The sequence below is a fragment of the Limnobacter sp. MED105 genome, assembly GCF_000170915.1.
Lineage (GTDB): Bacteria > Pseudomonadota > Gammaproteobacteria > Burkholderiales > Burkholderiaceae_B > Limnobacter.
On the sequence record NZ_ABCT01000015.1, the window covers coordinates 1 to 57345 of the forward strand.

General features: G+C 53.6%; 53 protein-coding genes, 1 tRNA gene and 2 pseudogenes (1 of these 56 only partly in view). 26 read left to right on the forward strand and 30 right to left on the reverse strand.

Going from position 1 to position 57345, the window contains the following annotated elements; translation table 11 throughout:
- From LMED105_RS12645 to LMED105_RS12660, 4 genes and pseudogenes are all read left to right on the forward strand, one after another.
- The coding region (locus LMED105_RS12645) for a GatB/YqeY domain-containing protein (protein WP_008251938.1) at positions 1 to 392 on the forward strand (392 nt) is incomplete at its 5' end.
- A gap of 107 nt (positions 393 to 499) precedes the next feature.
- Positions 500 to 1737, forward strand: a pseudogene (gene dnaG / locus LMED105_RS17045) (DNA primase); the annotation flags it as partial.
- 889 nt (positions 1738 to 2626) lie between these two features.
- Positions 2627 to 5074: an RNA polymerase sigma factor RpoD gene (gene rpoD / locus LMED105_RS12655; protein ID WP_232222756.1), complete on the forward strand. Its 2448-nt coding sequence runs from the start codon at positions 2627 to 2629 to the stop codon at positions 5072 to 5074.
- A gap of 19 nt (positions 5075 to 5093) precedes the next feature.
- A tRNA-Ile gene (locus LMED105_RS12660) sits at positions 5094 to 5169 on the forward strand.
- Between the two features lie 70 nt (positions 5170 to 5239).
- Here the strand turns inward: LMED105_RS12660 and LMED105_RS12665 are convergent.
- Genes LMED105_RS12665 through LMED105_RS12675 form a run of 3 tightly spaced genes read right to left on the reverse strand, consistent with a single transcriptional unit; the run spans position 5240 to position 6181 of the window.
- Positions 5240 to 5482: a hypothetical protein gene (locus tag LMED105_RS12665; protein WP_008251958.1), complete on the reverse strand. Its 243-nt coding sequence runs from the start codon at positions 5480 to 5482 to the stop codon at positions 5240 to 5242.
- Positions 5483 to 5486: 4 nt separating this feature from the next.
- A complete protein-coding gene (locus LMED105_RS12670) occupies positions 5487 to 5720 on the reverse strand; it encodes a hypothetical protein (protein ID WP_040513443.1) in 234 nt (77 codons plus the stop codon).
- A 56-nt stretch (positions 5721 to 5776) separates the two neighbouring features.
- Entirely contained in the window at positions 5777 to 6181 is a 405-nt protein-coding gene (locus tag LMED105_RS12675) for a BLUF domain-containing protein (protein WP_008251962.1), read from the reverse strand.
- Positions 6182 to 6425: 244 nt separating this feature from the next.
- Here LMED105_RS12675 and flgM point away from each other — a divergent pair, with 244 nt between their 5' ends.
- From flgM to LMED105_RS12705, 6 genes are all read left to right on the forward strand, one after another.
- Positions 6426 to 6722, forward strand: coding sequence for a flagellar biosynthesis anti-sigma factor FlgM (gene flgM, locus LMED105_RS12680; RefSeq protein WP_008251966.1), 297 nt, complete (start codon positions 6426 to 6428; stop codon positions 6720 to 6722).
- A 200-nt stretch (positions 6723 to 6922) separates the two neighbouring features.
- Positions 6923 to 8035: a ferredoxin reductase gene (locus tag LMED105_RS12685; protein ID WP_156799695.1), complete on the forward strand. Its 1113-nt coding sequence runs from the start codon at positions 6923 to 6925 to the stop codon at positions 8033 to 8035.
- 30 nt (positions 8036 to 8065) lie between these two features.
- Entirely contained in the window at positions 8066 to 9157 is a 1092-nt protein-coding gene (locus tag LMED105_RS12690) for an acyl-CoA desaturase (RefSeq protein ID WP_008251969.1), read from the forward strand.
- 121 nt (positions 9158 to 9278) lie between these two features.
- Complete coding sequence (locus LMED105_RS12695) at positions 9279 to 9794, forward strand: porin family protein (protein ID WP_008251971.1); 516 nt, start codon at positions 9279 to 9281, stop codon at positions 9792 to 9794.
- A gap of 183 nt (positions 9795 to 9977) precedes the next feature.
- A complete protein-coding gene (locus tag LMED105_RS12700; RefSeq protein WP_008251973.1) occupies positions 9978 to 10937 on the forward strand; it encodes an ABC transporter substrate-binding protein in 960 nt (319 codons plus the stop codon).
- A 13-nt stretch (positions 10938 to 10950) separates the two neighbouring features.
- A complete protein-coding gene (locus LMED105_RS12705; RefSeq protein WP_008251975.1) occupies positions 10951 to 13224 on the forward strand; it encodes an ATP-binding protein in 2274 nt (757 codons plus the stop codon).
- Positions 13225 to 13253: 29 nt separating this feature from the next.
- On the opposite strand, the gene LMED105_RS12710 is transcribed toward LMED105_RS12705, so the two are convergent.
- A complete protein-coding gene (locus tag LMED105_RS12710; RefSeq protein ID WP_008251977.1) occupies positions 13254 to 14072 on the reverse strand; it encodes a bifunctional 2-polyprenyl-6-hydroxyphenol methylase/3-demethylubiquinol 3-O-methyltransferase UbiG in 819 nt (272 codons plus the stop codon).
- Between the two features lie 119 nt (positions 14073 to 14191).
- Between LMED105_RS12710 and LMED105_RS12715 the strand changes: the two genes are divergently transcribed.
- Positions 14192 to 14554: a phage holin family protein gene (locus LMED105_RS12715; protein ID WP_040513453.1), complete on the forward strand. Its 363-nt coding sequence runs from the start codon at positions 14192 to 14194 to the stop codon at positions 14552 to 14554.
- A 3-nt stretch (positions 14555 to 14557) separates the two neighbouring features.
- On the opposite strand, the gene LMED105_RS12720 is transcribed toward LMED105_RS12715, so the two are convergent.
- The 4 genes from LMED105_RS12720 to LMED105_RS12735 all read right to left on the reverse strand — a co-directional run bounded on the left by LMED105_RS12720 (position 14558) and on the right by LMED105_RS12735 (position 19915).
- Entirely contained in the window at positions 14558 to 16513 is a 1956-nt protein-coding gene (locus LMED105_RS12720) for a methyl-accepting chemotaxis protein (protein WP_008251985.1), read from the reverse strand.
- A gap of 95 nt (positions 16514 to 16608) precedes the next feature.
- Positions 16609 to 17340 (reverse strand): sulfite exporter TauE/SafE family protein, encoded by a 732-nt coding sequence (locus tag LMED105_RS12725; RefSeq protein ID WP_008251987.1) that lies wholly within the window; start codon positions 17338 to 17340, stop codon positions 16609 to 16611.
- Positions 17337 to 17723 (reverse strand): hypothetical protein, encoded by a 387-nt coding sequence (locus LMED105_RS12730; RefSeq protein ID WP_008251988.1) that lies wholly within the window; start codon positions 17721 to 17723, stop codon positions 17337 to 17339. Before LMED105_RS12730 ends, LMED105_RS12725 begins: the two co-directional genes overlap by 4 nt.
- A complete protein-coding gene (locus tag LMED105_RS12735) occupies positions 17720 to 19915 on the reverse strand; it encodes a membrane dipeptidase (protein WP_008251991.1) in 2196 nt (731 codons plus the stop codon). Before LMED105_RS12735 ends, LMED105_RS12730 begins: the two co-directional genes overlap by 4 nt.
- Positions 19916 to 20067: 152 nt before the next feature.
- Here LMED105_RS12735 and LMED105_RS12740 point away from each other — a divergent pair, with 152 nt between their 5' ends.
- Entirely contained in the window at positions 20068 to 21144 is a 1077-nt protein-coding gene (locus tag LMED105_RS12740) for an HD-GYP domain-containing protein (RefSeq protein ID WP_008251993.1), read from the forward strand.
- Positions 21145 to 21694: 550 nt separating this feature from the next.
- Here the strand turns inward: LMED105_RS12740 and LMED105_RS12745 are convergent.
- The 3 genes and pseudogenes from LMED105_RS12745 to LMED105_RS12755 all read right to left on the reverse strand — a co-directional run bounded on the left by LMED105_RS12745 (position 21695) and on the right by LMED105_RS12755 (position 24497).
- Positions 21695 to 22680: pseudogene (locus LMED105_RS12745) on the reverse strand (quinone oxidoreductase).
- On the reverse strand, positions 22677 to 23618 hold the full coding sequence (locus LMED105_RS12750; protein WP_008251998.1) for a DMT family transporter: 942 nt from the start codon (positions 23616 to 23618) through the stop codon (positions 22677 to 22679). The pseudogene LMED105_RS12745 and the gene LMED105_RS12750 overlap by 4 nt, the downstream one beginning before the upstream one ends.
- 15 nt (positions 23619 to 23633) lie before the next feature.
- Entirely contained in the window at positions 23634 to 24497 is an 864-nt protein-coding gene (locus LMED105_RS12755) for an NAD(P)-dependent oxidoreductase (protein WP_008252000.1), read from the reverse strand.
- Positions 24498 to 24629: 132 nt separating this feature from the next.
- On the opposite strand from LMED105_RS12755, the gene LMED105_RS12760 reads away from it, so the two are divergent.
- On the forward strand, positions 24630 to 25085 hold the full coding sequence (locus LMED105_RS12760; protein ID WP_008252002.1) for a YaiI/YqxD family protein: 456 nt from the start codon (positions 24630 to 24632) through the stop codon (positions 25083 to 25085).
- Here LMED105_RS12760 and LMED105_RS12765 read toward each other — a convergent pair.
- From LMED105_RS12765 to doeB2, 5 genes are read right to left on the reverse strand one after another with little or no spacing between them, the layout of a single operon-like run.
- On the reverse strand, positions 25082 to 25399 hold the full coding sequence (locus LMED105_RS12765; protein WP_008252004.1) for an EthD family reductase: 318 nt from the start codon (positions 25397 to 25399) through the stop codon (positions 25082 to 25084). The genes LMED105_RS12760 and LMED105_RS12765 overlap by 4 nt on opposite strands.
- Positions 25400 to 25422: 23 nt before the next feature.
- Complete coding sequence (locus LMED105_RS12770) at positions 25423 to 26796, reverse strand: NAD-dependent succinate-semialdehyde dehydrogenase (protein WP_008252006.1); 1374 nt, start codon at positions 26794 to 26796, stop codon at positions 25423 to 25425.
- Positions 26793 to 28049, reverse strand: a complete 1257-nt coding sequence (doeA, locus tag LMED105_RS12775; RefSeq protein WP_008252008.1) for an ectoine hydrolase — start codon at positions 28047 to 28049, stop codon at positions 26793 to 26795. The genes LMED105_RS12770 and doeA overlap by 4 nt, the downstream gene beginning before the upstream one ends.
- A complete protein-coding gene (locus LMED105_RS12780) occupies positions 28046 to 29323 on the reverse strand; it encodes an aspartate aminotransferase family protein (RefSeq protein WP_198006857.1) in 1278 nt (425 codons plus the stop codon). The genes doeA and LMED105_RS12780 overlap by 4 nt, the downstream gene beginning before the upstream one ends.
- A 5-nt stretch (positions 29324 to 29328) precedes the next feature.
- On the reverse strand, positions 29329 to 30513 hold the full coding sequence (gene doeB2 / locus LMED105_RS12785; protein WP_008252012.1) for a N(2)-acetyl-L-2,4-diaminobutanoate deacetylase DoeB2: 1185 nt from the start codon (positions 30511 to 30513) through the stop codon (positions 29329 to 29331).
- 157 nt (positions 30514 to 30670) lie between these two features.
- Here doeB2 and LMED105_RS12790 point away from each other — a divergent pair, with 157 nt between their 5' ends.
- From LMED105_RS12790 to LMED105_RS12820, 7 genes are all read left to right on the forward strand, one after another.
- Positions 30671 to 31384 carry a glycerophosphodiester phosphodiesterase family protein gene (locus LMED105_RS12790; RefSeq protein ID WP_008252014.1) on the forward strand — a complete coding sequence of 238 codons (714 nt, stop codon included), beginning with the start codon at positions 30671 to 30673 and terminating at the stop codon, positions 31382 to 31384.
- Between the two features lie 54 nt (positions 31385 to 31438).
- Positions 31439 to 34075, forward strand: coding sequence for an alanine--tRNA ligase (alaS, locus tag LMED105_RS12795; RefSeq protein WP_008252015.1), 2637 nt, complete (start codon positions 31439 to 31441; stop codon positions 34073 to 34075).
- Between the two features lie 30 nt (positions 34076 to 34105).
- A complete protein-coding gene (locus tag LMED105_RS12800; RefSeq protein WP_156799696.1) occupies positions 34106 to 34618 on the forward strand; it encodes an NUDIX domain-containing protein in 513 nt (170 codons plus the stop codon).
- A 36-nt stretch (positions 34619 to 34654) separates the two neighbouring features.
- Positions 34655 to 34882 carry a sulfurtransferase TusA family protein gene (locus tag LMED105_RS12805; protein ID WP_008252019.1) on the forward strand — a complete coding sequence of 76 codons (228 nt, stop codon included), beginning with the start codon at positions 34655 to 34657 and terminating at the stop codon, positions 34880 to 34882.
- 15 nt (positions 34883 to 34897) lie between these two features.
- The gene (locus tag LMED105_RS12810) at positions 34898 to 35551 is read left to right on the forward strand and encodes a PIN domain-containing protein (protein WP_008252021.1); all 654 of its coding nucleotides are present in this window, start codon (positions 34898 to 34900) and stop codon (positions 35549 to 35551) included.
- A gap of 72 nt (positions 35552 to 35623) precedes the next feature.
- The gene (locus LMED105_RS16475; RefSeq protein ID WP_008252022.1) at positions 35624 to 36097 is read left to right on the forward strand and encodes a BLUF domain-containing protein; all 474 of its coding nucleotides are present in this window, start codon (positions 35624 to 35626) and stop codon (positions 36095 to 36097) included.
- Between the two features lie 23 nt (positions 36098 to 36120).
- Complete coding sequence (locus tag LMED105_RS12820) at positions 36121 to 37098, forward strand: MBL fold metallo-hydrolase (protein WP_008252023.1); 978 nt, start codon at positions 36121 to 36123, stop codon at positions 37096 to 37098.
- Between the two features lie 74 nt (positions 37099 to 37172).
- On the opposite strand, the gene LMED105_RS12825 is transcribed toward LMED105_RS12820, so the two are convergent.
- Positions 37173 to 40022, reverse strand: coding sequence for a valine--tRNA ligase (locus LMED105_RS12825; protein WP_008252024.1), 2850 nt, complete (start codon positions 40020 to 40022; stop codon positions 37173 to 37175).
- 261 nt (positions 40023 to 40283) lie between these two features.
- Here LMED105_RS12825 and LMED105_RS12830 point away from each other — a divergent pair, with 261 nt between their 5' ends.
- On the forward strand, positions 40284 to 41909 hold the full coding sequence (locus tag LMED105_RS12830) for a methyl-accepting chemotaxis protein (protein WP_008252025.1): 1626 nt from the start codon (positions 40284 to 40286) through the stop codon (positions 41907 to 41909).
- Here the strand turns inward: LMED105_RS12830 and LMED105_RS12835 are convergent, their stop codons facing one another.
- Genes LMED105_RS12835 through LMED105_RS12845 form a run of 3 tightly spaced genes read right to left on the reverse strand, consistent with a single transcriptional unit; the run spans position 41910 to position 44196 of the window.
- Positions 41910 to 42140, reverse strand: a complete 231-nt coding sequence (locus LMED105_RS12835) for a hypothetical protein (RefSeq protein WP_008252026.1) — start codon at positions 42138 to 42140, stop codon at positions 41910 to 41912.
- A 21-nt stretch (positions 42141 to 42161) separates the two neighbouring features.
- On the reverse strand, positions 42162 to 42584 hold the full coding sequence (locus LMED105_RS12840) for a DNA polymerase III subunit chi (RefSeq protein ID WP_008252027.1): 423 nt from the start codon (positions 42582 to 42584) through the stop codon (positions 42162 to 42164).
- Between the two features lie 10 nt (positions 42585 to 42594).
- The gene (locus LMED105_RS12845; RefSeq protein ID WP_008252028.1) at positions 42595 to 44196 is read right to left on the reverse strand and encodes a leucyl aminopeptidase; all 1602 of its coding nucleotides are present in this window, start codon (positions 44194 to 44196) and stop codon (positions 42595 to 42597) included.
- A 110-nt stretch (positions 44197 to 44306) separates the two neighbouring features.
- Between LMED105_RS12845 and lptF the strand changes: the two genes are divergently transcribed.
- Genes lptF through LMED105_RS12865 form a run of 4 tightly spaced genes read left to right on the forward strand, consistent with a single transcriptional unit; the run spans position 44307 to position 47305 of the window.
- The gene (gene lptF / locus LMED105_RS12850) at positions 44307 to 45446 is read left to right on the forward strand and encodes an LPS export ABC transporter permease LptF (protein WP_008252030.1); all 1140 of its coding nucleotides are present in this window, start codon (positions 44307 to 44309) and stop codon (positions 45444 to 45446) included.
- Entirely contained in the window at positions 45443 to 46648 is a 1206-nt protein-coding gene (lptG, locus tag LMED105_RS12855; protein ID WP_008252032.1) for an LPS export ABC transporter permease LptG, read from the forward strand. Before lptF ends, lptG begins: the two co-directional genes overlap by 4 nt.
- Positions 46645 to 47022 (forward strand): sirohydrochlorin chelatase, encoded by a 378-nt coding sequence (locus LMED105_RS12860; protein WP_008252033.1) that lies wholly within the window; start codon positions 46645 to 46647, stop codon positions 47020 to 47022. Before lptG ends, LMED105_RS12860 begins: the two co-directional genes overlap by 4 nt.
- Before the next feature lie 22 nt (positions 47023 to 47044).
- Complete coding sequence (locus tag LMED105_RS12865) at positions 47045 to 47305, forward strand: hypothetical protein (RefSeq protein ID WP_008252035.1); 261 nt, start codon at positions 47045 to 47047, stop codon at positions 47303 to 47305.
- 19 nt (positions 47306 to 47324) lie between these two features.
- On the opposite strand, the gene cobA is transcribed toward LMED105_RS12865, so the two are convergent.
- The 7 genes from cobA to LMED105_RS12900 are packed head-to-tail and all read right to left on the reverse strand — an operon-like array spanning position 47325 to position 54320.
- Complete coding sequence (gene cobA / locus LMED105_RS12870; RefSeq protein WP_008252037.1) at positions 47325 to 48119, reverse strand: uroporphyrinogen-III C-methyltransferase; 795 nt, start codon at positions 48117 to 48119, stop codon at positions 47325 to 47327.
- A gap of 55 nt (positions 48120 to 48174) precedes the next feature.
- Positions 48175 to 49524 carry a sulfate adenylyltransferase subunit 1 gene (locus LMED105_RS12875; RefSeq protein WP_040513465.1) on the reverse strand — a complete coding sequence of 450 codons (1350 nt, stop codon included), beginning with the start codon at positions 49522 to 49524 and terminating at the stop codon, positions 48175 to 48177.
- A 15-nt stretch (positions 49525 to 49539) separates the two neighbouring features.
- Positions 49540 to 50463, reverse strand: coding sequence for a sulfate adenylyltransferase subunit CysD (gene cysD / locus LMED105_RS12880; protein WP_008252040.1), 924 nt, complete (start codon positions 50461 to 50463; stop codon positions 49540 to 49542).
- 39 nt (positions 50464 to 50502) lie between these two features.
- The gene (locus LMED105_RS12885) at positions 50503 to 51300 is read right to left on the reverse strand and encodes a phosphoadenylyl-sulfate reductase (protein WP_008252041.1); all 798 of its coding nucleotides are present in this window, start codon (positions 51298 to 51300) and stop codon (positions 50503 to 50505) included.
- A 2-nt stretch (positions 51301 to 51302) separates the two neighbouring features.
- Positions 51303 to 51842: a DUF934 domain-containing protein gene (locus tag LMED105_RS12890; RefSeq protein WP_008252043.1), complete on the reverse strand. Its 540-nt coding sequence runs from the start codon at positions 51840 to 51842 to the stop codon at positions 51303 to 51305.
- Entirely contained in the window at positions 51843 to 53522 is a 1680-nt protein-coding gene (locus tag LMED105_RS12895) for a nitrite/sulfite reductase (RefSeq protein ID WP_008252045.1), read from the reverse strand.
- Entirely contained in the window at positions 53523 to 54320 is a 798-nt protein-coding gene (locus LMED105_RS12900) for a sulfite exporter TauE/SafE family protein (RefSeq protein ID WP_008252047.1), read from the reverse strand.
- Between the two features lie 112 nt (positions 54321 to 54432).
- Here LMED105_RS12900 and LMED105_RS12905 point away from each other — a divergent pair, with 112 nt between their 5' ends.
- Positions 54433 to 55386 (forward strand): CysB family HTH-type transcriptional regulator, encoded by a 954-nt coding sequence (locus LMED105_RS12905; protein WP_008252049.1) that lies wholly within the window; start codon positions 54433 to 54435, stop codon positions 55384 to 55386.
- Between the two features lie 278 nt (positions 55387 to 55664).
- On the opposite strand, the gene LMED105_RS12910 is transcribed toward LMED105_RS12905, so the two are convergent.
- From LMED105_RS12910 to LMED105_RS12920, 3 genes are all read right to left on the reverse strand, one after another.
- Complete coding sequence (locus LMED105_RS12910; RefSeq protein ID WP_008252051.1) at positions 55665 to 56564, reverse strand: NAD(P)-dependent oxidoreductase; 900 nt, start codon at positions 56562 to 56564, stop codon at positions 55665 to 55667.
- Between the two features lie 19 nt (positions 56565 to 56583).
- A complete protein-coding gene (locus tag LMED105_RS12915; RefSeq protein WP_008252053.1) occupies positions 56584 to 56880 on the reverse strand; it encodes a hypothetical protein in 297 nt (98 codons plus the stop codon).
- Between the two features lie 103 nt (positions 56881 to 56983).
- A protein-coding gene (locus LMED105_RS12920; protein ID WP_008252055.1) for an alpha/beta hydrolase crosses the window boundary here: on the reverse strand, positions 56984 to 57345 show its end. The gene runs 508 nt beyond the window's last position; 362 of the gene's 870 nt are visible here — the last part of the coding sequence; its start codon lies beyond the right edge, outside the window — the gene reads right to left on this strand; its stop codon occupies positions 56984 to 56986.

Sequence of the window (57345 nt, forward strand, 5' to 3'; positions counted from 1 at the left end):
GAGCAGTAAAACTCGCAACGCTTCGAATGCTCTCGGCGGCAATCAAACAAAAAGAGGTCGACGAACGCGTCGAACTCGACGATACGGCGGTTCTCGCCATCATCGAAAAGCAAATCAAGCAACGAAACGAAGCCGCCATCCAGTTTGAGCAGGGTGGTCGGCCAGAGTCGGCTGAGGCTGAAAAGGCCGAGGCTGCCGTTTTGGCGTCTTACCTTCCCGCACAATTGTCCGAAGCGGAAGTTGTGGCCGAAATTCAGGCCATTGTTCAGGCTGTGGGTGCCACAGGCCCTCAAGACATGGGCAAGGTCATGGGTGCAGTCAAAGCCAAGCTGGCCGGCAAGGCCGACATGAGCAAGGTATCTGGTCTGGTCAAAGCGGCATTGTCCAAATAAGCAAGCGTCTCGCAAGCAGACTGCTCGTTTCCTCCCCTTTGGGTTTGTTATTCTAGAAGTCGAGCCCCTGGCTCTGATTTTTCTGTGCGTGAATTCACCCAAACTGCATGATTCCTCAAAGCTTTATTGACGATTTGCTTTACCGCCTCGACATTGCCGATGTGGTGGGGCGCTATGTTCAATTAAAGGCGGCCGGAGCAAACCTGCAGGGCTTGTGCCCATTTCACAACGAGAAATCCCCGTCATTCACGGTCAGCCCGTCCAAACAGTTTTATCACTGCTTTGGCTGCGGTGCACATGGCAATGCGGTGGGGTTTGTCATGGAGCACCTTGGGCTTACTTTTCCAGAGGCCGTTGAAAACCTGGCCGGTAATTTGGGCATTGATGTGCCCTACGAAAAAGGCATGGATGTGCCGGCTGAGGTGCGTTCTGAGCGTGAAGAACTGGTTGAGTTGTTGACACGTGCCGCCAACTATTACAAGGCGCAGCTTAAAAAAAGCCCGGTTGCCATTGATTACCTGAAGAATCGCGGATTGACGGGGCAGGTGGCTGCCCGCTACGGCATGGGTTACGCGCCCGATGCCTACCAAAACCTGGAAAGCGTCATTGAAAATTACGCCAGCAATACCCAGCTTGATTTGGCCGGGCTTACGAAAATTAGCGACAGCAACCGCCGGTACGACGCTTTTCGCGGTCGCATCATGTTCCCGATCCGAAATGCCAAAGGGCAAGTAATCGGGTTTGGGGGGCGCGTGTTGGGTGACGAAAAACCCAAGTACCTGAATAGCCCCGAAACACCCGTGTTTTCAAAAGGGCACGAGGTGTATGGCCTGTTCGAGGCGCGCCAGGCGATTCACAAAATGGGTTATGCCTTGGTCACCGAAGTTATATGGATGTGGTGGCTTTGGCGCAATGGGGTTTCGAGAATGCAGTGGCCACCTTGGGTACGGCTGTAACGCCTGACCATGTGTTGAAGTTGTTCAAACAAACCGATCGGCTTGTTTTTGCGTTTGATGGTGACGGGGCGGGTCAAAAGGCGGCCTGGCGAGCCTTGCAGGCTTGTTTGCCGCACGTCAGCGAGAACAAGCGGGCGGATTTCATTTTTCTGCCAGCCGAGCACGACCCCGACTCTTTTATTCGAACTGAGGGGCCAGACGGTTTTGAGGCCATGGTGGCGCAAGCCGCCTCCTTGTCAGAATTCTTGGCGCGCTACCTGGAACGCAATTACCCACTGCAACAAATTGAGGGCAGCGCGGCTGCCATTTCATTCTTGAAGCCTTTGATTGTGCAGATGCAGCCCACGGTTTATCGGTCTTCGCTGTTGCGTGCCTTGGCCAATTTGCTGGGCGCGACACCCATGGAGCTTAGCCGGCATCTGGGTTTGAAAAGCCGCGAGAGTGGGGGCGACTACTTCTCACCGAAAAACAAGGGGCAGCAAGGGCAGTTCCCGGAGAAAAAGTTTGGCAAGCGGTTTGGAAAGTTTAACGATGAGCCTCTGCAAAACAACTGGGGGCCCAGGCCAACGGCAAAATCGCCTTTGTTAAGCCTGGCTGCGCGGGTGATTCGTGCTCCGCAGCATGTTCAGCTGTGTAATTCATTGCTCGAGTTGTATGAGCGTGAGCAAAACCCGGCTGCGGAAGTGCACAGTTTTGTTCATTTGCTTGAAAAAGTCAGAAATGACCCCAACTTACTTGAAGCGCGGCTTCAGCATGCCTTCAACGACGAAGTGCATCAAAATTGGGTTAACTCGGTTCTAAAAGAAGCGCGTGGTTTGGATGATTCCCTCGATTTTGAAACCGAGTTGCGTTCTGGCGTGTATCAATGTAGCGAGCTGTGGTTTAAAGCCGAGCTGGAGCGGCTAACCGCCGAGATGCCAACTCAAGGGGAGCAGTTGCGTTGGTATCACGAGTGTATGCAACGCTTCCAAGAATTAAAACAAAAGCGAGTTAATCAGTTATAATTAAGGGTTACGGTGCAGCTTTTGCATCTTTTTGTAGTGCGTATTTGCGCACTGAGTGGCTGTTATTGAGTTGTTCAGGGAATGAATGTTCAAAATACTCAACATTTTTTCAAAAACACAGGAACAGAAAGCCAAATCCGGCCACAAAACCAAGTCTGCGAAGTCACAAGCCGTGAGTTCTCAGCAAACCGATACACACACACAGATTCCTGGTGGCCAAAAGCCGGAGAAGGAATCCTCCACTAAGGCATCCAAACGCAAGGGAGCGTCGTCAATGGCAGGGAAGAAGGTTTCTCCTCAAAAGGCAACTGTAAAAGAAGCGAAAGTAAACACCGTGGTTAAGAAGACAGAATCCAAGAAAACAGCACCTGTTGCTGAAAAGCCTGTGAGCAAGAAAGCCGCTGCGCCCGTACCCGCACCTGTTGTGGCCGAAGACAAGCCGAAGCGCGGGCGCAAGCCCAAAGCTGCAGAAGCCGCTGCCGAGCCCATTGCAAAGGTGAGCGTGAAAACAGCAAGCAAGCCCGCCAAGGTGGCGGAGCCCGTGGCCGTTGAGGAAGCACAGCCGAAGAAGCGTGGCCGCAAGCCCAAGGTGGCTGAGCAAGCTGCGCCTGCGCAAGCCGCTGAAGCCCCCAAAGGCCGTGGACGCCCGCCCAAAGCCGGCAAGCCCAAGGCCGAGGAAGAGGACGATGACGATATCGATTCTGGTGCCGATGCATCGCTCGATTCTGACGATGTGCCAGAAGATGATGATTCGGACGCCAAGAAAGCCGACCTGGTGATCATGCCCAAGCGTGGTCGCGGTTCCAAGGCCAAAGACAAGGCCTTGATCAATTCGGCTTACCTCAGCTCAGCCAACGCGACAGTTGAAGAACTCGAATTGCGCCGCAACCAGCTTAAAACCCTGATCAAAATGGGTAAAGAGCGCGGCTACCTGACATTTGCTGAAATCAACGACCACTTGCCAGACGATGTTACTGATGGCGAAGTGATCGAGGCCATGGTCAGCACCTTCCACGACATGGGTATTACTGTTTACGAACAGGCCCCTGACGCTGAAGCCTTGCTGATGAACGACAACGCACCGGTTGGCACCTCTGCCGAAGACGCAGAAGAGGAAGCTGAAGCCGCGTTAAGCAACGTTGATTCTGAATTTGGCCGCACCACCGACCCCGTGCGCATGTATATGCGTGAAATGGGCACGGTTGAACTGCTGACCCGTGAAGGCGAAATTGAAATCGCCAAGCGAATTGAAGCTGGCCTGAAAGACATGGTGCAGGCCATTTCCGCCTGCCCAGCCATTGTCGAAGACGTGGTTGGCCTGGGTCAGCGAATTGCAGAAGGTTTGTCTACAGTAGACGAAGTGGTGGATGGAATCATCGATGACTCCATCACAGAGGAAATGGTTGAAGCGGCTGCGCCTGAAGAGACCAACGATGACGATGACAATGAAGACGAGGAAGAGGGCAATGACGGTGGTACAACCTCTGGCATGTCAGCTCGTCAGTTGGAAGAGTTGAAGAAGAATTCCTTGGCCGTTTTTGCTGAAATTGAAAAACAGTTTGCGAAGTTGAAGAAAGTTCGCGCCGACGGTGGTTACAACACGCCAGCTTACAAAAAGGCCAAGGAAGCGATTGCAGAGCAGTTCATGAAAATTCGCTTCACTGCCAAGCAGGTTGAACGCCTGTGCAGCATTTTGCGTGAGCAAGTGGACAGTGTTCGCAAAATTGAGCGCGAAATTTACGACATCGCGGTGAACCGTGTGGGCGTGCCCCGCGAGCAGTTTCTTGACAAGTTCCGTGGCCATGAAGTGGAAGCTGCATGGGTTGATACATTCAGCGCATCGAACGCGGCTTGGGCTGAAACCTGGGCACGCAATGTGCCGGCCATCAATGAATTGCAACAGAAGTTGGTTGCCATTCAAGACACCGTGTCGCTGCCCCTGAACGACTTGCGCGCAATCAACAAGCAAATGGTTTCCGGTGAAAACCGTGCCCGTTTGGCCAAGCGCGAAATGATCGAGGCCAACTTGCGTTTGGTGATTTCGATTGCCAAGAAGTACACCAACCGCGGTTTGCAATTCCTGGATTTGATCCAGGAGGGCAACGTGGGCTTGATGAAAGCGGTGGACAAGTTTGAATATCGCCGTGGCTACAAGTTTTCAACGTACGCCACCTGGTGGATTCGCCAGGCGATTACCCGTTCCATTGCTGACCAGGCACGCACCATTCGTATTCCGGTGCACATGATCGAAACCATCAACAAGATGAATCGTATCAGCCGCCAAATTTTGCAGGAAACTGGTATTGAGCCCGACCCAGCCACGCTGGCCGAGCGCATGGAAATGCCTGAAGAGAAAATTCGCAAAATTTTGAAGATTGCGAAAGAACCGATTTCGATGGAAACACCGATCGGTGATGACGACGATTCACACTTGGGCGATTTTATTGAAGACAACCACACCTTGGCCCCACAAGATGCAGCGCAATACAGCAGCCTGCGCTTTGTGACCAAAGATGTGCTGGATTCACTGACCCCACGCGAAGCCAAGGTACTGCGCATGCGTTTCGGTATCGAAATGAGCACCGACCACACGCTGGAAGAAGTGGGCAAGCAGTTTGATGTAACCCGTGAGCGGATTCGTCAAATTGAGGCCAAGGCTCTTCGCAAGCTGCGTCACCCCAGCCGTTCAGACAAGCTGAAAAGCTTCCTGGAAGGCGAATAAAGCTTTTGAAAGGTAAAGTGGGGCTATAGCTCAGCGGTTAGAGCAGAGGACTCATAATCCTTTGGTCCCCGGTTCAAATCCGGGTGGCCCTACCAGTAAAAACAAGGACCTAGATGCTTTTCGCATTTGGGTCCTTTTTCTTTTTGCTCATTGCGTGTGCTGCAGTTAAGTTTGCAACCACTTCAAACCTTGAAGAGTCACCTTTGAAATCAAATAGAACCGAATGGTCCGGCCAAGCACTACAGCGGGCAGGAACATGGCCATGGGCATTGCGCCCGCGCCTGCGGCAAGTGCCAGCGTTTTAAACGGAATCGGTGCAAATGCCGCGATGAATAATACAGGCGGGCCATATTTGGCCATCAGTGTAGTGGCCTGGTTTACTCTTCCAGGTTTACTGACTGTGCCCATGCGGCTAATTCGCCGGCAAAGGCAAACCCCAGCAAGTAGGCTGAGCACGCACTGCAACTGAGCACAGCACACAGGCGACCATGAGGTGCTTCCAGCGGTCGGGGCGACCTATGATCATGGGCGGCAACATGATGTCGCTGGGTACGGGGAAAATGAACCCTCCCAGGTAGGTTAGCAGGCACATGGCTGCAATGCCGAACCGGCTGTTGGCCAGTTTCTCGCAAATTGATTTGAGCATGGCCTGGCAAGCTTTGGGTGGGGTGGTCAATTTTTCTATATTGACCGAGTAATGTTTCAGGTTTTAATCAGCAAGGCGTTGAATTCGCGTATCACCTGTGTAAATGCATCTGCATTCAATGTTTCCAGACGATTGGCCCGCAACTTGGCGACGTGTTCAAAGGTAAGTGGTTCTGCTTCGATAACACCCATGGTCCAGTTGTCGAACATGCGCTCTTTGATCGGCGAAATTTGAATGATTCGGCTGTCGGTGTGCCGCTTGTCATCGAGAATTTTCATGTAGGTGCGCAACACGGTTTGCTCGGGCCCCTCCAGCACTTGCATGAACATGCCGCCACCGTGCACCAATACGCCGGTGATTCCCGCTGCGCTGTTGTTTTTTCTGGAGGTCAGCAAAATTTCCTTCAGTACTTCTTCGCTGAAATCAGACCTGGCTTGGCTGCAATAAAGAAGTCGAATCATGCGCAGCGCTCCGGGTGGGCTGGGGGTTTATGGATTTGATTTCACCATGCTAGCGTGTTGAGTTGACAATGCGTCGAGCGAGGATGCGGGTGATTCCGGTGGCAATTCTGGCGTTGTCAGGATTTTCAGACAGCTTGTCAGATGATGCCTTGCATTCATTTTCTGGTGTGCCTGATTTATATCCGGAACTGTTCTAAGTATCTTTCTGTTTTTCCGCCTCAACAAACCAAGCGCAAGCATCACCATGATTTCTGGCGACAAACACCCGATAGCCTTTACCATGCCCGATCCCAAGAAGGCGGATGCTTTGGCTGCATCGCGCCCGCCGGAAGTGAAAACGGCCGCAGACCGGGATGGTGCCAGTGTGGTGGTGTCAATCTCAAGGCCGAGAGGGACCATGTTGGTGGACAGCACAACCCCCTTTGATGCAGACAAGGTGGAAATGATTCGCCGTCAGCTCAGTGAGGGTGGTTTGAAAATAGATGCGAACATCGTGGCAGATCGTATGATTAACGATCAAAAAGCCTTGTTAGGTGGGTGAATTGTAAAAAGTGTTCACTAAATTCCGTATTTAAGTCCTCTCAAATAAATATCAATAAAAACAATGATTTAAACTAAAAAATAAGTGTACAGTTGTACTCTTCTGACACTTTATTCTACTTTTTTCAGCAAAATTACTTGCGAAAAACCAGCGTTTTTAGTTACATTGGTGCACATCTGTTCACTAATGTGGAAAACGCAATGAGAACCAACAGCCAACTGTCTAGCAAAGTAGTCCGCGGACTCTCCAAAATTCTGGGTCAGGAATTCGTTACTTTCTGGCTTGAACAAGCAGGTAGCACCCATTCAACTGACCGCTGCCTGGCCGAGGTGGTGCGCATTGATCGCGAAACTGCTGATGCAGTCAGCCTGTGGTTGCGTCCCAACGCCTTGTTTAAGGGTTTCGAAGCTGGTCAGCACGTGAACCTCAGTATCACGATTGATGACGTAGTGCACACCCGCTCCTACAGCTTCAGCTGCGCGCCCACTGACAGTGGCCTGGTGCGCCTGACCATCAAGCAAACCCCAACTGGTTTGGTTTCGCGTTACGTTGTGAACCAGCTGGAAGTGGGCGCCGTGGTAGAACTGGGCGATGTGTTCGGTGACATGACCCTTGCACACACTCAATCCAATTTGAGCGCACAGCGCCCCACCATGTTGCTGTTGGCTGCCGGCAGCGGCATTACACCGATGATCAGTCTGATTGAAGAACTGGAAGCCAAGGGCTGGCCAGCCGATGTAACGCTGATGAGCTGGGCGCGCAACCCCGAAGATGTGTTGTTCGACACAAGCCTGAAAGCCAAGGCCAACGAACATTTCAAGTACGTGCGCCTGCTGGAAAGCGGTGCCAACTTGGCCGAGGGTGATTTGGCGGGCCGCCCCAGTGCGGAGCAATTTGCTGCTGTGGCGGGTGCGCTGGAAACGACTGATGTATATGCCTGTGGCCCCGATGGTTTCATGAATGCTTTGCGCGGCATTCTGGGCGACACCCCCAAGAGTTTCCACGCCGAATCGTTCACACCCATGGCTTTGACCATTGATGAAAACGCCGAAGTAAAAACATTCACAGTGACCCTGACCAAAAGCAACCGCATTCTGGAAGTGAGCAACAACAAGCCACTGTTGAAAGCACTGCAAGAGCAGGGCATTAACCCCCCACACGGTTGTGGCATGGGCATTTGCAACACCTGTTCATGCGAAAAGCTGACAGGCACCACGCAGAACATGCAAAACAAATCGGTGTGTGCCACCAACAATTCGGCGCTGCGTTTGTGTATCAACGCCGCCCAAGGCCCGGTTTCCCTGGACCTGTAAAAGCAAAACCTAAAAATACTGGAGCAAATCATGAGAAAAGCTGACCGCAAATTGAGCCCCGCTGAACTGGAACAGTTTGGTGCCGAGATTGAAGCGATTCGTCAAAAGCATTTGGCCGATGTTGGCGAACGCGATGCCAAGTACATCACCAAAATTGAAAAAGCAGTGCGTTACACCGAAATCGCAGGCCGTGGCCTGCTGATGGCCGGTATTTTCCCACCTGCATTTATTTTGGGTACGCTGACTTTGGGCGTGTCAAAAATTCTGGAGAACATGGAACTGGGCCACAACGTGATGCATGGTCAATACGACTTCATGCAAAACAAGCGCCTGATGGGCCAAACCTACGAGTGGGACACCTGGTGTACAGCTGACAACTGGCGCTACAGCCACAACTACCGTCACCACACCTACACCAACGTGCTGGGCGAGGACCATGACATTGGTTATGGCGTGTTGCGTCTGTTTCCTGAACAGAAATGGGAGCCGCGCTTTTTGGCGAACGTACCTTTAATGGTTTTGCTGGCCACCTTCTTTGAAAACCTGCTGGCTTTGCAAACCCTTGAACTTGAAAAAGTAATCAGCGGTGAGAAAACCCTGAAGGAAACCAAGGACCGCGCCATTCCCACGTTCAAGAAAGCTGGTCGTCAAATTGCGAAAGATTATGTGTTCTTCCCGCTGTTGGCAGGCCCTTTCTTCTTGCCTGTGTTGGCAGGAAACTTCCTGGCGAACATTATTCGCAATTACTGGACCTTTGTGATTATTTTCTGTGGTCACTTCACAGCCGATTCTGAAGTGTTCGACAAGTCGATTATCGATGGCGAATCGCAAGCGCATTGGTACTTGCGTCAATTGAAAGGCTCATCCAATCTGACTGGTGGCAAGTTGTTCCATATCATGTCGGGTAACCTGAGCCACCAGATTGAACACCACCTGTTCCCCGAGGTGCCAGCGCACCGCTACGCGGAAATGTCGGTTGAAGTGCAGGAAATCTGCAAGCGTTACGGTCAGCATTACAACAAGGCCTCGCTGGTAAAGCAGTTCTCGACTGTGGTGGGTCGCGCTTTCAAGTACAGCCTGCCAAGCTTGAAGCGCAAGAATCAGGAAGCTGTGGCGGCCTGATTGCCCCCCGGTTTACTGTGTATCGTCGGTTTTTGTAACCCGATGGCTGATTTGCTGCGTTAGGTACCGTGCTCCCCCCCAAGGGGTGCGCAGTATCCATAACAAACAAAGGAAGTCAGCCATGAAAAAACTAATTTCTATTGCCGTTTTGTCTGCCGCCGCAGCCAGCCCAGCCTTCGCCGAAGGCCCCTATCTGGGTGCCACCTACAACAGCTTGGGAATTACCGACAGCCGGATTGGCGGAGTCGAGCTGGATGTCGACACGCTGGGTGTGGTCGGTGGCTATGAACTGAGCCCCAACCTGGCCGTAGAGGGTCGCTTGTTGACCGGTGTGGATGAAGAAAACTCTGGCGCTTTCCGCGCTGAAGTGGATTCCTACATTGGCGCCAACCTGCTGGGCAAATTGCCTTTGAACAACCAGTTCTCGCTATACGGCACATTGGGTTACGGTTTCCTGGATGCCAATGTCAGCGGCCCCGGCTTTAACACCAGCGACGACGATGGCGCGCTCAGCTATGGCGGTGGTGTGATGTACACCGCAGGCAGTGTGAACATTCGTGCCGGTTACGAGATGCTTTACGACAAAGACAACATTGAAGCAGATGGCTTGAATTTGACTGCCACCTTTGCTTTCTAAACTCAAGTCAATTAGGGGTGTGCCAGGAAAGGTGCACCCCTCTGTTCACGCCTTGCGACACTCCTTGAGTGTTTGATCATTCAATGTCCGGAAGAGATGGCTTTTTGTGTTTCTTCTTGATAGCTTTCTGATGTAACAAAACCCCTACACTTTTTAGGGATCCTTTGGTCATCGAGAGTTTGCATGCTTCGTATCGCACTTTTTTTCAGTTTCTTGTTGTTATCCTGGGCAGCCCAAGCCGCGCCTTTGCGCATCGGTGTGTCTGAAACCATACTCTCCCTGCCTTTGTACATCGCCGAGTCGGAAGGCTTTTTCCAGAAACGCGGTGTGAATGTTGAGTTTGTGAATTGCGTAGGCGGCAACCGCTGCGTGAAGAACATGCTGGACGGTCAGACTGACCTGTCCACTGCCACTGAGTTACCTGTGGTGTTCAACAGTTTTACGCGAAAGGATTTCGCGATTTTGACCAGCTTTGTGAGCGTCTCGAACGACTTGAAAGTGGTGGCGCGTACCGATTCAAAAATTACAGAACCGGGCAAGTTGCGTGATAAAACCCTGGGGTATGTAAAGGGCGGTGCAAGCCAGTATGTACTCGACCTGGTGTTGGTGTACAACGGCATCGACCCCGACACAGTAAAGCTGAAAACAATTACCCCTGAGACAGCCCTGGCCGCCTTGGCCAACAAAGAGGTGGATGCACTGTGCATCTGGGAGCCTTTTGCATCCCGAATTGAACTGGATTTGGGAACAGACGTGCAACTGGTGCCCATTCCCAAGCTGTACACCGAGACATTCAATTTGATTGCCATGCAAAGTGTGATCAAAGCCAAGCCACAAGAACTTGAACGGGTGGTGCGGGCCCTGAAAGACAGCACCCAATTTATTCAAACTCACCCCGAGAAGGCGAAGGCCCTGGCTGCCAAGCGATTGAAGATTCCGGTGGTTGTGGTGGACAAAATATTTGATGACTACCGGTATCGCTTGAGTTTGAACCGCTCTTTGCCGCGCACAATGGAAGGGCAAGCGCGGTGGGCTCTTCGTGAAGGGCATGTGGAGGCCAGCTTGCCTCAGCCCAATTACTCCGGGTTTTTGTATCCTGCCTTTTTGAAAGCAGTAGACCCTGGCGCTGTGTCGCTTCAATAATGGGAAATTTGTAGTGCGTGTTGCCACCAAAATCAACCTTGCCATTCTTAGCACCATTGTTTGCGCGGTGGTGTTGGTGCTGGGCAATCTGTTCATTCTCAGTGAGCAGTTCAAGGGTTTGGAGCAGTCGCAAAAGGCTCAAAGTATTACCCGTTTGTCGTCCAGTCTGTTGGTTCTGACCCAAGAGTACGTGCTGTTCAAGTCGCCTTCTGTGGCCGATGCCTGGTTGCGTACTCAGGAAGAACTTGAACGCTTGATTAAGTCCACTGTAAACCCCTCGGTGGCACCGCAAGAGCTTTCTGACATTCAAGGCAGCCTGGCGGAACTGAAGCCTATTTTCAATGAGCTGAACAGCAGTGTGGTACCCGGGAACAACAGTGCAGCTTTTCTGGAGCGCCGGCAAAGCCTGATCGTGGAGCGCTTGATCGCTGAAACCCAGGTAATTTCCGAGTTGGGTTACCAGTGGGCCACACAAGTGAATGAGGCGCAAGCCAGAAACCTGAAAGGCCTGACCCTTTTGGAATCGGTGGGCTTGGGTAGTTTTGTGGTGGTGATCGCCTTGTTGGTGGTGTTGATGCGCACTGGGGTGTTGAACCCCTTGGCCAAGTTGAAGCGCACTGCTGATGAAATTCGCAATGGCAATGAAGATGCGGTGTGTGAAGTGAACACCAATGACGAATTGGGCGATGTGTCCAAAGCGGTCAACCAGATGGCCCACAACCTTGCGCACAAAAACAAGCGTTTGCGCGAGGCCAACACACGCGTGGAAATGGCGAGCCAGGCCAAGACAGAATTTTTGTCGAACATGAGTCATGAGATTCGCACGCCACTGAATGGCATCGTCGGCCTTACCTATTTGTTGAAGGACACTTCGGTGTCGAGCAACCAAAAGTTGTTGCTGGAAAGCCTGGAAAAAACATCGCGTAACCTGATCGATTTGGTCAGTGATGTACTCGATATTTCAAAAATTGAAGCAGGCAGCATGGAGCTGGAATCCAAGCCCTTCTCGACGCTGGAGTTTATCGACAAGGTGTCGGGGATTATGACGGGTGCCGCGGCGAGCAAGCCAATCGAGCTGATTATTGACCCGCCCAGCGACATGCCGCGCGAGTTGATCGGTGATGAGTTGCGTTTCCGCCAAATTGTGGTGAACCTGGTGGGCAATGCCATCAAGTTTACGCAGGTGGGGCATGTGCATTTGATATTGCAAGTGTTGTCCAATCAGGGCGGTGTGTGCCGTTTGCGCGTGGAAGTGCGAGACACCGGAGTGGGTATTTCACCGCAGGGGCAGACTAACCTGTTCCGACAGTTTCACCAAGCCAACACTTCGGTTGCACGGGAGTTTGGTGGTTCTGGCCTGGGTTTAAGTTTGGTAAAAAAGCTGGTCGAGTTGATGAATGGCAGTCTGGGTTTCAACAGCGAGTTGGGGCACGGCAGCACCTTTTGGGCCGAACTTGAATTCGCAGTACCTCAAGGTGGCACTAGTACTTTGACCGAGACTGGTGATACGGTTTTGCTGGTGTCGGAGAGCGAGCTTCAAACGCAGGCCTTGTTGAACTCCTGTGATTTGGTGGGCCGCAAGCTAATCACCACCGAAAGCCTTGAAGATGCCCGCAAGTTGATGGTGAGTACCTTGGGTGTTGCTGGCATTGTGCTGGACTTCCCAAAACGGCAGATTGATCGCTTGGCCTGGATCGAGTTTGTCAAGGCCATGGGTTTGATGGGTGTGCCCTGTGCTGTGTTGCTGGGCAGCGATGACACCCGACGTTTGCTGGACAAGGGTATTAGCGAAATTTTCAGTGCTATTTATGTAAAGCCTTTAACGCCGCTACAACTTCAGAATGCTTTTAAAAACGCAGCACCGAACCTGGCCACACGAACCAGCCTGGCGATTGCAGCAAGCGGAAAAATGAATTTGCTGATTGTGGACGACAGTGACTTGAACTTGAAGGTGCTCGAAGGCATTTTGGTACGAAAGCAAGCCAACATTACCAAGGCCAACAATGGGCTGGAGGCTTTGTCGTTCCTGTTGCAATACGGCCATGGTTTTGATGCCGTGGTAATGGATGTGCAAATGCCTTTGATGGATGGTCTCGAGGCTACCCGCGAATTGCGCAAACAACCCTTCAATGCGAATTTACCAGTGATTGGTTTGACCGGTGAGGTGGGGCCCGAAGACGAAAGGCGAGCCCTTGAAGCCGGCATGAATGCGGTGTTGCACAAGCCGCTACAGCCCGAAGACCTGATGTACATGCTCAACAAACTGGTAAAGCCGGTGAACGTGTAATCAGTTTGGTACCTTCTGTTTGAATCCTTCTATTTGGCAGCAACAATCCACATGTTGTCGCTGGTGGGTTGCTTGTCGGCCAAACCAAATTGCACTACCTTCATGCCTTGCCGAACAATCAATGCCTCCAGGTTATCTGGGGTGAAGTAATTCACATGGTCGGGCAGGCGAAAGCCGCACCATTTTTCGGCGCGAATTTTTCGGTTCCAGGAACCATAGTTGGGCACTTTGATAATGACCACACCGCCAGGCTGAAGCACTTTGGCCACACCTTGCAGTAGTCCATTGGGTTCTACCTCATGTTCAAGAAAGGCGCTCATCAGTACGCCTGCGAAGTGGTTCTCGGGCAGCTTTTGAATGCCGTTCAAGGCATTGTCATGCATGATACTTCCGCCCCGCGGCTCCACTACTTCACTGGCCGCTTGGGCCAATGCTTTGGACACTTCGATGCCATAGGGCTGGTATTTGGCGGGCAGGGTGGCCAGCAGGCCACCAGCAGCACAGCCAATGTCGAGCACCCGGCCGCCTGGAATGTATTTCTCGATCAATTCAGGCAGCTTGTTTCGTTTGAGTACTTTTTGCCGAAAATGTTTGAAGGCACGGCTTAAGCCTTGTTTGACAGGTTCGCGTTCTTCGCGCACCTGGCGTTCGGTTTCCGAAGTTTTCTCCCAGGCAAATTCTTCGCTCAGACGTTCGTAAACCGGTGCACGCTTCAGATACACAAATTGGCATTTGTTGCATTCAATCATGGGCCACTCGCTGCTGCCGTAGCTGAGTACCTGCGCGTCTTCGGCACTGTTCTGGCAGAAGGGGCAGCTGCGGGAGACGAGGCGTTGAGTGACATCCATCTGAAATTCTCGTTGTTGCTTAATGTTGTTGCTGAAACGGTTTTACTGAAATGTGATAGCTTGGCAACCAAGCATTTTGATTGTACATCACTTGTTTTCTGAACTTGGAGGGAATGGATTTGAAACTCTTGCTGAGCTGGGTTTTGCACGCAGTGGCCCTGATGGGCGTGGCTTACTTGCTGCCAGGTGTGGTTGTGGAAGGGTTTTGGGCCGCATTGTGGGCTGCATTGATTCTGGGTTTGGTCAATACGATCGTGAAGCCCGTACTGCTCATTCTGACCCTGCCATTGACTGTACTCACCCTGGGTCTGTTTTACTTTATTTTAAACGGACTGATGTTCTACTGGGTGGGTTCCATCCTGGAAGGCTTCCAGGTCAATGGTTTTTGGTGGGCTGTATTGGCTGCCCTGTTGTACTCCTTGTTCGCTACTTTTTTAAGCTCGATCCTGTTTCAGGAAAAGGTCAGAATCGAGCGAATCTAAGCTTTAGGCTTGTTGGGCCAGCTTGAACTTGCCCATGACGGTGTCCATTTGATTCGACAAACTTTGCAGTTCGGTAATCACATGGTTAACCTCATGGGCCACGCCCTGGCTTTCCTCGGTCATGCGTGCAATTCGCTCAACCTGCTGGGCAATCAGCGTGGAAGCCGAGCTTTGTTCCTTTAAGGCTTCTGTGATTTCGGTCACCGCGCGTTCGGCATCGCCGGTGTGGTGGTTGATGGCCTCCATTTGCTGGTCGGCTCCCAGGGATGAGCACTGACCGAGGTTGATCATGTCTGCCCAGCCATTGACTTGCGCCACTGCTGAGCGGGTTTCATTTTGGATGTCCGAAATCAAAGACGATATGCTTTTGGTGGACTGCGCAGTTTTCTCGGCCAGTTTGCGTACCTCATCTGCCACGACTGCAAATCCGCGCCCTTGTTCACCAGCGCGTGCCGCTTCAATGGCTGCGTTCAGGGCGAGCAGGTTGGTTTGATCGGCAATGGCATGAATGACCTGAATAATGCTGGAAATGTTGTCGGACTGATTGCCGAGGTTGTTGATGCTTTGTGCCAGATTGCCCGAAGCGTCGCCAATTTTTTCCATGGCCTGGCGAGCCTGTTTGACACTCTCTCGCCCGCTAATTGACGATTGGCCGGCCTGATTGGACAAACCAAGCGCCTGGTTGGCGTGGGTGTGTACCTGGCCGATCGATACCGTGAGTTCCTCGACCGAGGCCGCCACAGCCGAAGCAGAATCCGTTTGCTCCTGCACGCTGCTTTTGACCTGCGCCGCGGCAATGACCAAGGTGTTGATGGTGTCGGCCATTCGGGTAGATGCGTCCTTTACTTCACCCACCAGTCCTGTTTGTTTTTGGCGGATATTTTCGAGTGCTGCGCGAATTTTGCTGATTTCATTGCTGCCATGGTTTTCTATGCGCTTGGACAAGTCGCCCATGCCGATAATTTTTGCATGCGCCAAAATTTGGGCAATTTCGGTGTTGGTGTCTTTGAACACCACATAACCCAGGGCAAACGCCAGCAACAGTACTGCCAGTGAACCAACTCCCGCTTTAATCAGTGTGCTTTGCATGCCAGAAATGCGCTCGATCAGGTCGGCCTGCAAGGTTGTGTTCAGGCTTTGGCTGAGTTGAAATCCTGTGCTGACTGCCTCGCCAAGCAAAACAACCATGTTGGCATGGCCTGTAATGCTGTCGTAATTGAGGTCTTTCGCCGATTGTTCCTGAACCCAGGTCGAGATGCTGTCAATTCGTTGGTCGATGGTGTCAATTTGCGCGCGCGTGTCAGCGGTGATTGCGCCGCCTGCAGCAGCTGATTTCTCGGTGGCTTCACGAATTTCATCCATTGCGCGACCCAAAGTGCCAAGTCGTGATTGAACAAAACTCAAAGTGCCTGCTGCATCGTTGTTCGGGTTGCGAAGACGTCCCTCTAATTCTGACAAGTATTCAATCACGCGCGGCAACTGAAAGGCCATGGGACTCATCATGTAGTAGCTGGGCAGGAAGGGGTCGAGAGTCAGTTCGCTTTCATCGGCGAGTTGGCGCACCAGGGTGACCATTTGATTGCCCAGTTCTTCAGATTGGGTCTCGGTGGCGTTTTCGCTCAGCGCTTTGGGCAATAGGGCCGCAACTTGCTCCACGTTGCTGGCTGTGATGGGCCAGGTGTTTGGCAAGTCTGCTTTTGAAGCTTGTATCGCTGCGTTGAGATCACCGAGGGCCCCGTTCTGCTTTTGAGCGCGATCAACCAAAGCCTTTTGCAACCAGGGATTTATCTTTTCCAGAAAAACAGCCCCACGCAACTCGTTTTCAGACGAGCTGATGAGCGTATTGATTTGTGCGTACATTTGCTGAAACAGGAAGCCGAAGGCCAACAACAGTGGCAGTGCGATGATGGCGCACTTTTTGGGCAGGGTCAGCGAGTCAAGAATTGGTTTGAATACCATGGGGCAACCTTCAGGGGCATATGAATTGTGTGCAGCCTTGAGTGTGGAACACAATTAATCGCTTGGTATCCCTGTTGAATGGGAACCCGAAATGGTTAGTTGCCCGTGGTCAGAAGGGCGTTCAAGCCTTGGTACATCAAACGCAAGGCCAGTGCAGTCAGCAGCCAATTCAGGATGATCGTGAATTTGTCTTCGGGCACCCGCGCCAATAGCTTTGCGCCCAGCAGGTTGCCGGCCAATGTTGCGACGCCAATGCCCAACAGCAGGGGCCAGTATTCCATCAAGCTCACATTCAGCGTTGAAAATGCGATTACTTTAATGCCGTGTTGAATCACCATGGCCATGCCGTGTGTGCCCACCACCACTTGCCTTTCCCAGTCGGATTTGGGCAGCACTGACATCACCAGTGGGCCCGTGGCACCCAGCACCAGGCTTAGTCCGGTGGTAATTCCACCGGATGCCGCTGGTGGCCAGTTGGCCAAGCGCAACCAAGCGCTTTTCCAGGTGGCCAGAACGATGAACAGGCCCAGCAACACCTGCCCTACAGGCACAGGCATGTAAAGCGCCAGCGGCGTAATCAACGCGCCGCCCACAACGGAGCCGAGCAGAAAGGGTTTGATGTAATTCCAATTGATGAATTGGCGTTGCACCAGCACCCGGTTGGTGTTGGACATGAGTTGGGCTGCGCCGTGCAGGGGGATCAGGAGGGCGGGGGGTACCACTTGAGCCATCAGTGCCAGTAACACCACGCCGCCACCAATGCCCATGGCGGCGGTGATGCTGGAGGTGACAAATGCTGCAAGGCTGAGCAGCACGACCAGGGTCATGGCGTTACTTCGATGCTGCCGATGGTGGTGCCGGAAAGGTCAAGCTCGATGGCATGTGTGCCTGGTGTGTTGGCCGCTATGCTGACCAATGTGGTTTGGTTGCCGGGAAGTGGCACGCGTGCGTCGAGCCCCTCAACGATCAGTGAATCGGTTTGATTGCTGTGCACTAAAAACTGAATGCGTTGTCCTTGGCGGACTGCTGCGTTGTAGGAACCCGTGGTCAAGCTGCCATCGATGATTGACAGGGATTCAAGCGCCAGTGCCGTGTCGCCTTGAGCTGCGGGGGCAGTTGCAGTTTTATTTGTTAATGATTGAACGTAGAGGTAAGCCCCGGCCAGCGTGGCGCTGGCCAGGCCGAGGTAAACAAGTGCGCGTTTGTTCATGGATTAATTTGAGGTCTTTTCGCTGTGGTTCGTTCCCACATTTGAATATACACCTCGGCTGAATTGTAGAGTGCCTTCAAGGCCTCGTTGCCACCTTCAAGGCGCAGTTCCTCCACCCAGTCGGCTTTCAGGCCGTAGTGGGCTTGCCCTTCTGAATTGGCATCAAACACGCGCTCGCCACTGGTTTGCTTCTCGAACTTCACAGGGCTCACATTGGTGTTGAATACGCCAGCCCAATCGGGTCCCTGGAACAGGGTGAACGGATAGGAGATCTGTGGGCGGTCGGCGCCCCGTGGACCTGCCTGTGCGCCCAAACCGTTGGTGTCTGCACCAAAACCCATGGCGAAATCAAACTGTTGGCTCTTGAGTGGCGCTATGACCTTGAGGTCTTCAGTCCAGCTTTGTGCATTGCCTTGATAGGGATAAATAATGCCGCCCGCAGCCAGAATTTTGCGGCCCTGCTCCCGGGTAATGCCGCCATGTGCACCGTGGGTAGACACCAGTGGGTACTTGGGTTGCTGGCGATCGGCCATGTCAATCAAATCGCCTTTGATGCTCAATTCCATGTGGTCTACTTCAATGATGATGCCTTTTTCCATCAATCGCTTGAAGGCGTATTTGCCCAGTTCGGTCAGGGCGCGGCGATTACACTGGCGCTGGTTCTCTCCCGTAGGGTAGATTGGCGCCACACCTGGGTTGTTGGCAATCAGTGCCTGGGTCAACGGGTCGTTGCCCAAACCGGGTAGCGAGGTCATGACTGCACCGGGCTGTCGCAGAATGTAGTCGGCGTAATTGTTGTCGCCACCTGGGCAGTCATAGGTTTGCCAGAATGCGCCGGTGTCGACAAAGTTACCCACGTTGAGCACTGCGCCATCGAAGATGCCATTGCCGCCAAATGCGTTGTCAAATTCGTGAATAGGGAACATTTGCCGCACACCCAGTGCGTGCAAGCGATCAAGCTGTTTGTCGATTTCAGCTTCATCGCACAGGTTTTGACCCAGCTTGATGCCGCAGTTGAACAGGTGTGAAATTTCTATGCCCAACACCACGGCCAGCTTGCCCTCATTAATTACTTGCCGGGCTTCTGCCGGGCTGGTCACGATGCGGAACCAACCTTTGCCAGGGCCACCTTCCTGGGCATCAATGTAGCTTTCAAGTTGTTTCACGTATTCGATTTGGGTAACTGCGCTTTCCATCTCGTTGCAATTTGCGAGGGGTCTTCCCTTGCTGACTTTGACCAAATTGCACAGGGTTTCGTTTTCAACCAGATTGGTTACAAAAATACGCAAGCCGGCTTGCCAGGCTCGTTCCAGCCATTTGTAGTACAGACCTTCGTGGGTAAGTGCGTCGGCAGCGGGCCAGCTGCGGAAGGTGGGCCAGCCTTCGGTTTCATGACTTGCTGTAGGTGAAAACTTGAACAGATTGTCCACCAAATCAAGCCTGCCCATGGGGCCATGGTTGGCCTCGCAACTGCCCAGTGCCTGGGTCACGCCAAAACGGTGGTGGGGTGTGCCGTGGTGCGCACCGCCCAGAAAAGTGGTGGCTGTAATGTGGTTGTGCACATCTGCGAAACCTTTTACCGCGCGGTTCAGCCCGGCACCTGCAAAGGTGCGGCCTTCAGTGTTGGTTGAAATTTCAGGAAACTCGGCACAGCCTGTGGTTTTAACAAACTGAAACAGGGTTTCTTCGCTGTTGCCTGCGCTTTCTACAGTACCCAAACCATTGCTGAAGCCCAGCAAGGCCAGCTTCATGGTGTTGCCAGAGTTGGTCAGGGAAAAGCCACTTCGACCTTTTTCATCTTCCTGAACCGCCCACTCAATCGAGTCGGAAAACGCGTTGCTGCTACTCACCGGCGTGCCTGCCGAGTTGCCCACGGCTTGCATCATGGCGTCGTTGCGGTTGTAAATCATGTACTTTCCCAAAGCGGTGGGCTTGAGGAAAAAGGGTGCTGCGTTGACAGCGGTGGCCTCGGTGACGCCGTAGCTGCCGTCGCTGCTCAGTGCCACAAACTTGTTGTTGGCCAGCGATTGAATTGCGACACACTGGTTTGCAATATTGAATGCCGTGGGGGCCACTTCAACTTCATTGGGGGTCGTGCGTCCGTCGGTACCGCCAGCGGCGGTGTCTGAATCGGAACTGCAGGCGGCCAGGGCTGTGCACAGCGCCAGGGTGCCAAGTAGGGCGTGTCTCATGTCTCGTCTTCCCAGGGTCTTTGTGACTCGATTGGTTCTACAAATTAATACTGACAATCAGTCATTTCAGATTCAGCAAAGGTTACCCCCCATTTAGAGGGGGAAACGGTTTCAGTTTCCCGAAAATCCTGCCGTTAACCCATTCGAGGAGAATGCGCCGCATTCGCGAGGGAACCAGCATCATGCCAGTTGAACAAGCCGCCGATGACAAACAGTTGATCAAGGAACTAGAGCGCCAGTTGGCAGAGTTGCAAGGCAATGCTGACAAGTTGAGCAAAGAAGTTGAAAGTTTGCAGGGAGCAAATTCGACTTTGAATCAACAGCTGGAGTCTCAGCGTGCCGAAACCCACCAAATGCAACTCATGTTGGAGCAAATTCAGCGCGAGATGCGCATGCAGTACCTGGCAGCAGTGAAGTCGTTTTCCAATTTGATGGAGTTGCGTTCGCCACAACTGGCTGCCCATGGCTTGCGAGTCGCTGAATTGGCGCGTTTGATTGCCAAAGAACTTCCTGCCAGCGACTCTGCTTTGCAGGATATTTATGTGGCTTCGCTGTTACACGACATTGGCAAGTTGGGTTTGAGTGACGACACCTTGTTCAAGCCTGTGGTGGAGTTGAAGGGCGATGCACGCGTGGCCTTGATGAAACACCCGATGAAGGCTCAGGCCGCCTTTCATGGTTTGTCGGAAATGGTGCATGTGTCCGAAATTATTCGACACCACCATGAGCGCTATGATGGGCAGGGCTTTCCCGACGGGCTGGAGGGTGAGGGCATTCCACTGGGAGCGCGAATTCTGGCGGTTGCCGAAGATTACGATGAGTTGCAACAAGGCTGGCTGGCGTCCAAGGCTTTTGATGAGTTGCAAGCCCAGACATTTTTGGTGGGTGCTGCTGGCAAGCGTTACGACCCCAAGGTGATTGCGGTGTTACCCACTGCCCTTGTAAAACTGAAAGCGGCCGAGAAGGCCAATGAGAAGATTTTGCATGGTGAAGATCTTTACGAGGGGTTGGTGTTGGCTCGTGATTTTGAGGGGCCGGACGGGTTTATGTGGTTGTCCAAGGGGCAGGTGGTGTCGCGCCATTTCATTGGTCGGGTGCGGGAGGCTGAGCAGCAGCATGGTGTTCAGCTGAAACTTTATACCGTGAAAACTGCCAATTCACGGACTGCGTCTTCAACCAAAGATACGTCACTGCAGCCTGCGCAGCAGACCGGGCATGTGGCGCTTTAGGTGATTTGTGATCTGACCTTGAAGATGCGCCGCTGCTGTTTGTTGCTCACTCGGCATGGGTTCCTTGTGTCGCACTGAAAACCGCTTGATCCCTTGTTGAATGGATTCTTGCTCACCTCGCTCGGCAAAACAGACGGCCGAGTCTCGGTGTCGGCATGAAGCCGACCACTGCGAATCCACTCAAACGGGGCGGTTTTCTTGAAGTGCGTCCCAAGCAATCCCACTGCCGAGTTGGCTCAAATCCGCAGAGTGCGCCCATCTGCTCCAGCTCTCCCGCACAGCGCTTCGCCACGAGCTCGCGACTCACGGCTGGTTTCATCGCCCAATCGGCGGCGGTGTTTCGATCGCCTCGCCTTCAAGAAAACCTGCCCGTTTGAATTCACCCGCCACGGTCGGCCGTGGGCCGGCACCGAGACTCGGCCCGCCCTTTTGCCGAGCGAGGTGAGTCAGGGTGAATATCAAAAAGGGAAATACAGGTTTTCTGGCGAGAGATCGGAACCCAAGTCGATCGGGCAGTTAACCGGCAGTCAAGCAAGAAAGAGAGATCCGATCAAGGAATCAGCACGGTGCAACCTGTGGTGCGTCGTCCTTCAAGTTCGGTGTGCGCTTTCACCACATCGGCCAGCGCAAACCGCTGGTTGATTTGAATTTTCACAGCACCACTGGCCACCACGCCAAACATTTCAGCCGCACTTTCCAGCATTTCAGCCTTGTCTACTGTAAACGATGCCACGGTTGGGCGGGTCAGCACCAATGAGCCACGCTCGGCCAGCCACTGCAATGGAACCGGGTCAACCTTACCGCTGGCATTGCCAAAGCTGACCATCATGCCACGCGGTTTCAGGCAATTCAGAGAGTCGACAAAAGTGGCTTTGCCCACGCTGTCATAAACCACGGGAACACCTTTCCCATCGGTCAATTCCTTAACGCGCTCTACAATATTTTCTTCGCTTGTAATGATTACTTCGGCGCAACCATTGGCTTTGGCCAACTCTGCTTTTTCTCGTGTTGATACAGTACCAATCACCCGCACACCCAGCGATTTTGCCCATTGCGTGGCGATGGTGCCTACGCCACCGGCTGCAGCGTGAAACAAAATGGTGTCGCCTGCCTGCACCTTGTACACGCGGCGCAGCAGGTATTGCGCGGTGAAGCCTTTCAGCATCATCGCGGCGGCTGTTTCAAAATCGATGCTGTCCGGAATTTTCACCAGCGGGTGTGCCGGCATATTCCGCACGGTGGAGTAGGAGCCCACCGGTCCTGAACCATAAGCCACGCGATCGCCCACTTTGAAGTCTGTTACGCCTTCTCCCACAGCCCGCACAACGCCAGCGCTTCACTGCCCGGGCAGCAGGGCAGTGGTTGGGGGTAAACACCAGTTCGCCAATACACTTCAATGTAATTCAGGCCAATGGCTTTGTGTTCAACCTGTACTTCACCGGCTTTGGGCGGGCCGACTTCGATGTCTTCCATTTTCAACACATCGGGTGCACCGGGGTTGTAAAAGCGAACAATTTTTGCGGGGGTAGTACTCATGTTATAGCTCCTTCTTTTGCTTCTTTTTTCATGCTCAGCAGGGCCACACCTGCAATTACAAGTGCAGTTCCAGCAGCATGCCAAACGGTAAATGGTTCTTCTAATATCCATGTGCCCAACGCAATCGTGGCGATGGGGCCAATCATGCCCAGTTGCGACACGCGCGGTGCGCCGATCAAACTGATGGCAGTCATCACGGCGAATACTGGTACAAAGGTGCAAAATACCGCATTCACCAAAGACCAGCCCCACACGGGCAATGGCTGTTCAACAATGATGCTCAAAGGCTGCTGAATATTAATTTGTATCAATATGGCTGCCGCCGAAATCAGGGTGGCCATGGCGGTAACGCGTATGGTGCCCAGTCGCTTGAGCAACCTTTCGCCCACAATCAGGTAACTGGCATAGCAAATGGCAGACACAAAAACCAGCACCACGCCCAAGGCAGTGTTGTCGCCGACCAGCACGGTTTCATGGCCATACACCACGGCCAGCCCCACATAGCTAAGTGCCATGCACATTAGCTGCCAGGGTTGGGGCCACTGGTGCTTGATGATGCAGGCAATCAACAGCACGATCGATGGATACGTGAACAGGATCAGCCGTTCAAGCCCGGCGGTGATGTATTGCAAGCCCATGAAGTCAAACAGGCTGGCCAGGTAATAGCCCAGTAAACCCGCCACCGCAATCAAGCCATAGTCTTTGGCTGTCATTTTCACCGCATTTTTTTCTCGCAGTACGGTGAATATGAGTGCGCCCAGAAACAGGGGCAGCGACAACAACATGCGCATGGCCAGCAGGGTCGAGGCGTCAACCGGGTAGGCATAAGCCAGCTTCACCACAATGGCTTTGCCAGAAAAAAAGATGGCGCCCAAGAGCGCCAAACCCACGCCCCAAGCCGTGGGTGATCGTTCCAGTAAAGCGCGCGTTCGGCTCAAGGCTTGCGCGCGCTTTTACAAACGTTTGATCAGGCTCGACGTGTCCCAGCGCTGGCCGCCCATGCCTTGTACTTCGGCATAGAACTGGTCAACCAAAGCGGTCACTGGAAGCTGAGAACCATTGCGGCGTGCTTCTTCCAGCACAAGGCTCAGGTCTTTGCGCATCCAGTCCACTGCGAAACCGAAATCGAATTTGCCCTCCACCATGGTTTTGCCACGGTTGTCCATCTGCCAGCTTTGTGCGGCGCCTTTGCCAATCACTTCAAGCGCTTTGCTGACATCCAGCCCGGCGTTCATGCCAAACTTCAATGCCTCTGACAAACCCTGCAGCAGACCTGCGATACACACCTGGTTGACCATTTTTGTCAACTGACCGCTGCCCGATTCACCCATCAAGGTCACCGCCTTGGCAAATGCGGCAATCACATCTTTCGACTGTTCAAAGTCTGCGTGAGTTCCGCCACACATCACAGTCAGTTGTCCGTTTTCGGCACCCGCTTGGCCGCCTGACACTGGCGCGTCAATAAAACCAAAGCCCGCATCTTTGGCATGCTCGAACAGTTCGCGCGCAATTTTCGCGCTGGCGGTGGTGTGATCAATGAACACTGCGCCTGGCTTCATGCCATGGAATGCACCATTGATTCCAGTGCAAATTTGGCGCAAATCGTCGTCGTTGCCCACACAGGCGAATACGAAGTCCTGGCCAGTGGCCGCCTGTTCGGGCGTGCTTGCCATTTTGCCGCCGTGTTGGGCCACCCACTTTTCCGCTTTGGCCGAGCTGCGGTTGTACACCGTGACTTCATGGCCGGCTTTCACCAAATGACCTGCCATGGGGTATCCCATAACGCCCAAACCCAGAAAAGCAACTTTGAAACCCATATTAACCACCTGAAAAAGTTTTAGTTCTTGATTGAACTGTATCGGAATAGAACGGGTATTGCGCTTCGGATCATCCCTAGGTTTTGCGATTTGATAGGATCGGGGCTTGTTGCATTTTTGCGTGGTTAAACTATGAAAATCTGGGTCGATGCCGACGCTTGCCCCGTTGCGGTGAAGGAAATCATTTTTCGTGCGGCCGATCGAACCGGCATTGAAACCACTTTGGTGGCCAATCAGTACATTCGCACGCCACCCTCGAAGTTCATCAAGCTGTTGCAAGTACCACGTGGTTTTGACGAGGCGGATGATGAAATTGTGCGGCGTGTTGAGGCGGGAAATTTGGTGATTACCAGCGACATTCCACTGGCTGCGCAATTGGTGGACAAGGGAGCGCAGGTGCTAAGCCCGCGCGGAGAGATGTTTACGGCAGAGAATATCAAAGCCCTGCACACCATGCGCGATTTCATGGACACCATGCGGGCCAGTGGGATCGATACAGGCGGCCCGCCCGCCTACAGCCAGGCGGACCGAAAAACTTTCGCGAGTCAGTTCGACCGAATTATCGCGAAGTTTCCCAAGGCTGTTTAGCCTTTTTCGACAGTCACTTCACTGATCACGATCACCGGGCTGGCATTGGTGTAGTTGGGAATGTCTGCCATAATTTCTTTCGCATGCGGGCCGAAAGCCGCCTGAAATGCCTCGACTGAATCCACCAGCAAATGCCCCATGGCCACAAACGCGGGTGCATCGCCTGCGCCACCAGCCAGGCCTTTGTCAACGGTGTAGTGGTGCAGGGCATTGCCCATTTTGCTTTTCACCAGTGGCATGTGTGTGGTTTTGTAGTAGTCATGGTCAAAGCTGACGCCTTGCGCATTGGGGTACATCACACTGACTTTGATCATTTTTGTTGTCTCCTCGACTGCCTCTATTTAATCCAGACCTGCTTGGCGTTAACAAACTCGCGAATGCCGTGTGGCCCAAGCTCGCGGCCGTAACCCGACTGCTTGATGCCACCACTGGGCAATCGGGGGTCGGTTTTTACAATGCCATTCACCGCAACCTGCCCGGCCTGCAGTTCATGGACTGCGCGCATGGCTTTGCTGGTGCTGGCTGTCCATATACTAGAGCCCAAACCGTAGTTTGTGTTGTTGGCCACTGCCAGTGCTTCATCAATATTTTCTATTTTCATCACGGCCATGACCGGTCCAAAGGTTTCTTCCTCAAATGCGCACATGCCGGGTTTGACATCGGCCAGCAGGGTGGTGGGGTAGTGGTAGCCGGGGGTGTCGGGCAGTTCTCCGCCTAGCAGGCACTTTGCACCTTCCGAAATGGTTTGTTGCACTTGTCGGTGCAAGTTGTCGCGCAGGTCTTTGCGGGCAATTGGGCCAATGTCGGTGGCGCTATCCAGCGGATCGCCCAGTTTCAATTTGGCCAGTCGTACTTTCAACAAGGTTGTAAATTCTTCGTACACCCTGGCTTCAATCAAAATGCGTTTGGCGGCAATGCAACTTTGGCCCGCGTTGATGATGCGGGACAACACCACCACGTCGGCAGCGCGTTCCAGGTCGGCATCGGCCAGCACAATGCAGGGGTCAGAACCGCCCAGTTCAAGCACTGCAGGTTTCAATTCCGAGGCGGCGGTGGCTGCTACTTTCCTGCCTGCTGCGCTGGAACCGGTGAAGCTGACAGCCATGATCCTGGGGTCTCGAATGGCCTGTTCCACATGTTCTGTGCGCAGTGGCAAATTCACCACCACACCCGCGGGTGCGCCGGCCTCCTTGAACAAGTCAGCCAAAGCCTGTGCCGTGGCTGGCACATTCGGGTCGTGCTTCATCACGCAGGTGTTGCCGGCCATCAGTGCCGGGGCCAGGTAGCGAAAGGCCAGCCAGGTCGGTGCATTCCAGGGCAAGATGCCCAGCAAGGTGCCCAGTGGCTGGTACTTCACATAACTTTCGGAAGCATCCGATGCAATCCATTCATCGGCCAGGTGCTTGCTGGCGTGCTCGGCATAATATTCGCAACAGGTGGCGGCCTTTTCAACTTCAGGGCCACCTTCCTTCACGGGTTTGCCCATTTCAAGTGCCATCAGTTCAGCCAGCCTGCTTTTGTGTTTGCGCAATTGGGCAGCCACGGCATGAAGCACTTTGCCGCGTTCGGCAAATGATTTCTCAGACCACGCAGGAAAAGCAGCGGCCGCAATTCCAATTTGCGCGCTGATTTGCTCACCTTGCAGTGCAAGGTGTTCGTTGATTTGTTCACCGGTCAAGGGGTTGGTCGAAATAAGCATGGCAGTGGTCATACAGCCTGGTCCTCCTGCGTGTTGGTTTCTGTTGCAGCTTTTTTCTTCCCGGGTGTGGAGTTCACCGCGCTGAGTGTGTGCACGTTTTTCTCAGGCTTGATGGTGAAATCTCGGTCGAGTGAGAAGAATGATTCGCAACCGTTTTTCGTGATGATGATGGTGTCGGAGATGCCGCAGGTTTTGTCGCCATCCACGCCCCACATCCACGGAATGATGTGAAAGGTCATGCCCTCTTCAAGGATGGACGATTCGCCCTGCTTCAAACTCATGATGTAGCCTTCATCCCAGCTGGGTGGGAATGCAATGCCAATTGAATAACCGGAGCGGGTGATCAGCCGTGCGCCCACATCGTTGTGGGTGATGATGTTGCGAATCAGGTTGTCTGCATCCGACACCGTCATGCCCGGTTGGAAATACTCGTGCACGGCATCCAGCGCATGCTTCATGGTTTCCTGTGCTTTGTACATCGAGTCGCTTAGTTCGCCCAGTACGGCTGTGCGCATCATGGCGGTGTGGTATCGCCTGTAGCATCCACCCACCTCAAGAAACACATGTTCCCCGGGTTTCACCACCCGGCCTTCCCAGGTGGCATGACCTATCATGGTCCGCGGCCCGCTGGTGACATACGGCATTACTGCGGGTGGTTCACCGCCAGCCTTGAACATTGCAGATGAAATGGCAGCACCAATGTCGTTTTCAGTGGCCCCGGGTACGCAGGCTTCAAGACCCGCTTTCATGCCTGCTTCGGTGGCCAGGGCGGCCTTTCTCATCAGTTCAATTTCAACTGGCGATTTGCGCAAGCGGCCTTGTTCGACAATGCCGAAACAATCCAGCAGTTTGCCTTTGCTCAAGCGGGTGTGCACGAAATCTTGTTGATAGGCCGGGAAAAAATAGCTGTTGCGTTCGTAACCAATCCGCTTGTCATCCAGCCTGAATTCACGCAGGGCATCTAGCAACATTTGAATGGCATCGCCAGTGTCGGGGTAGGGGCGTGATTGCTCTACCCACGTGCGCGCAAACACATTCGATTCTTCCAGCGCACGCGTGATCATGAACGGTTCATCTTCAAGCGGCACCACCAAGGCTTGAAAAAACGAATACCCGGTTGTTTGATAGTCGGTCAGGTACATGATGTTCTCGGGGTCGGTAATGACCACCGCATCCAGCCTGCGCTGGGCAATGCGCGTGCGCAATTCGGCAATGCGTCGCTCGTATTCCTCGAAAGGAAAGGTCATGTCATCTCGTTTTTTCATGCGGCCTCCATCACGTGGTTAACCGCCTTGATCAAGGTGTTCAGGCCTTGTTCCAGATCTTGATCGGGAATGGTCAGGGGCGGAATCAGCTTGATGACCCTGCCGCCAGTGCCGCAGCTTGCAATCATCAGGCCGTTCTCGAAACACTGGTTCACAATGGCTTTCGAAGCCTCGGTGCTGCCCACGTTCAATCCCAGAATCATGCCTTTGCCGGTCAGCTCAAGTTGAGGGTGGCGTTGCACTACGCTGTGCATGGCAGCGTGCATCACCTTGGCCTTGCGTTTGACCTCAGCCATCAGTTCATCGTTTTCGAAGTAAGACAGTGCTTCACGCCCCGCCACGAACGACAGGTTTTGCCCGCGGAAGGTGCCAGTGTGTTCACCCGGCGACCAGTGCTTGTCAATTTCTGGTTTCACCAAATTCAACGCCATGGGGGTGCCCCAGCCGCCCACGCCTTTGGCCAGGCACACAATGTCGGGGTCAAGGCCCATGTCATCAAAGCTGAAGTAGGTGCCGGTACGGCCACAGCCCACCTGAATGTCGTCGATGATCAGCAGTGCGCCAATTTCCTTGGCCAAGGTTTGCAGGTCTTGCAGCCATTTGGCGCTGGCCACTTTCACGCCGCCTTCGGCTTGAATGGTTTCAATCAAAAACGCTGCAGGTGCTGCCACGCCGCTGGATGTGTCGGCATACAGCGCGCGCATGCGTTGAATGCTTTCATCACCACAACCCAGGGTGCAGCCTTTGCATAGGGTTTCGCAGCCAAAAGCCTGATGGGTGACGTGTTGTAAAGGCACCCCGGCAGCACCCCTGAAATAGGCGTTGGCCGTGCAGGCCAGTGAACCCAGTGTCATGCCGTGAAAGCCATGCGAGAACGACACAATTTGTTGTCGACCGGTTACGCGGCGCGCAATTTTTAAAGCCGCCTCAACCGAGTTGGTGCCAGTCGGCCCCATGAACTGCATTTTGTGCTGCATGTTGCGGGGTTTGAGCACCACTTCTTCAAACTTTTCGATAAAGGCGCGCTTGGCCACGGTAGCCATGTCAAGGCTGTGGGTAACGCCATTGGACTGAATGTAATCCACCACTGCTTTTTGCATGCGCTGGTTGTTGTGCCCAAAGTTCAGCACACCGGCACCTGCAAAAAAATCGATGTACTCTTTGCCGTTTTCGTCCGTTTGTCGGGCATTCAATGCTTTGTCAAACACCACGGGATAGGTGCGGCTGTAACCGCGAACATCGCTTTCTCGTCGCTCAAAAGTTTGCATATTCATTCACATCACTCCTTGTTGTTGTGTGTTGGGTCGGGGGCGCCTGCCAGACGCGCGTAAAGCCGGGCGACCGGTTCAATCAAGGCGTCGTTGAAGTCATAAAAAGGGCTGTGGCAGGGGAAGGACTGCTCCCCCTGTTTTCCAGCGCCTACCAGGGCAAAAGCGCCTGGAATTTCTTGCAGGTAGTAACTGAAGTCTTCCGAAGCCATGATTGGCACCGGCGTGTGGGTATCAAAGGCGGTGTCGCCCATCACCGCACACCAGGCTGCCCTTAAATTTCCTGCCTGGTTAGCGTGGTTGATGGTGGCGTTGTAGCGGGGTTCAATGGTGACTTTGGCTTCAACGCCGTAGGCCTGTGCGGTATGTTCTACAATTTCAGTAATCAAGCTGTTGATTTGTTCGCGGGTGGCATTGTTGGGCACGCGAATGCTTCCACCCAGTACTGCTTGGCGGGGAATGACTGTGGGCCCGCTGGGTGCGTCAAATGAAGTCACACTGAGCACAGCTGCTTGTTGGGGGGCAAGCCTGCGCGCAATCACCTGTTGCAAGGCTTGCACCATGGCGCTGCCTGCCAGTATGGGGTCGCGGCACAGTTCCGGTTGGCTGGCGTGGCCGCCTTGGCCCGTCACGGTAATTTCAAACGTACCGTTGCCACACATCACAATTCCGTCAGGGCAAACCAGCTGCCCCTGGGGAATGGCAGGCCAATTGTGCCAGCCATAAATTTCGTCAACGCCTTGTAGTGCGCCATTCTCAATCATGCGCAATGCGCCGTGCCCACCCTCTTCGGCGGGTTGGAATATCAGGGTGACTGGCCCGGGCAAGGTGTGTTCAACACTTTTCAAATATTGAGCTGTGGCCAGCAAGGTGGCTGTGTGGCCATCATGCCCGCAGGCGTGCATGCAACCCATTTGCCGGGAAGCCCAGGCTTTGCCGGTTTGTTCCTGAATGGGTAAAGCATCAATGTCCCCACGCAAGGCAATGTGTGGGGCGCTGTATGATCTTGGTGAAGTATTCAGGCGCGCCAAAGTGCCGGTGCCCGCGCAAGGGGACCAGTCGATATTGAGTTCGCTGAGCGTTGTTCTTATTTTTTGAGCGGTGCGTGTTTCATGCCAGCTTAATTCAGGCTCGCTGTGTAACTCTTGCCGTAATCGTATCGCTTGGCTAATCGTGTTTTGCCAGAACGCAGACATTGCCCTCCCTGTTAAATGGACTATTCTTTTACCTTAACACCAGAAGGGAGTGCATTAAAACCGCTGAAGTTCCGGGATAACCCTTTAAAAAGTAAATAATTTTGCTTTGACCAAGCTTAGTCTAGGTCAGGGCTGATCAATATCAGGATCAATAAAAATGGAATTGTGGGCGCATCGCGGCAGTGGAAAAGACAGTCTTGAAAACACCATCAAAGGTTTTGAAATTGCACTAAATTCGGGTTTCAATGCCGTGGAGTTTGACGTGATGTTGACCTCCGACAGCGTTCCCATGATTCACCACGACTGGGTAATGGGGCGTTGTGCACGGTCGCTCGACCCAGCCATGGCAGCTACCGATCCGCTGACCCGCTTTGATAGCCTGCGCGTGCGCGACCTGCGTCATTACGCCGTGCAAGGCGAACCCATACCTAGCCTGGCTCAGACCATCGCTTATTGTCTGAAGCACAACATGCGCGCCAACGTGGAACTGAAAGCCACCAGCCCATCCAATGCCATTGCCTTGGGGCAGGCTGTGAAGGCCACAGTTGAAGAATTGTCACTTGATCAAAAGCAGCATATTCGCAAGCACTGGGTGTTCTCCAGTTTCTATCATGCAAGCCTGTTGCCACTACAAGGTTACGACCTTGCCTTGTTGTACGAGCAACTGCCCGACAATTGGGTGTTGCACGCCGACGCGCTGCAAGCCAGTGCCATTCATTTGCACTGGAGCGGGGCCGAGCCTGTGGCATTGCGCCGCATACACACCACTGGGCGGGTGGTTCGGGTTTACACGGTGAACGACGCGGAACAGGCGAAAACGCTGCAAGCCTTGGGTATCAAAGGGCTTTTTACCGATCGAATGACCTTATAATCGAGGGTTAAACCAAAAACCGCATGCCGCTTTATTCAGGAAGGTAGCCCCAACATGAAAGTCGCTGATATTCGCGAAAAGTTTCTTGATTTCTTTGCCAGCAAGGGCCACACCAAGGTGGCTTCCAGCAGCCTGGTGCCGGGCAATGACCCCACCCTGTTGTTCACCAACAGCGGCATGGTGCAGTTCAAAGACGTGTTCACCGGCAAAGACAAACGCGCCTACACCCGCGCTACTTCAAGCCAACGCTCTGTTCGCGCAGGCGGCAAGCACAACGACCTTGAAAACGTGGGCTACACGGCGCGCCACCACACATTCTTCGAAATGCTGGGTAACTTCAGCTTCGGCGATTACTTCAAGGAAAACGCCATTCAGTACGCTTGGGAATTGCTGACCACAGTTTACAAACTGCCGCCCGAGCGCCTGTATGTGACCGTTTATCAAGAAGATGACGAGGCCTACAACATCTGGAACAAGCAGGTGGGCGTGCCCGCCGAGCGCATTATCCGAATTGGTGACAACAAGGGTGCGCGTTATGCATCCGATAACTTTTGGCAAATGGCCGACACTGGTCCCTGCGGCCCTTGTACTGAAATTTTTTACGATCACGGTCCGGAAGTGTGGGGTGGCCCACCCGGAAGCGAGCAGGAAGACGGCGACCGCTACATTGAAGTGTGGAACCTGGTGTTCATGCAATTTGACCGCACTGCAGATGGCGTACTTCACCCTCTGCCCAAGCCCTGCGTGGACACAGGCATGGGCCTGGAGCGCATTGCCGCAGTGTTGCAACACGTGCACAGCAATTATGAAATTGACCTGTTTCAAACCTTGATTAAAGCGGCAGCCCGAGAAGTGACTGCCCAAGGCAATGCCGTTGAATTGACCAACAATTCCCTTCGTGTAATTGCTGACCACATCCGCGCCTGTTCATTCCTGGTAGTAGATGGCGTCATTCCTGGCAACGAAGGCCGTGGCTATGTGTTGCGCCGAATTATTCGCCGCGCCATTCGCCATGGTTACAAACTGGGCTGCCGCAAACCATTTTTCAACGCATTGGTGGGCGACCTGGTCAGCGAAATGGGCGAGGCCTACCCTGAGCTGGCCAAGGCTGCTGCGCAGGTGCAAAGCATTCTGAAAGCCGAAGAGGAACGATTCTTCGAGACCATTGAAAACGGCATGGCCATTCTGGATTCTGCGTTGGGTGCCTTGCCCAAGGGTGGCATGCTCGATGGTGAAACTGCATTTAAATTGCACGACACCTACGGCTTTCCGCTGGACCTGACCGCCGATGTATGCCGTGAACGCGAAATGAGCGTGGACGAGGCTGCGTTTGACGAAGCCATGAACAAGCAGAAGCAGCAGGCCCGCGCCGCTGGCAAGTTCAAGATGGACGCCGACCTCGCTTACAGCGGAGTGGTTACTGAATTCAAGGGCTACGACGCACTTGAAGTGGCCAACGCCACCATCACCGCCATTTATGTGAACGGCACATCGGTCAACAGCATTGCAGCCGGGCAGCAAGGTGTTGTGGTGTTGGACCAAACCCCTTTCTATGCCGAAAGTGGTGGCCAGGTGGGCGACCAAGGTGAAATTTCAAATGGCTCAGCTTGCCTGAATTTATTCCGGGTGCTGGATACGCAAAAAATTCAAGCCAATGTGTTTGGTCACCATGGTGAATTGGTCACTGGCGAATTGAAAGTGGGCGATGCAGTGGGTGCACAGGTTGACCAATACCAGCGCAACCGCACCATTCGGAACCACAGTGCCACGCACTTGATGCACAAGGCTTTGCGTGAAGTGTTGGGTGATCACGTGAGCCAGAAAGGCTCACTGGTGGATGCAGAAAAAACCCGTTTCGACTTCGCCCACCACAGTGCCATGACGCCCGAACAAATTGCCCAGGTTGAGCGCATTGTGAACGAAGAAATTTTGGCCAACGCGGAAACGCAGGCCCGCATCATGGACATTGAGAGCGCGAAGAGCGCGGGCGCCATGATGTTGTTTGGCGAAAAGTACGGCGACACAGTGCGCGTTCTCGACATCGGCAGCTCTCGTGAACTGTGTGGCGGCACCCATGTGCAGCGCACAGGCGACATTGGCCTGTTCAAAATTACCAGTGAAAGCGGTGTGGCCGCAGGCATTCGCCGTGTAGAAGCCACCACCGGTTTGGGCGCCATGGAATTTGCGCAAAAGGCGCAAGCCCAGGTCGAAGCGATCGCCCAAAGCTTGCGTGTGCCCGCGACCGAGGCCACAGCAAAAATCGGCCAAATCATGGATCAGGTGAAAAACCTGGAAAAAGAACTGGATCGACTGAAAAGCAAGCTGGCTGCCAGCCAGGGCGACGACCTGGCCGGTCAGGCTGTAGACATCGACGGTGTGAAAGTGCTGGCTGCCAAACTGGAAGGCGCGGATGTCAAACAGTTGCGAGAAGCGGCCGACAAACTGCGCGACAAGCTGGGCAATGCAGCCTTGGTGTTGGCCACTGTGCTGGAAGGCAAGGTCAGTTTGATTGCATCGGTGAGCAAAGATGCCACAGCCAAAGTGAAGGCGGGCGATTTGGTGAACTTTGTGGCCCAGCAGGTGGGTGGCAAAGGCGGTGGTCGACCCGACATGGCCCAAGCTGGCGGTACCCAGCCCGAAAATCTGGACGCAGCATTGGCCAGTGTTGTCGACTGGGTCAAAGGCAAATAAGTAGCAAATAAAGGGTCAACAAAGCGCACCATGAGCAAAGCCGTTTATCAGTACTGTCCCATGTGCGCCACCAAGCTGCACGAACTGCAACATTCGGGTCAGTCCCGAATGGCTTGCGGCGCCTGCGGCTTCACGCAGTGGGGTAACCCCGTGCCCGTTGTAGCTGCACTGGTTGAGTACGAAGGCAAGGTGTTGCTGGCCCGGAATGTGGCTTGGCCGGCGCATTTTTATGCGCTGATTACTGGTTTTCTGGAGCGCAATGAAACACCGGAGCAAGGGGCCATTCGCGAGTTGAAGGAAGAAACCAATCTGGATGCAGTCGAAAGCAGCCTGATTGGTGTGTACCCTTTCCCCATGAAAAATGAAGTGATCATTTGTTATCACATCAAAGCGGTGGGGCAAGTTAGTCTGTCTGAAGAACTGGCCGATTACAAGTTGGTAGAACCTTCGGAGTTGCGCCCTTGGCGCATGGGCACCGGCTTGGCCATGGCCGACTGGTTGAGCGCCCGTCAGCTGCCTGTCAACTGGATTGAATTAAAATAGTTACATTACACAAGCGGTACCAAGGAGCATAGAGACATGAATTTTGACCGAGAAGTGGACGCAAGCGGATTGAATTGCCCACTGCCAATTCTGAGAACCAAAAAAGCATTGGCTGAAATGCAAAGTGGCCAAGTGCTGAAAGTCACTTCCACAGACCCAGGCTCTGTGCGTGATTTCGCCATGTTTGCCAAACAAACCGGCAATGAACTGGTGGAGCAGGCTGATCAGTCGGGCTCATTTGTCTTTTACATGAAGCGCCGCTGAACTGGCCCGCACCTCGTGAGTGTTGTTCTCGGCAAGCCCGAGGTGCCCAAGCACTGGCTTCTGGATGCCAATGTGCTGTTTTCTGAATGGACCCGCTGGTTAATGGTGGCACTGGCTCGACAACACGGCGCCACCCTTTACTTCACCCCCCATATTGAAAATGAGTGTTACCGCAACTTGGTGCGCCTTGGGCGCTTGCACCCGGATGATGCAAGTGTCGAACGTGCTGGTCTGCCCCAGCGTTTGAATGCGGTCTTGTTGCCTCAAAACCATGAGCCCTATTTGGCCGATGTCCGGCAGGTGGATGAAAAAGACCGGCACGTGGCGGCGTCAGCCTTGGCATTGCGCCATCAGGTGCAGCAAGCCGTGGGCCTGCTCACCTGGAACTTGAAAGACTTCCCGAGAAAGCCGCTGTTAAAGCTTGGTTTGGTGCGCATGTGCCCCGATGAGCTTTGTGTCGAGTTGCTGAAAACCAAAACAGACATACAGACTTGTCTGGAACAAAGTGTGCAGCTGATGCAGGCCGGGCTGGCCGAACAGCCCAGCCAGAACCCCACGCTTTATCAAAGCAAGGCGAGTCCTTTGCCGCAAAACCACGAGGACTGGATCCAGTTCTTGGGAAGAAACCGAATGCACAAGACAGCCAAGGTGTGCTCCCGTCCAAATTGACTACCCCGTTCTGGTTAGTTAGATTAAGCCACAGGCGTCATATGATTGTCTAACACACGTTTTGGGAATTGTATGCTGCGACTTATTTACACATCGGTTCAAGTGCCGGGCTTTGACCGCCTGGCCTTTGAGCAATTGTGTGAGCAAGCATCCCGAAACAACCGAACATTGGGTGTTGAAGGTTTGCTGCTGTGCAACGGCGTGGAGTTCATGCAGTGCCTTGAAGGGCCCAAAGAGGCGGTGGCCTCAATCTACAAAAAAATAGTGAAAGACTCCCGACACTCTGATATTCGGTTGCTGGTTTCCGAGGTCAGCAACGCGGCGATGTTCGAAAAATGGTCGATGGTGGGTTTGGGCACCAAGCCACAATCGGTGTTGAGTGGCGAGTCCATCGCGTATACACTGCTGGATCATCGTTTGTATCGACCTTGGAAATCACTCGGGCTCGGTGCAGCCGATTTAATCTACGAATATGCCAAAGTCAAAGCCGAGCTCGAGAAAGCAGGTGAAATGGGTTTGCTGAGCAAAGTGTTTGACGTGTATTAACCAAGATTCAAGCAGGTCGCAGTATGACAATTCGTTCCCTTCTTCGCGCAATTCCCCTTGTATGTGTATTTCCTCTCGCCGTTCAGGCTCAAGCTCCAGCCCAAGGTTTGGTCAAAATCACCCCTTTGGGTGGTCAAGAAGGCGAGTTTTGCCGCTTTGACCGCGCCATGATTTTCGAAGATCCCAATGGCACCCGGATTTTGTACGACGCTGGCCGCACAGTGGCGGGTGCAGAAGATCCCCGTTTGGGAAAAATTGATGTGGTCTTGGTCAGCCACATGCACGGTGACCACCTTGGCGACCGGCACAACCCCGCGCCCAATGCGGGTAGCTGTGACAAGCCCGACATTTCCGCCAGTGCCTTGCCCAACTCCAACAGCGTGAACATTGCGGTCAAAACAGGCGCAAAAATTGTGACTGGCAGCGAAATGCCTTCTTTCTTTGCAGCCAAGCTGAAACAGGCCGGTGGTGATGAGAAAAATTCTATCCTCGTGCGTTTCGGTGCCATGCAAACCATCAATGGCGTGGGCATTACCACCGTGCCGGCTGCACACAGCAACGGCATTGCTGGCGATTTTGTAGGGCAGCGTTTGGGTGAAATGCTGAAAGAGTCAGGTATTACGGCATACGCTGGTCCACCCACAGGCTATGTGGTGAAATTCAGCAATGGCCTGACCGTGTACCTGAGTGGCGACACGGGTATTACTGGCGAGCAAAAAGAAGTGGTGGGTGAATACTACAAGCCACAATTGGCCGTGATGAACATTGGTGACACCTTTACCACTGGCCCACGCGAAGCGGCTTATGTAGTGAACGAACTGGTCGAGCCCAAGGCTGTGATTGCCAGCCATGCCAATGAGGTGGCCACGCTGAATGGCAAGGTGATTGCAGGCACTAAAACCGAGCAGTTCATGAAAGCCAGCAAAGTACCCGTGTATGTGCCGTTGAGCGGCAAAACCATGAGCTTTGATGGCAAAGGCAAGTGCGCTGCGGGTTGCTGATTGCCCTGCGATGGTTGATAAAAAAAGAGCACCGGGATAAATAACCGGTGCTCTTTTTTTGTGCTGGTTTCAACTCATTTCAATTTGTTTAGCTGACTTTCCAGCTTTTCCAGCAGGGCGCTGAAGTCAGCAAGGCGCGCCTTTTCCTGATCCACCACTGCTGCGGGTGCTCGGTCTACAAAGCTGGCATTGCCCAGCTTGCCATTGCACTTGGCAATTTCAATGCGGATTTTTTCCGCTTCCTTGCCAATCCGCGCACGTTCAGCTTCCACATCAATTTCAATGTGCAGCATCAGCTTCAGTTCACCCACAATTTGTACGGGTGCCATGGAGTCTGCGGGCAGTGAATCAACCACGTCCACTTTGCTGAGTTTGGCCAAGGCAGCCAACACCGGGCCAGTTTTTTCAAGGAAGGCGCGTTGCTCTGCGTTGCCCTCACAACTGGCAATTAGCGGCACTTTGTCTGCAGGGCCCAAGCCCATTTCGCTGCGCAATGCGCGAATGGCATCAACGGTGGCTTTCAGTTGGAGCACAAAGCTTTCCGCTTTTTCATCAATACGGGAAGGCACGCTGACCGGGTAGGCTTGGGTCATCAAGCTGGCTTGCACGCCTTCTTCCCTGCGCCCTGCGACCACACTAACTGTTTGCCAAAGTTCTTCGGTGATGAATGGAATAATGGGATGGGCCAGGCGCAAAATTGTTTCCAGCACCCGCACCAGTGTGCGGCGTGTGGCGCGTTGCTGTGCGGGTGTGCCATTGGCAATTTGCACCTTGGCGATTTCAAGGTACCAGTCGCAGTATTCGTCCCACACAAACTGGTAAATGCTTTGCGCAATCAAGTCGAATCGGTAGGTCTCAAAACCTTGTGCCACATCCGCTTCAACGCGTTGCAAGGTGCTTGTGATCCAGCGGTCCGCTTGAGAAAAATCAAGGTAGCCACCTGGCGTGCAGGCGTCTGCATCGTGGTCGCTCAAACCACAATCTTGCCCTTCCGTGTTCATCAACACAAAGCGGGTGGCGTTCCACAGCTTGTTGCAGAAGTTGCGGTAACCGTCGCAGCGCTTCTGGTCAAAGTTGATGTTGCGGCCCAAGGTGGCCAGGCTTGCGAAGGTAAAGCGCAGTGCATCTGCGCCGTAGGCCGGAATACCTTCGGGGAATTCCTTGCGGGTTTTCTTCTCGATCTTCGGTGCGTCTTGCGGCTTGCTCAATCCAGTGGTGCGTTTCACCAAAAGCGTATCAAGGCTGCAACCATCAATCAAATCGACCGGGTCCAACGTGTTGCCCACCGACTTGCTCATTTTCTTGCCCTCGGCGTCTCGCACCAAACCATGCACATACACGGTGTGGAAGGGCACCTGGCCGGTGAAGTGGGTGGTCATCATGATCATTCGGGCAACCCAGAAGAAAATGATGTCAAAGCCAGTCACCAACACGGAGGAAGGCAGGAAGTGTTTCAGCTCTGGTGTCTCGTCGGGCCAGCCCAAGGTGCTGAAAGGCACCAGAGCGGAGCTGAACCAGGTGTCCAGCACATCGTCATCGCGCTTTAGTTCGCCGGTGTGGCCGGTTGCGGCAGCCTTGCTGCGTGCATCCGCTTCCGTGCGGGCCACAAACACTTCGCCGTTCTCGCCATACCAGGCCGGGATTTGGTGGCCCCACCACAGCTGGCGGGAAATACACCAGTCTTGAATGTTGTTCAGCCACTGGTTGTAGGTGTTCACCCATTGTTCGGGCACAAACTTAACCTGGCCTTGTTCAACTGCGTCGATCGCTTTTTGGGTAATGCTTTTTCCGGTGGCATCACCCTCGGCCACTTTGCTCATGGCCACAAACCACTGGTCAGTCAACATGGGTTCAATTACCACGCCCGTGCGGTCGCCCTTGGGAACCATCAGCTTGTGGGGCTTGATTTCGCCCAGCAGGCCTTGTTCTTCCAGGTCAGCCACAATTTGCTTGCGGGCGACAAAACGATCCATGCCCACGTACTTGGCAGGTGCTTGCTCGTTAATCGTTGCATCCAGCGTCAGGATATTGATCAGCTCAAGCTTGTGGCGCTGGCCCACGGCATAGTCGTTGAAGTCGTGTGCGGGTGTTACCTTCACCACGCCAGTGCCGAAAGAACTGTCTACGTATTCATCCGCAATAATGGTCAGCTCGCGGTCGCACAAGGGCAGCTTTACTTTCTTGCCAATCAGGTGCTGGTAGCGCTCATCGTCGGGGTGAACCATCACGGCAGAATCACCCAGCATGGTTTCCGGGCGGGTGGTGGCCACTGTCAAGTGGGTTAAGCCTTTCACGGGGTCAGCTTCAACCAGTGGGTACTTCAGTTCCCACAGGTGGCCTTCGGTTTCAACGCTTTCCACTTCCAGGTCAGAAACGGCAGTTTTCAAAACCGGGTCCCAGTTCACCAAGCGCTTGCCGCGGTAAATCAGGCCTTGCTCAAACAGGCGAACAAAGACCTCGGTGACCGATTTGGACAGGGCCGGGTCCATGGTGAAGTACTCGCGCTGCCAATCTACGCTGGCACCCATGCGGCGCATTTGCTCGGTAATTTTGCTGCCGCTTTCGTTTTTCCATTCCCAAATTTTCTCCACGAATTTTTCGCGGCCCAAATCGTGGCGGGTAATGTTCTTGGCGGCCAGTTGGCGTTCAACCACAATTTGCGTGGCAATGCCTGCGTGGTCAGTGCCTGGTTGCCACAGGGTGTTGTGACCCCGCATGCGGTAATAGCGTGTCAGCCCGTCCATGATGGTTTGGTTGAATGCATGGCCCATGTGCAACGTACCAGTCACATTCGGTGGTGGGAGTTGAATGCAAAAGTCGGGTTTGCCTTCCTCTGTTGTGGCTTTGGCGTGGCCTTGGCGCTCCCATTCAGGGCCCCAGTGGGATTCAATGGCATTCGGGTCGAAACTTTTGGCAAGGGTCATGGCAGTGGTACTTGAAAATGGACAACGTCAACAAAGGCTTAGCCCGACATTATAGCGTTTGCGGGTGCCCTGCCGGCTTTGAGTTGTTTGGTCTGGGGCAGGAAAGCCCCTTTATTCCCCAATTTCAGGTGTCCCCCCTTACTGCACAATGTTCATACGTCCGACTGGGTGGCTGTCTTCAAATAGCCCTGTTCGAGTGAGGCTTTTTTAGAAATACAACGGTATGTTGTAAATCAATGACAGTTCAAAGAGGGGTGTCTCATGTTGAGTTCCATTAGTGCCAAATTCAGTGCCAGCTTGGTCACGGTGATCGCGCTGGGCGTGGTAGTCGGTGGCCTGGGTGTGTTTAACAGCAAGCGGATCATGGATGCCAATGCCAAAAACGAATTCACCCACGAGGTGATCGAGAATGTGCTGGGTGTTCGCGAGAATCTGTTGAATATTGAAACCGGCGAACGCGGATTTTTACTGCGTGGTGATGAGGCTTACCTGACCCCGTACAACGACGGCAAAGAGCAGGTTCGCAAACACCTTGACAAGGCTTCTGAGTTGACAGTCCACAATCCGGTTGTCACCGAGGAGTTGCGCTTGTTCAATGCACATTACCGAACTTGGCTGAACTCCGTCATTGATCCGTTGATCGATGCCAAGCGTTTGGTCATCGAGGGCAATATGGCCCCGGAAGACTTCAATGCCTTGGTGGATTCCACTCCGGGCAAGCCATTGATGGACAAAATGCGTCAGGCTTTGGCCAAAGTGGAAGCAGAAGAATACCGCTTGCTGAAGCAGCGACAAGAGGCCAGCCAGGGTGTTTACCAGCAATCCATCTGGATTACTGTGGCGATTACCTTGTTTGCCCTGTTCACTGGTTTAACCTTGAACTTCCTGATTTCCCGTTTGTTTAAACGCAAGTTAGGCACTGCGACAATTCACATCAATGCTTTGGCCGAAGGCAAGCTGAACAGCAATATTCAGGTGCAGGGCAAAGACGAAGTCGACGGGCTGTTGCTTGCGCTGGGCAAGGCACAAACGAATTTGCGTGGTTTGATTGAAGGCATTCGGGGTTCTACCGCGTCCTTGAACGAGAGTGCAAGTGCCGTGCGGACTTCCTCCGATGAAATGAACAAGGCGGCTTCTGAACAAGCGGATGCCACTTCATCCATGGCTGCGGCTGTGGAGCAATTGACTGTATCGATCAGCCAGATTACCGAGAATTCCAACGATGCTTCGCACACAGCCATGCAGGCCAAGCAGTCTGCTGATCAAGGCAGTATTACTTTGGGCCAGGTGGTTGAAGGTATTCGAAAAATTGCCAGCTCGGTGCAGGGCAGTGCCAGCACCGTGCGCTCGCTTGAGCAGCAGTCCAATGAAATTTCCGAGATTATCTCAACCATCACCGACATTGCCGACCGTACCAACTTGTTGGCCTTGAATGCTGCCATTGAGGCGGCACGTGCAGGTGAAAGCGGTCGTGGTTTTGCAGTGGTTGCCGATGAAGTACGCAAATTGGCTGAGCAAACCAAAGGCTCATCCGAGCGCATTTCAACCATGGTGTTCCAGATTCAGAGCATTACCCAGCAGGCCTCCAAGTCCATGGAAGATTCGGTGGGTATGGTGAAGCAGGGTATTGAGCAGGCCGATTCGGTGTCGGGAACGATTGACCAGATCAAGGCCAATGCAGACCGTGTGAATGAGGCCATTCAGGCCATTACCGTGTCGATGAAAGAGCAAAGCAATGTGAGTGTGGAAATTAGCCGCAACGTCGAGCGTGTCGCGCAAATGACCGAGGAAAATACCGCAGCCATTGCGCAAAATAAATATGTGGCTCAACAAATCTCAGATTTAGCGGGTGGCTTGACTCAGTCTGTGCAGGTATTTAAAACCTGATTATTTTTTCAGCGCGTCCAGCACTACTTTTTCAAACTCCTGCATCAGCTGGGGTTTGATCCGAAGCAGTGCGCGTTCAAACAGTTCAGGCAACTGCGCCCGCAATATTTCAATTTGCGGGTCGCTCAAGTTGCCGCCCAGGCGGCTACCAGTCGATTGCTCAATTTCCCGCAAACCCGATTCAATCACCTCGGTCAACAGGGGCGGGCCACCATCAAAATGTTCACTCATGTTGTTGTCCTCAAGCCCCCATCAACCGTTGGCGCGGTCAAAAGTATTCAGTGGGTAACCCCGTTCTTTGTAAAATTTATAGCGTTGTCTCGCCAGAGCCTTGTTGTCTTCGTCGGTACCCACAATTTCAACCAAGCGTTCAAACCGCGCAAAAAACGGTGGCCACTGTTCGTCCAGGTTAATCAATAAATCGTAGTGGGCGATGTCATCGGCTTTGTCGGTCAACACAATGGGCGTGTCAGCCACACCTGGGTGGCCACTGACCACATGGGGTAAAAAGTCCTCTTCCGAGAAAGTCCACAGCAGCTTGTCCAGATTTTCAAGTACTTCGGGACGGGTGCTGTAGCACACAATTTTCAGCCCACTGCCGTACGCCTTTCGAATCAATCGACAGGTGTACAGCAGGTGGTCGGACACATTCAGATGAAAGTCAATTCGGGTCAATTCACAACCCTCAGGCTCTTGCGCGCTTCATGACAAACTCGGCCAGCAAAGGCACCGGGCGGCCACTTGCGCCTTTCGCCTTGCCTGAATGCCATGCTGTACCCGCGATGTCCAGGTGCGCCCAGCTGTAGGCCTTGGTGTACTTTTGCAGGAAACACGCGGCAGTGACGCTGCCTGCGGGCGGCCCACCAATGTTGGCCATGTCGGCAAAGTTGCTTTTTAACTGCTCGTGGTATTCCTCGTCCAAAGGCATGCGCCATGCTGTGTCCAATGCGTTTTGACCCGCCTTGAACAATTCATTGGCCAGGTCGTCATCGGGGCTGAACAAGCCGCTGTTCACATGGCCCAGCGCCACAATACAGGCACCGGTGAGGGTGGCCACATCGACCACGGCGGCGGGGTTAAACCGCTCAACGTAGGTAAGTGCATCACACAAAATCAGGCGGCCTTCTGCATCGGTATTCAAAATTTCAATGGTTTGTCCGCTCATGGACACCACCACGTCGCCTGGCTTGCTTGCGTTACCGGCAGGCATGTTCTCGGCCGTGGGTACTACCACAATCAGGTTCAGGGCCAACTTCATTTCAGCGGCGGCTTTCATGGTACCCAACACGCTGGCTGCGCCACACATGTCGTATTTCATTTCGTCCATGCCCGCACCGGGCTTCAGTGAAATACCACCAGTGTCAAAGGTAATGCCTTTGCCAACCAGCACCACTGGGGCTTCTTTGGGGTCTTTTGCGCCGTTGTACTTCAACACGATCAGTTTGGGGGGTTCGCTGGACGCTTTGCCCACCGACAACAGGCTGAACATGCCCAGCGCTTCCATCTTTTTGTGGTCCAGCACTTCAACACCCAGTTTGTATTGCTTGGCCAGCGCTTTGGCTGTTTCAGCCAAATAGTTCGGGGTGCAAATATTGCCAGGCAAATTGCCAAGGTCTTTGGTCAATTGCATGCCGTTGCCAATCGCCTGTCCAATCGCCGCGCCTTTTTCAACGGCGTCTTGGGTTGATTTGGTGCAAGCCAACTCGAAGGCAGGGGGTGGCGTTACTTCGTCGTCCTGTTTTTTGCAGGCAGAGAAGCTGTAAAAACTCTCGGTGATGGTGCGTGCACACAGGGCAGCAATTTCTTTGTCACTGCTTTTCTTGGGTACTTCCTGGTTCACGGCGAAAAATACTTTCGCAGGTTTCAGGCCTTTCAACGCGTCGCAGGCTGCGCTGGTGGCTTTGCGCAGGGTTTTGGTATTCAGTTTGTCGGCTTCATCCAGCCCCACCAGTACGTACACGGGCGCACCAGCCTTGGCGGTGTTAAATACCACGCGGCAGCTGCCTGCATTGCCCAGGTTTTTGTCGGTTTTGCATGCGTTTGCCACCAGGCCCTCGGTGTCAATGTCTGCACGTTTGGCGGCTGCGGTCAATTCACCCTCTTTGTACACAGCAACCACAGCCACATCGCACCCCTTGGTGGGCACAGGTCCGCCGGCAGTCACTTTGGCGACAGCGCCCGTACCCGCCTTGAAGCTGAACATGGGCGGTGGCGTGGGCGCCGCTTTTTTGGCGACACGTGTGGAACTGGTTTTTCTGGCTTTGGGAGTGGCGGGTGTTGCTGTCATGGTGTTCCTTCTTGCGATTAATGCTCGACCATTCAAAACGAATGCATGCGACAATCTACCATTATTAACAAGCTGGGTTGGCGAGTCAAAGCACAGCCCACCTGCATTGCATGCTGTTTCGATCCACTTTTCGAAAAGACTTCGCACAAACCGCTGGCGCCACCTTCGTGGCCCTGTTCACCATCATTGTGACCACTGTGCTGGTTCGTACCCTGGGTCAGGCTGCGGGCGGCAAGGTGGACAACGCTGAGGTATTTACACTCATTTTATTGGGCGGTCTTCAATACCTGCCGGCTGCCTTGGTCATCACTGTGTTCATCGCAGTGATGGGGGTTGTGTCGCGCGCCTTCAAAGAGCAGGAAATGACCGCCTGGTTTGCCTCGGGCGTGTCCTTGTTTTCACTGGTGCGCCCGGTGCTGCGCTTTGCCGTGCCGCTGACCGTGTTGGCCTTGGTGTGCTCGGTATGGCTTACCCCATGGGCCAAAGCTGAGCTGGATGCAGCCAAAGACCGCTTTGCGAAACGCAGCGATGTGAGCAAGGTCAGCGCGGGGCAGTTCCGGGAATCAGGCGAAGGCAACCGAGTGTTCTTCGTAGAGCGTCAGTCTGAAGTCACCAAGCAGGTCGAAAACGTGTTTGTAGTCGACTCCAAAGGCGACACCCGTACGGTTGTCTCGGCTGCGCGCGGTAGCGTAGAAGTGGACGCCAGTGGTCAGCCTTACCTGGTGTTGAGCGGTGGGCGCCGCGCTACACTGGACGGCACTGGAGAACGGTTTACCAGCACTGAGTTCGAAACTTACGGTTTGGCAATTGACAACACATTGGGTGCCGCCCCCAGCTTTCAGTTACAGCACCGCCGTGTCGACCTGTTGATTGCCGATTTTTCACCGGCTGCCCAAGGCGAATTATTGTGGCGTGTCAGTTTGCCAATGTCAGCCTTGGTACTGGGTTTGTTGGCCATTCCGTTGGCCTTTGTGAATCCACGGGGTGGCAATTCGCTGAACCAGCTTTTTGCCTTGCTGATTTATCTGACTTACAGCAACATCGTGTCGGTTACGCAAAGCATGGTCACCAAAGAAACCCTCGATTTTTGGGTGGCCTTGGTGCTGCCGCATGCCAGTGTATTGCTGATGTTCTACTTGTTGATGGTGAAGCGCAACCGTCCCGCGGGCGCGCCCCTGTTCCGCTGGCGCAGGCCTGTCCGGTCGCTTGATCTGCAAGATGTGGTGGCAGGCCAGGAGATCAAACCATGAAAAAGCCTTTCACGGTGCCGCATTCCCTGCTGGTGTATTTTCGCAGTGAACTGTACAAAGCCATCAGTTTTGTAATGGTGGCCTTTGTGGGTCTGTTTGCATTTTTTGACTTGATCGCTGAAGTAGACCGCTTGAGTTTGCCAGGCACCAGCTGGTTTTATTATTTCGTCGCAGTGTTGTTGGGCTTGCCCGCGCGCGTCTACGAAATTGCGCCTATCGCAGCCTTGATTGGTTCTATCTACGCTTTGGTGCAATTGGCAGCCAGCAGTGAATTGACAGCCATGCGTGCCGCGGGCTTAAGCACCACCAGCATGCTGAAAATGCTCGTTCGAATTGCAGCGGGCGTGGTCGTTATTACAGTGTTGTTTGGCGAAGCCGTGGCACCCTTGGCCGAAAGGGCGGCGGTGCCTATGCGTGCCAAGGCCTTGGGCTATGAGGTAGATCGTGATTTCCGCAGCGGGTACTGGATGCGCGACACCTACAGTGCCCCTGATGCAGAGTCACGTGTGCGTTTCGTGAATTTTGATTCATTCAACAAAGACGGCGAGCTACTCAAGCTGGAATATTACGAACTTGATCCCGAGTCCAGAATTCGAGCCTGGGTTCGTGCCGAAAGCGCAAAGTTTGATCCCGACAGCGGCGATTGGGAGTTGCGCAACGTTTTAGTGCAGCGTTACTTCGATGAGGCGGTCAGCAACGCGAATGCGGCACGCGCCGGTTTAACCATTCAGGCCAGTGAATTTGAGTCGCTTGAAACCATGCGATGGACTTCGAATTTGTCGCCCGAGCTGCTCACTGGTCTGTTTGTTCGCCCAGACCGCATGAGTGCCTGGCAGCTGTACAACTACTCGAAATTTTTGAGCAGTAACCTGCAGGCCACCGACAATATCGATTTGGCTTTTGCCAAAAAAATAATGTACCCGTTTGCCATTCTCATCATGATGATGATCTCGCTGCCGTTTGCCTACTTGCATTTCAGGTCGGGTAGTGTCAGCGTGAAAGTGTTTGCCGGCGTCATGATTGGCGTGGGTTTCCATTTGGTCAATAACCTGTTTTCCCACCTCAGCATGGTGGCCAGTTTTCCGCCGTTTGTGAGCGCTGCATTGCCCAGTTTGCTGGGCTTTGTGGTGGGCATGGGGGCTTTGTGGTGGGTTTCACAGCCAGCGCCTTGGCGCACTTTGAATGTATTGAGGAATCGATGAGCAGTACCCAGAAAAAAGCAGTTGTGTTGTTTGGCCACGGTGCGCGAGACCCCCAATGGGCCGAACCCATGAAACGGTTGCAAAGCATTTTGATTGGGCAATTGCCCAACGTGCAGGTTGAGCTGGCTTTTCTGGAATTGATGGCACCAAGTTTGCCAGACACCGTGGATTGCATGGCGCAAGGCGGTGTGACGCACATTCAAGTGGTGCCCATCTTCTTCGGTCGGGGCGGGCATTTGAAAAATGATTTTCCGGTCATCATGGCTGAATTGAAAGCCAGACACCCGGGTTTGAACATTGAGGCCACAAGTGCTGTGGGTCAGTGGGATGCAGTGTGGCAAGCAATTGCCAATGAAATTGTTCAGCAGGTTTAATTAAAACATCTGGAGATAGAACATGAAGAAATGGTTGCTGTTGGCTGCGCTGTGTTTTTCAATCCCTGCCCATGCACAATCCACCGAGGCCGCTTGTCAGGCCAAGGCGGTGAGCAAGGAAGGAAAGCCCCTGGCTGGTGCTGCGAAAAATTCATTCATGAAAAAATGTCTGGCTGAGAACAAGGCCAGTTGTGAAGAACGTGCGGTGGGCAAAGATGGCAAGAAGCTGGCAGGTGCGGCCAAAAATTCCTTCATGAAGAAGTGCGAAGCTGCAGCGGGTTAAACGCTCGTTCTAGAGGCGATCAAGCAGCTTTGTTCGATCCGAATGGCGACCCGGTCAATTCAACACTGACCGGGTTTTTATCGCCTGCGAGTAGTTCAGCCTGTGCTTTTGCCAGCGCTTGGCCAATCAAAATAAGACAAGGTCCATCGGTGAGCTGTTCAGCAGAAAACGATGGAAGCCTGCCCAAATTCAGCGGCGTGAATTTCTCGGCAGGTAAGGACACGCTTTCACACAGAATAACCGGGGTAGCCGGATTGCGTCCTTTTTCAAGCAGGGCAGCGGCCCAAGGGCCTGCCTGGCGCAAACCCATGTAAACAGCCACAGTGTCGTTTTCAGTGCCAGTGAACAATTCCGTGCTGGGTACTTCATCGGCACCCACAGAAGGGGTGGTTAAAGTAAGGCTGCGGGCAACACCACGCAAAGTCAGCGAAGCCTGCAGGCTGCTGGCAGCCGCCAATGCGGCGGTTACACCGGGCACCACTTCAACGGTGTGGCCAGCGGCTTTCAATGCAGTAATTTCTTCATCGGCACGGCCAAACACCATGGGGTCGCCGCCTTTCAGACGCACCACAAGTTTGAATTGTTCTGCGGCCTCAACAAGCTGTTTGTTGATAAAAATTTGTGCGGTGGATTTCTTGCCGCAACGTTTTCCAACGGCAACAAGTTTTGCATCGGGGTGGGCTTCAGAAAGAAGAGAGGGACTGACCAGCGCATCGTAAAACACGCAGTCTGCCTGCATCAACAGCTTCAGGCCACGAACGGTGATTAAATCCTCCGCTCCAGGTCCTGCTCCAATCAATACAACGCGTCCCATCTCAAAAGTCCCTATTTAAGAACAAGCAACCAACAACCGGGTGAAGGGTCGTTGCTTAGTTCTTTGCAACGATCATGCCAGCTGCCACGGTTTGGTTGGTGGCACTGTCAATCAGGATAAAACTACCCGTTGCGCGGCATTCGGTGTACAAATCCGCCACGATGGGCTGGGCCAGCACCAATTCAATCTGTGCGATGTCGTTCATTTGCACCGTTTTGGTGCTTTCACCATGCAGCAGGGTGTGAATGTCGAGCACCAAATTCACGGATTTGATTTTGGCCTGGGTTTGGCGCGTGGTCTGCTTGATCCAGTACTTGCGAGCAGGGTTCAATGGCTCATTGTCCAGCCAGCAAATGTCGGCCGTCAATGCTTTCACCGGGGCGTGGTTCACTGTGTCGCCAACGCTGACAATTTGATCGCCACGGGATACATCCACATCGCGGTCCAGCACCAAGGTGACACACTGCCCCAAGTGGGCTTCGGGCAAATCATCGTTCAAAAATACAATGCGCTGTACAACTGCGCTTTGGCCAGAAGGGTGAACCACCACGGTGTCGCCCACCTTCACGCTGCCACCTTCAACACGGCCCATGTAGCCGCGGAAGTCCTCGGCTTTGTGACCATCGTGGCGGGCCACCAATTGCACCGGGAAGCGGAAACCCAACTTGTGCGCAGCTTCTGCACGGTCAGCACGGCTGGGAATGTTTTCCAGAATGGGCAGCAAAGGCTGGCCAGTGTACCAAGGGGTTTTGGGGCTGCTGGTGACCACGTTGTCGCCGGTCAGGGCTGAAATCGGCAGCACCAGCGCTTCTTGTACGCCCACGGTGACTGCCAGTTCACGCACGGCTTTTTCGGTGGCAATGAATTTGGCGTGGTCGAAATCAACCAGGTCCATTTTGTTCACGGCAAACAAAATGGCAGGAATACCCAACTTGCCGGCAATCGCGCTGTGGCGTTTGGTTTGGGCCAGCAGCGTGGCTTTCAGGCCTTCTGCGGTTTCTTCAAATGCAACGCGGGTAATGTCGACCAGCACAATGGCTACGTCGGCTGTGGACGCACCAGTCACCATGTTGCGGGTGTACTGCTCGTGGCCCGGTGTGTCGGCCACAATGAACTTGCGCGCAGGTGTGGCGAAGTAGCGGTAGGCCACGTCGATGGTAATACCTTGCTCGCGTTCTGCTTCCAAGCCATCGGTCAACAGCGAAAAGTCGATTGCATCGCCCGCAGTGCGCTTGTTTTTTGCCTTGGAAATGGCGGCCAACTGGTCTGCAAAAATACCTTTGCTGTCGAACAGCAAGCGGCCAATCAGGGTGGACTTTCCGTCGTCGACAGAACCAGCGGTGATGAAGCGCAGCACGCCATGGTCTTGGGTGCTCAGTTTCAGAGCTTCGTTAATTGCGTTCATGGTATTCATCTCGATTTAGAAATAGCCTTCTTTCTTGCGGCGCTCCATGGAGGCCTCGGAAGTTTGATCGTCCATGCGGGTAGCGCCGCGCTCGGTAATGTCGGTCACCGCGGTTTCCGTGATGATTTCAGCCGGTGTCGCAGCAGTGCTTGCCACCGGGCAGGTGCATGTAATGTCGCCCACGGTGCGGAAACGCACTGTGCGGGTGGTGACTGTTTCACCGGCCTTGGGTTGAGTCATCTCGGTCACTGGTACCAGCAGGCCATTGCGCTCAATGATTTCACGTTCATGGGCATAGTAAATATTGGGCAGTTCCAGTTTTTCGCGCTCAATGTATTGCCACACGTCCAGTTCGGTCCAGTTGGAAATGGGGAACACGCGCATGTGTTCACCGGGGTGAACGCGGGTGTTGTACAGGTCCCAAAGTTCGGGGCGCTGGTTTTTCGGGTCCCATTGGCCAAAGCCGTCGCGGAAAGAGAAAATGCGTTCTTTAGCACGTGCTTTTTCTTCATCACGGCGTGCGCCGCCCATCAGTGCGTCAAAGCCAAATTCTTCCTGGGTTTCCAGCAGCGTGACACTTTGGAATGAATTGCGGGAAGCCTCCGGGTGGGGCAGGCGAATCGTGCCCTTTTTGATCGAACCTTCCAGTGAGCGAACAATCAGTTCTTCACCCAACTGCTTGGCTTTCCAGTCGCGAAATTCAATCACTTCCGGGAAGTTGTGCTCGGTGTCAATGTGCACCAGGGGAAATGGAAACTTGCCTGGGCGAAATGCTTTTTCTGCAAGGCGCAGCATGACGATGGAATCTTTGCCGCCAGAGAACAACATGGCGGGACGCGCGCATTCAGCGGCCACTTCGCGCATGATGTAGATGGCTTCTGCTTCAAGCCAGTCCAGGTGGGACATGGTGTGTTTTTGCGTGCTCACTTGCGTGCTCATGATTTTTCTCGATTTGTAAATTCAGTGTGTTTCTGTAACTTATTTCTTTAAATTTGCATTGTGCAAACCGCATTCCTTGCTGGTCGGGTCTTCCCACCACCAGCGGCCTGCGCGAATGTCCTCACCAATGGTGATTGCGCGTGTGCAAGGCTCACAGCCGATGGATGGAAAACCTTCAAAGTGCAGGGTGTTCACAGGCACATCAAACTGGCGAATGTAGGTCCACACATCGGCCTCGCTCCAGTCGGCCAGCGGGTTGAATTTTTCAATGCCGCGGTCGGCGTCGAATTCGCGCACAGGCAAAGTGGCGCGAGTGGCGGCCTGGGCCTGACGCTGACCGGTGACCCAGGCCTTTGCACCTTGCAGTGCGCGGGCCAGTGGCTCCACTTTGCGAATGCTGCAGCATTCTTTGCGCAGCGCCGTACTTTCATAAAAAGCATCGCGGCCTTTGGTGTTCACATAGGTTTCAACAGCCTTGGCCTGTGGTTCAAACCATTGTACGGTTTGACCATATTTGGCTTGCAGCGCAGGTGCTACATCCAGAGTTTGCTGGTGCAGGCGGCCTGTGTTCAAACTAAACACGCGAATGTTCAATTTCAGGCGTGCGATCACATCGAACAACACATTGTCTTCGGCGGCCAAACTACTGGCCAATGCGATTGAATCAAATTCATTGGCTGCATTGTTCAGCAATATTTCCAGTGCTTGCACTTTTCCAGAAATGTCGGTGGCGGGTTGGTGCGGGCCACGAAACACAGCGATGGGTTGTTCCAGCGCTGAATTATTTTCCGGTACCGTTTCAACACTGTGAAAGCGCGAAGTGTTCACTGCATTCATGCTTACGCTCCTGCCGCTGCAGCCCTGCGATTGAACACAGGCAGCGACCCATCGGCACTGGTTTGGTAAGGGATGGTGAAGTCAGCAAAGGCGTTCAATGCGTCTTCCAGCGACTTGCCTTCCTTGATGTCGAATTGTGTGAAGCCGCAACGCGCCAGGTAAAAAAACTGGTCGCGCCACACGTCGCCGAATGCGCGAATTTCGCCTTTGAAGCCATAGCGTGTGCGCAGCAACACGGCGCCTGAATAACCCTGGCCGTACTTGAACACCGGGAAGTTGAATGCAATCAGTTTCAGTACATTCAAATCACCCTGCAACTGCTCGGGGTTGTCTTCAGGGTTCAGGTACACACCCAAATCGCCCGCTTGGGCGCGTGCAGTCAATTCTGCCTTGTTTGCTTCCCACACAGACAAGTGCACCAGCACTTTGCCTTCAGCGGGAACTGCCACAGGCGCCTCGGCGGTACCTGTTTCGACGATCACGAATTCATCGGCAACAATGGCGGCTGCACCGTTTATCGGTTTAACAATAATCTGTGACATTTATGCAGCCTCCTTGTTGGCATACACGTGGTCTTTGAAGGGCTCAGCACCAATGCGGTCGAGGGTGTCGATGAACAGTTCATCTTCATGACGCTCGCGCACATACACTTCCAGCAACTTCACAACCACACCGGGCACGTCTTTTTCATAGAAGGACTTTCCAATTACCTTGCCGATGGACGCATCGTTGCCCTGCCGGCCACCCAGCGTAACCTGGTACCACTCTTCACCGTTTTTATCGACACCCAAAATACCGATGTTGCCAATGTGGTGGTGGCCGCAAGAGTTGATACAACCTGAAATATTCAGGCTGAGGTCGCCAAGATCAAACTGATAGTCCAGGTTATCGACTGCTTCCTGAATACCCAAGGCGATCGGAATGGATTTGGCATTGGCCAGTGAACAGAAATCGCCACCGGGGCAGGCAATCATGTCGGAAACCAGACCAATATTGGGCATGGCCAAATTGTGTTCTTTCAGGGTGCTCCACAGCTCGAACAAGTCTTGCTCGGCCACATCAGACAACACAAAGTTTTGTTCGTGAGTCACGCGCAGTTCACCGAAAGAATACTGTTCGGCCAGGTCAGCGATCAGGTGCATTTCGTCCGTGGTGGCGTCGCCGGGTGCAATGCCAGGGCGCTTCAGTGAAATGCTGATGGCCACATAACCGGGCTGGCGATGTTCGCGTGCATTGCGAATCAGCCAACGGTCAAAGCCCACATGCTTGGCGCGCAAGCCACGGTTTTGCTCGGCGATGGTGGCCACTTGTTCAGCGCTGAATTGCTCGTAAGCAGGTGCGGTGAAGAAGGACGAAACACGGTCAAATTCTTTTTGCGGAATCACAGAAATGCCGCCCTTGATGTGCTGCCATTCTTCTTCAACCTGTTTGGCAAATTCTTCCGGTCCAATGGCGCGCACCAGGATTTTGATGCGGGCTTTGTACATGTTATCGCGGCGACCATAGCGGTTGTACACACGCATTACAGCTTCAATGTAGGTCAGCAGCTCCTGCCAGGGCAGGTTATTTTTGATGACAGAGCCAATTACGGGTGTACGGCCCAAACCACCACCGGCCAGCACCTGTGCAACCACTTCACCGGCAGCATTGCGGGTCAAGTTGACACCAATGTCATGCACTTGCACAGCGGCGCGATCTTCTGCTGCACCATTCACGGCAATTTTGAATTTGCGGGGCAGGTGGGCGAACTCAGGGTGGAAGGTGCTCCACTGGCGAATCAGTTCGCAAAATGGGCGTGGGTCAACAAACTCGTCTTTCGCAATACCCGCGAACGGATCGCTGGTTGTGTTGCGAATGCAGTTGCCACTGGTTTGAATGGCGTGCATTTCCACCTCAGCCAATTCAGCAAGAATGTCGGGAATGCTTTCCAGCGCTGGCCAGTTGTACTGAATGTTCTGGCGCGTGGTGAAGTGCGCGTAGTTGCGGTCGTATTTGGCTGAAATGTCGGCCAGCTTGTGCAACTGTTTTGCACCCAGCAATCCGTAAGGAATAGCCACGCGCAGCATGGGCGCATGGCGCTGAATGTACAGGCCGTTTTGCAGGCGCAGCGGGCGGAACTCTTCGTCGGTCAGCTCGCCTTTCAGGAAGCGCTCGGTCTGGTTGCGAAACTGAGCCACGCGTTCGCGTACAAGGGCGTGGTCGTAGTCGTCGTATTTGTACATTTACATCACCAATTTTGCGGCCACGGCGGTGAGGGTCGTGGCCAATACCCCGCGCAAGAACTTTTCAGGCACTGCGCGACTTAAATAACTACCAATTGTTATGCCGGGAATGGAGCCGATCAGCAAAGCGCCCAACAAACCAAAATCAACTGTGCCCAAGCTGAAGTGACCAAAAGCTGCAACAGCTGTCAGTGGCACTGCATAAGCGATATCAGTGCCTGCGATTTCAGAGGCCTTCAGGTGTGGGTACAACATGATCAGCACCATGGCGCCGATTGCACCCGCACCAATTGAGGACACGGTGACCAGCATGCCGATGACTGCGAATGCAACCACGGTCGCGATGGTACGCGTTTTATCTTGCAATTGGGCCTGCGGATGGTTTTGCAGCCAATGAACAATTTTTGTTTTGAAAATAAGGACGCCCACGGTCAGCATGACGCAAATGGAAATGGACCAGCGAATAAACACGTCAATCGGGCTGCCCTTGCCGGCATTTTGAATGTCCAGGCCGTGCAGGATTGCAATCGTAACCAGCGATGCCGGTACACTGCCCAAGCAGGCCAGCCCCACAATTTTCCAGTTGACTGTGTTGCGCAAGCGGTGAACAACAGTACCTGCACCCTTTGTAATGGCTGCGAATGCCAGGTCAGTGCCAACTGCGGTGGTGGCAGGAATGCCAAACAACACGGTCAGCAAGGGTGTCATCAAGGAGCCGCCCCCAACGCCGGTAAGGCCGACCAGAAGGCCGACCGCCAGGCCAGAAGCTACGTAGACTAAATTGATGTCGAAAGGCACGTGAAAGCTCGATGAAAATGGTTTTTTGGGACTTGAAGTGTAGGCGCTTCGCTTTATAATTCAAACGATAATATTTCCATTTATATATTCCTCAGTGGAATAAAGGGTTTTTATGAACTTGCATCAGCTCCGATTCGTTCGGGAAGCGGTTCGCCATGATTTCAGCCTGACCGATGCGGCCAAGGCGCTGTTTACCTCTCAGCCGGGTGTTTCGAAGGCGATCATCGAATTTGAAGAAGAGCTGGGCTTTCAGATTTTCAAGCGCCATGGCAAGCGCATCAAAGGTTTAACGCCACCTGGTGAATTGGTTTACCAAGCTTGCGAGCGCGTATTGGCCGAACTTGAGAACATCAAACGTGTGGGTGAAGAATTTGCAGCGCGTGAAAGCGGGCAGTTGACTGTGGCTGTGACCCACACACAGGCACGCTACGTTTTGCCGCAGGCGGTGGCTGCTTTCCGCAAGAAATTTCCGAAGGTCAAATTGATTCTGTTGCAGGGAACGCCCGAGCAACTGGCCCAGTGGGTGCGCAAAGACCAAGCTGACTTGGCTGTGGCCACCGAGGCCTTGGCCGATGAACCTGATTTGGTGACATTCCCCTGTTACGACTGGGGGCATATTGCGGTGGCGCCCACCGATTCACCATTGCTAAAACCTTTTGCATCGGGCGGGCGACAAATTGCGCTGGCCGATTTTGATCAAATGCCCGTCATTACCTACGAAACCCATTTTGCCGGGCGCAAGAAAATTGACGCTGCATTTCAAAAGGCTGGGGTCAATATTGACTTGGTGCTAGAAGCCATTGATGCAGACGTGATTAAAACCTATGTGGGCTTGGGTTTGGGCGTGGGCATTATTGCTGAGGTGGCTTTTGATGTTTTGAAAGACAAAGGCCTGATGGCTGTACCTGTGGACCATTTGTTTGGCCGCAACACCACTCGCATTGCCTTGCGGCAGGGGGTGTTCATGCGCACGCTAATGTATGAATTCATTGCGGTGTTTGCGCCGATGTTGACGCCGAAGCTGATAGACCGCGTGTTGGGCGGTGGGGATGCTTACGACATTTGATGCGGTGTGGTTGATTTGCTCGGAGCGCAGAGCCTGTCGCGACGGAAAATCTGTTGGCCCCAAGCTGAACCTCGCCTTGCCTGAAACCGCCCCTCGAAGAAAGCGGTCGGGGCGGCTTCTGCCCTGAAGGGCACCAGCCCGGCTTGGCACGCTTGGGCAGATTTTCCTGACTGTCGCAACAAGCACATGCGCACCCGATCAAACCTGTATGCTGCAGGCCGCACACTGCCGCACTCGACCAGCGCAAGGCCCGAATAGTGCAGCTGTGTAGCTTGCCACTAAGCTCGCATATGCCTGCGAACCACCTCAAAAACCCGCGATGTGTCTTGACTCTTCGGCCCACTTGCCACCAGTTCATCCAACAGTTCTGCCGTTTTAAACAACAGTGGCAAATGCAAACCCTGCTTCTTCGCCGCATCAGCCACCATGCGCACATCTTTCGCATGCAGATGCGCTTCAATTGAAACCGGATCCGTAAAGCCTTTCACCATGTGCGGACCAGCCCAGTCCAGCACCCGGCTGGCTGGCAAACCGGCCTGCAGCAACTCAAGTACTACACTCAATTCTGCACCTTGTTCCAGCGCGTAATTCATGGCTTCAGCAATGCCCACCAATTGAATGCACAAGGCCATTTGATTGGCCGCCTTAATCGCTTGCCCCGCGCCGGAAGGGCCCACATGTCGAATGGTTTTGCCCAAGTGTTTCAGCATGGGTTCAATCCGATTGAAGGCCGCCAAATCACCACCTGCCATCATGCTCAATGTTGCAGCACGTGCGCCTGCAGCACCGCCAGAAACAGGACAATCAATGTAATCAACACCGCGAGACTTCAATTGACGTGCAATATCAGCCACAGCCGCCGCGTCAATAGTGCTGAAGTCCACAATGATCGAACCGGGCTGTGCATGTTGCGCAATACCGCCATCGCGAAACAGCAGCGATTGAACATCAGCGGTGTTGGTCACATTCAAGGCGACCAGGCGGGTGCTTGCGCACAAGGCTTCAATGCTGGGTTGTGGAACAAGCGGGATGTCAGCCAGCGCCTCGAAGGTGGACGCATTTCTCGCCCAGGCCAGTACAGTGTAGCCCGCCTTGCAAAGGTGGCCTGCCATAGCGGCGCCCATGTTGCCAAGGCCAATAAAGCCGATTGTGTTGAGTGTTGGGGGTGTTGAGTTCATCCCCGGATTATAGTCAGCTTCAGTGGGTCTGCATGCTCGGGTTTTCAGCAATGTGCAGATCACTTAAGCGGCAATATTGCAACTCCCCGGTTTGAAGTTGAACCAGTACGGGGTGGCTGGTTGAAATCCAGCGACCAAATTCGGCAATGTTGTAGGCAATGACCGTGGCAGGTGCTGCGTTCAGCAGCACTTCAGCGCCCACCTTGAACAATTTCGCGGTTTGACGAAGCGTGCGCTTGCGCATCAGGGTTTGACCATCGGGGTAGCGCGGGCCAAATGAACCTGCGGCGTTGGAGTAGGCGATTGTGAGGGGCATTCTTGCCTCCAGGCTGGTGTGTACAACTTAGTTATACGGCACCAGCCTGAAAAGCAGTTTACCGAACATGGGGGGATAACCCGTTCAGTTTTTGCTGTGGTTTTTAGTGCGAAGGCAACAGCAACTGATTTTGAATCAGCATGAACAGTTCGCTGTTGGGGTCGGCAATGCTGTCGCAAATACTGAAATGATCTGCATTCACCTGCAAGGGTGGGTTTAGGCCCCAGTGTGATGCCAAGTAAGCGCTTTGCTCCTTGAACGCATCGGTTTCCTTCGTGCCAAATGCCAGGTGAACGGGAATGGTGGGCTTGGGCATCAAGGCCGGGCTTACCATGCGCGTGCGTTTCTGGTTCAGCTTCAGGTCTTTCTGAATGAACGGTGTGTGCACCAGTGGGCTGAGGTCGTAAATGCCTGAAATTGCGATGACGGACTTCACCACGTCTTGAGGCAGGTCGGAGGCCCACA

Coding starts and splice junctions, on each gene's coding strand:
- rpoD (WP_232222756.1), top strand. CDS start 2,627: ATGGCAGGGAAGAAGGTTTCTCCTCAAAAGGCAACTGTAAAAGAAGCG.
- LMED105_RS12665 (WP_008251958.1), bottom strand. CDS start 5,482: ATGGGCACAGTCAGTAAACCTGGAAGAGTAAACCAGGCCACTACACTG.
- LMED105_RS12670 (WP_040513443.1), bottom strand. CDS start 5,720: ATGCTCAAATCAATTTGCGAGAAACTGGCCAACAGCCGGTTCGGCATT.
- LMED105_RS12675 (WP_008251962.1), bottom strand. CDS start 6,181: ATGATTCGACTTCTTTATTGCAGCCAAGCCAGGTCTGATTTCAGCGAA.
- flgM (WP_008251966.1), top strand. CDS start 6,426: ATGATTTCTGGCGACAAACACCCGATAGCCTTTACCATGCCCGATCCC.
- LMED105_RS12685 (WP_156799695.1), top strand. CDS start 6,923: ATGAGAACCAACAGCCAACTGTCTAGCAAAGTAGTCCGCGGACTCTCC.
- LMED105_RS12690 (WP_008251969.1), top strand. CDS start 8,066: ATGAGAAAAGCTGACCGCAAATTGAGCCCCGCTGAACTGGAACAGTTT.
- LMED105_RS12695 (WP_008251971.1), top strand. CDS start 9,279: ATGAAAAAACTAATTTCTATTGCCGTTTTGTCTGCCGCCGCAGCCAGC.
- LMED105_RS12700 (WP_008251973.1), top strand. CDS start 9,978: ATGCTTCGTATCGCACTTTTTTTCAGTTTCTTGTTGTTATCCTGGGCA.
- LMED105_RS12710 (WP_008251977.1), bottom strand. CDS start 14,072: ATGGATGTCACTCAACGCCTCGTCTCCCGCAGCTGCCCCTTCTGCCAG.
- LMED105_RS12720 (WP_008251985.1), bottom strand. CDS start 16,513: ATGGTATTCAAACCAATTCTTGACTCGCTGACCCTGCCCAAAAAGTGC.
- LMED105_RS12725 (WP_008251987.1), bottom strand. CDS start 17,340: ATGACCCTGGTCGTGCTGCTCAGCCTTGCAGCATTTGTCACCTCCAGC.
- LMED105_RS12730 (WP_008251988.1), bottom strand. CDS start 17,723: ATGAACAAACGCGCACTTGTTTACCTCGGCCTGGCCAGCGCCACGCTG.
- LMED105_RS12735 (WP_008251991.1), bottom strand. CDS start 19,915: ATGAGACACGCCCTACTTGGCACCCTGGCGCTGTGCACAGCCCTGGCC.
- LMED105_RS12740 (WP_008251993.1), top strand. CDS start 20,068: ATGCGCCGCATTCGCGAGGGAACCAGCATCATGCCAGTTGAACAAGCC.
- LMED105_RS12755 (WP_008252000.1), bottom strand. CDS start 24,497: ATGGGTTTCAAAGTTGCTTTTCTGGGTTTGGGCGTTATGGGATACCCC.
- LMED105_RS12760 (WP_008252002.1), top strand. CDS start 24,630: ATGAAAATCTGGGTCGATGCCGACGCTTGCCCCGTTGCGGTGAAGGAA.
- LMED105_RS12765 (WP_008252004.1), bottom strand. CDS start 25,399: ATGATCAAAGTCAGTGTGATGTACCCCAATGCGCAAGGCGTCAGCTTT.
- LMED105_RS12770 (WP_008252006.1), bottom strand. CDS start 26,796: ATGACCACTGCCATGCTTATTTCGACCAACCCCTTGACCGGTGAACAA.
- doeA (WP_008252008.1), bottom strand. CDS start 28,049: ATGAAAAAACGAGATGACATGACCTTTCCTTTCGAGGAATACGAGCGA.
- LMED105_RS12780 (WP_198006857.1), bottom strand. CDS start 29,323: ATGAATATGCAAACTTTTGAGCGACGAGAAAGCGATGTTCGCGGTTAC.
- doeB2 (WP_008252012.1), bottom strand. CDS start 30,513: ATGTCTGCGTTCTGGCAAAACACGATTAGCCAAGCGATACGATTACGG.
- LMED105_RS12790 (WP_008252014.1), top strand. CDS start 30,671: ATGGAATTGTGGGCGCATCGCGGCAGTGGAAAAGACAGTCTTGAAAAC.
- alaS (WP_008252015.1), top strand. CDS start 31,439: ATGAAAGTCGCTGATATTCGCGAAAAGTTTCTTGATTTCTTTGCCAGC.
- LMED105_RS12800 (WP_156799696.1), top strand. CDS start 34,106: ATGAGCAAAGCCGTTTATCAGTACTGTCCCATGTGCGCCACCAAGCTG.
- LMED105_RS12805 (WP_008252019.1), top strand. CDS start 34,655: ATGAATTTTGACCGAGAAGTGGACGCAAGCGGATTGAATTGCCCACTG.
- LMED105_RS16475 (WP_008252022.1), top strand. CDS start 35,624: ATGCTGCGACTTATTTACACATCGGTTCAAGTGCCGGGCTTTGACCGC.
- LMED105_RS12820 (WP_008252023.1), top strand. CDS start 36,121: ATGACAATTCGTTCCCTTCTTCGCGCAATTCCCCTTGTATGTGTATTT.
- LMED105_RS12825 (WP_008252024.1), bottom strand. CDS start 40,022: ATGACCCTTGCCAAAAGTTTCGACCCGAATGCCATTGAATCCCACTGG.
- LMED105_RS12830 (WP_008252025.1), top strand. CDS start 40,284: ATGTTGAGTTCCATTAGTGCCAAATTCAGTGCCAGCTTGGTCACGGTG.
- LMED105_RS12835 (WP_008252026.1), bottom strand. CDS start 42,140: ATGAGTGAACATTTTGATGGTGGCCCGCCCCTGTTGACCGAGGTGATT.
- LMED105_RS12845 (WP_008252028.1), bottom strand. CDS start 44,196: ATGACAGCAACACCCGCCACTCCCAAAGCCAGAAAAACCAGTTCCACA.
- lptF (WP_008252030.1), top strand. CDS start 44,307: ATGCTGTTTCGATCCACTTTTCGAAAAGACTTCGCACAAACCGCTGGC.
- lptG (WP_008252032.1), top strand. CDS start 45,443: ATGAAAAAGCCTTTCACGGTGCCGCATTCCCTGCTGGTGTATTTTCGC.
- LMED105_RS12860 (WP_008252033.1), top strand. CDS start 46,645: ATGAGCAGTACCCAGAAAAAAGCAGTTGTGTTGTTTGGCCACGGTGCG.
- LMED105_RS12865 (WP_008252035.1), top strand. CDS start 47,045: ATGAAGAAATGGTTGCTGTTGGCTGCGCTGTGTTTTTCAATCCCTGCC.
- cobA (WP_008252037.1), bottom strand. CDS start 48,119: ATGGGACGCGTTGTATTGATTGGAGCAGGACCTGGAGCGGAGGATTTA.
- LMED105_RS12875 (WP_040513465.1), bottom strand. CDS start 49,524: ATGAACGCAATTAACGAAGCTCTGAAACTGAGCACCCAAGACCATGGC.
- cysD (WP_008252040.1), bottom strand. CDS start 50,463: ATGAGCACGCAAGTGAGCACGCAAAAACACACCATGTCCCACCTGGAC.
- LMED105_RS12885 (WP_008252041.1), bottom strand. CDS start 51,300: ATGAATGCAGTGAACACTTCGCGCTTTCACAGTGTTGAAACGGTACCG.
- LMED105_RS12890 (WP_008252043.1), bottom strand. CDS start 51,842: ATGTCACAGATTATTGTTAAACCGATAAACGGTGCAGCCGCCATTGTT.
- LMED105_RS12895 (WP_008252045.1), bottom strand. CDS start 53,522: ATGTACAAATACGACGACTACGACCACGCCCTTGTACGCGAACGCGTG.
- LMED105_RS12905 (WP_008252049.1), top strand. CDS start 54,433: ATGAACTTGCATCAGCTCCGATTCGTTCGGGAAGCGGTTCGCCATGAT.
- LMED105_RS12910 (WP_008252051.1), bottom strand. CDS start 56,564: ATGAACTCAACACCCCCAACACTCAACACAATCGGCTTTATTGGCCTT.
- LMED105_RS12915 (WP_008252053.1), bottom strand. CDS start 56,880: ATGCCCCTCACAATCGCCTACTCCAACGCCGCAGGTTCATTTGGCCCG.